This window comes from Lentzea sp. NPDC059081 (genome assembly GCF_042738015.1).
Taxonomy (GTDB): Bacteria; Actinomycetota; Actinomycetes; order Mycobacteriales; family Pseudonocardiaceae; genus Lentzea.
This window is the reverse complement of record NZ_JBHYGW010000007.1, coordinates 343,963-401,633: the sequence shown is the minus strand read 5'-3', so window position 1 is coordinate 401,633 and position 57,671 is coordinate 343,963. Positions and strand designations below refer to the sequence as shown.

General features: G+C 66.4%; 44 protein-coding genes and 2 pseudogenes (1 of these 46 running past the window's edge). 11 read left to right on the top strand and 35 right to left on the bottom strand.

Annotated features, from left to right (window positions below; genetic code table 11):
• The 9 genes and pseudogenes from ACFWV3_RS19510 to ACFWV3_RS19470 all read left to right on the top strand — a co-directional run.
• A protein-coding gene (locus tag ACFWV3_RS19510) for a hypothetical protein (RefSeq protein ID WP_382412779.1) crosses the window boundary here: on the top strand, positions 1-277 show its 3' portion. 17 nt of this gene lie to the left of the window's left edge; the window shows 277 of its 294 coding nt (coding positions 18-294); the start codon falls outside the window, past its left edge; the stop codon is at positions 275-277.
• 36 nt (positions 278-313) lie between these two features.
• Complete coding sequence (locus tag ACFWV3_RS19505) at positions 314-1,084, top strand: integrase core domain-containing protein (protein WP_382412778.1); 771 nt, start codon at positions 314-316, stop codon at positions 1,082-1,084.
• A 647-nt stretch (positions 1,085-1,731) separates the two neighbouring features.
• Positions 1,732-6,729, top strand: a complete 4,998-nt coding sequence (locus tag ACFWV3_RS19500; RefSeq protein WP_382412777.1) for a hypothetical protein — start codon at positions 1,732-1,734, stop codon at positions 6,727-6,729.
• Between the two features lie 30 nt (positions 6,730-6,759).
• The gene (locus ACFWV3_RS19495) at positions 6,760-7,065 is read left to right on the top strand and encodes a hypothetical protein (protein ID WP_382412776.1); all 306 of its coding nucleotides are present in this window, start codon (positions 6,760-6,762) and stop codon (positions 7,063-7,065) included.
• A 58-nt stretch (positions 7,066-7,123) separates the two neighbouring features.
• Positions 7,124-8,016, top strand: a pseudogene (locus tag ACFWV3_RS19490) (IS982 family transposase).
• Between the two features lie 394 nt (positions 8,017-8,410).
• Positions 8,411-9,088, top strand: a complete 678-nt coding sequence (locus ACFWV3_RS19485) for a hypothetical protein (RefSeq protein WP_382412775.1) — start codon at positions 8,411-8,413, stop codon at positions 9,086-9,088.
• Positions 9,089-9,768: 680 nt separating this feature from the next.
• On the top strand, positions 9,769-9,987 hold the full coding sequence (locus ACFWV3_RS19480; RefSeq protein ID WP_382412774.1) for a hypothetical protein: 219 nt from the start codon (positions 9,769-9,771) through the stop codon (positions 9,985-9,987).
• Positions 9,988-10,658: 671 nt separating this feature from the next.
• Positions 10,659-11,456 (top strand): hypothetical protein, encoded by a 798-nt coding sequence (locus tag ACFWV3_RS19475; protein ID WP_382412773.1) that lies wholly within the window; start codon positions 10,659-10,661, stop codon positions 11,454-11,456.
• Positions 11,457-12,011: 555 nt separating this feature from the next.
• Complete coding sequence (locus ACFWV3_RS19470) at positions 12,012-15,998, top strand: hypothetical protein (RefSeq protein WP_382412772.1); 3,987 nt, start codon at positions 12,012-12,014, stop codon at positions 15,996-15,998.
• A gap of 307 nt (positions 15,999-16,305) precedes the next feature.
• Here ACFWV3_RS19470 and ACFWV3_RS19465 read toward each other — a convergent pair whose 3' ends face one another.
• The 5 genes and pseudogenes from ACFWV3_RS19465 to ACFWV3_RS19445 form a co-directional block, all read right to left on the bottom strand.
• Positions 16,306-16,842 (bottom strand): hypothetical protein, encoded by a 537-nt coding sequence (locus ACFWV3_RS19465; protein ID WP_382412771.1) that lies wholly within the window; start codon positions 16,840-16,842, stop codon positions 16,306-16,308.
• Positions 16,843-17,069: 227 nt separating this feature from the next.
• On the bottom strand, positions 17,070-18,257 hold the full coding sequence (locus tag ACFWV3_RS19460) for a hypothetical protein (RefSeq protein ID WP_382412770.1): 1,188 nt from the start codon (positions 18,255-18,257) through the stop codon (positions 17,070-17,072).
• A 576-nt stretch (positions 18,258-18,833) separates the two neighbouring features.
• Positions 18,834-19,082: a hypothetical protein gene (locus tag ACFWV3_RS19455; RefSeq protein ID WP_382412846.1), complete on the bottom strand. Its 249-nt coding sequence runs from the start codon at positions 19,080-19,082 to the stop codon at positions 18,834-18,836.
• A gap of 64 nt (positions 19,083-19,146) precedes the next feature.
• Positions 19,147-19,221 (bottom strand): annotated as a pseudogene (locus tag ACFWV3_RS19450) (hypothetical protein); the annotation flags it as partial.
• Between the two features lie 303 nt (positions 19,222-19,524).
• A complete protein-coding gene (locus ACFWV3_RS19445; protein WP_382412769.1) occupies positions 19,525-20,064 on the bottom strand; it encodes a hypothetical protein in 540 nt (179 codons plus the stop codon).
• Positions 20,065-20,208: 144 nt separating this feature from the next.
• Here ACFWV3_RS19445 and ACFWV3_RS19440 point away from each other — a divergent pair, with 144 nt between their 5' ends.
• Positions 20,209-20,355 carry a transposase gene (locus ACFWV3_RS19440; protein WP_382412768.1) on the top strand — a complete coding sequence of 49 codons (147 nt, stop codon included), beginning with the start codon at positions 20,209-20,211 and terminating at the stop codon, positions 20,353-20,355.
• Between the two features lie 193 nt (positions 20,356-20,548).
• Here the strand turns inward: ACFWV3_RS19440 and ACFWV3_RS19435 are convergent, their stop codons facing one another.
• The 25 genes from ACFWV3_RS19435 to ACFWV3_RS19315 all read right to left on the bottom strand — a co-directional run bounded on the left by ACFWV3_RS19435 (position 20,549) and on the right by ACFWV3_RS19315 (position 47,865).
• A complete protein-coding gene (locus tag ACFWV3_RS19435; protein WP_382412767.1) occupies positions 20,549-21,262 on the bottom strand; it encodes a hypothetical protein in 714 nt (237 codons plus the stop codon).
• Entirely contained in the window at positions 21,255-23,060 is a 1,806-nt protein-coding gene (locus tag ACFWV3_RS19430; protein WP_382412843.1) for a type IV secretory system conjugative DNA transfer family protein, read from the bottom strand. The genes ACFWV3_RS19435 and ACFWV3_RS19430 overlap by 8 nt, the downstream gene beginning before the upstream one ends.
• Before the next feature lie 89 nt (positions 23,061-23,149).
• Complete coding sequence (locus tag ACFWV3_RS19425) at positions 23,150-24,448, bottom strand: ATP/GTP-binding protein (RefSeq protein WP_382412766.1); 1,299 nt, start codon at positions 24,446-24,448, stop codon at positions 23,150-23,152.
• Positions 24,449-24,621: 173 nt separating this feature from the next.
• Positions 24,622-25,014 carry a WhiB family transcriptional regulator gene (locus ACFWV3_RS19420; protein WP_382412765.1) on the bottom strand — a complete coding sequence of 131 codons (393 nt, stop codon included), beginning with the start codon at positions 25,012-25,014 and terminating at the stop codon, positions 24,622-24,624.
• Entirely contained in the window at positions 25,014-26,510 is a 1,497-nt protein-coding gene (locus ACFWV3_RS19415) for an SCO6880 family protein (protein WP_382412764.1), read from the bottom strand. Before ACFWV3_RS19415 ends, ACFWV3_RS19420 begins: the two co-directional genes overlap by 1 nt.
• Entirely contained in the window at positions 26,507-28,699 is a 2,193-nt protein-coding gene (locus ACFWV3_RS19410) for a hypothetical protein (protein WP_382412763.1), read from the bottom strand. The genes ACFWV3_RS19415 and ACFWV3_RS19410 overlap by 4 nt, the downstream gene beginning before the upstream one ends.
• 24 nt (positions 28,700-28,723) lie before the next feature.
• The gene (locus tag ACFWV3_RS19405; RefSeq protein ID WP_382412762.1) at positions 28,724-29,374 is read right to left on the bottom strand and encodes a hypothetical protein; all 651 of its coding nucleotides are present in this window, start codon (positions 29,372-29,374) and stop codon (positions 28,724-28,726) included.
• Positions 29,375-29,450: 76 nt separating this feature from the next.
• The gene (locus ACFWV3_RS19400) at positions 29,451-29,780 is read right to left on the bottom strand and encodes a hypothetical protein (protein ID WP_382412761.1); all 330 of its coding nucleotides are present in this window, start codon (positions 29,778-29,780) and stop codon (positions 29,451-29,453) included.
• A gap of 23 nt (positions 29,781-29,803) precedes the next feature.
• Positions 29,804-30,967 (bottom strand): MinD/ParA family protein, encoded by a 1,164-nt coding sequence (locus tag ACFWV3_RS19395; protein ID WP_382412760.1) that lies wholly within the window; start codon positions 30,965-30,967, stop codon positions 29,804-29,806.
• Between the two features lie 317 nt (positions 30,968-31,284).
• Positions 31,285-32,394 (bottom strand): C40 family peptidase, encoded by a 1,110-nt coding sequence (locus ACFWV3_RS19390; RefSeq protein WP_382412759.1) that lies wholly within the window; start codon positions 32,392-32,394, stop codon positions 31,285-31,287.
• Positions 32,395-32,408: 14 nt separating this feature from the next.
• Entirely contained in the window at positions 32,409-33,047 is a 639-nt protein-coding gene (locus ACFWV3_RS19385) for a hypothetical protein (RefSeq protein WP_382412758.1), read from the bottom strand.
• Between the two features lie 336 nt (positions 33,048-33,383).
• Positions 33,384-34,070: a YitT family protein gene (locus tag ACFWV3_RS19380; RefSeq protein ID WP_382412757.1), complete on the bottom strand. Its 687-nt coding sequence runs from the start codon at positions 34,068-34,070 to the stop codon at positions 33,384-33,386.
• Positions 34,060-34,482, bottom strand: coding sequence for a hypothetical protein (locus ACFWV3_RS19375; protein WP_382412756.1), 423 nt, complete (start codon positions 34,480-34,482; stop codon positions 34,060-34,062). Before ACFWV3_RS19375 ends, ACFWV3_RS19380 begins: the two co-directional genes overlap by 11 nt.
• A 242-nt stretch (positions 34,483-34,724) precedes the next feature.
• On the bottom strand, positions 34,725-34,901 hold the full coding sequence (locus tag ACFWV3_RS19370; RefSeq protein ID WP_382412755.1) for a hypothetical protein: 177 nt from the start codon (positions 34,899-34,901) through the stop codon (positions 34,725-34,727).
• Between the two features lie 8 nt (positions 34,902-34,909).
• Positions 34,910-35,488 carry a hypothetical protein gene (locus ACFWV3_RS19365; RefSeq protein ID WP_382412754.1) on the bottom strand — a complete coding sequence of 193 codons (579 nt, stop codon included), beginning with the start codon at positions 35,486-35,488 and terminating at the stop codon, positions 34,910-34,912.
• 114 nt (positions 35,489-35,602) lie between these two features.
• On the bottom strand, positions 35,603-36,295 hold the full coding sequence (locus ACFWV3_RS19360; protein ID WP_382412753.1) for a hypothetical protein: 693 nt from the start codon (positions 36,293-36,295) through the stop codon (positions 35,603-35,605).
• A gap of 48 nt (positions 36,296-36,343) precedes the next feature.
• Positions 36,344-37,327 carry a L,D-transpeptidase gene (locus ACFWV3_RS19355; RefSeq protein ID WP_382412752.1) on the bottom strand — a complete coding sequence of 328 codons (984 nt, stop codon included), beginning with the start codon at positions 37,325-37,327 and terminating at the stop codon, positions 36,344-36,346.
• Positions 37,328-37,424: 97 nt separating this feature from the next.
• Positions 37,425-38,546, bottom strand: a complete 1,122-nt coding sequence (locus ACFWV3_RS19350) for a hypothetical protein (RefSeq protein WP_382412751.1) — start codon at positions 38,544-38,546, stop codon at positions 37,425-37,427.
• Positions 38,543-39,160 (bottom strand): hypothetical protein, encoded by a 618-nt coding sequence (locus ACFWV3_RS19345; RefSeq protein WP_382412750.1) that lies wholly within the window; start codon positions 39,158-39,160, stop codon positions 38,543-38,545. The genes ACFWV3_RS19350 and ACFWV3_RS19345 overlap by 4 nt, the downstream gene beginning before the upstream one ends.
• 24 nt (positions 39,161-39,184) lie before the next feature.
• On the bottom strand, positions 39,185-39,916 hold the full coding sequence (locus ACFWV3_RS19340; protein ID WP_382412749.1) for a hypothetical protein: 732 nt from the start codon (positions 39,914-39,916) through the stop codon (positions 39,185-39,187).
• Positions 39,913-40,938, bottom strand: coding sequence for a hypothetical protein (locus tag ACFWV3_RS19335; RefSeq protein ID WP_382412748.1), 1,026 nt, complete (start codon positions 40,936-40,938; stop codon positions 39,913-39,915). The genes ACFWV3_RS19340 and ACFWV3_RS19335 overlap by 4 nt, the downstream gene beginning before the upstream one ends.
• Before the next feature lie 45 nt (positions 40,939-40,983).
• Complete coding sequence (locus ACFWV3_RS19330) at positions 40,984-41,340, bottom strand: hypothetical protein (RefSeq protein ID WP_382412747.1); 357 nt, start codon at positions 41,338-41,340, stop codon at positions 40,984-40,986.
• A 136-nt stretch (positions 41,341-41,476) separates the two neighbouring features.
• A complete protein-coding gene (locus ACFWV3_RS19325) occupies positions 41,477-43,384 on the bottom strand; it encodes a protease pro-enzyme activation domain-containing protein (protein WP_382412746.1) in 1,908 nt (635 codons plus the stop codon).
• Between the two features lie 369 nt (positions 43,385-43,753).
• Entirely contained in the window at positions 43,754-44,617 is an 864-nt protein-coding gene (locus ACFWV3_RS19320; RefSeq protein WP_382412745.1) for a hypothetical protein, read from the bottom strand.
• Between the two features lie 908 nt (positions 44,618-45,525).
• A complete protein-coding gene (locus ACFWV3_RS19315; RefSeq protein WP_382412744.1) occupies positions 45,526-47,865 on the bottom strand; it encodes an ATP-binding protein in 2,340 nt (779 codons plus the stop codon).
• A 647-nt stretch (positions 47,866-48,512) separates the two neighbouring features.
• Here ACFWV3_RS19315 and ACFWV3_RS19310 point away from each other — a divergent pair.
• Positions 48,513-49,730: a cytochrome P450 gene (locus tag ACFWV3_RS19310; RefSeq protein WP_382412743.1), complete on the top strand. Its 1,218-nt coding sequence runs from the start codon at positions 48,513-48,515 to the stop codon at positions 49,728-49,730.
• A gap of 32 nt (positions 49,731-49,762) precedes the next feature.
• Here ACFWV3_RS19310 and ACFWV3_RS19305 read toward each other — a convergent pair whose 3' ends face one another.
• The 5 genes from ACFWV3_RS19305 to ACFWV3_RS19285 all read right to left on the bottom strand — a co-directional run bounded on the left by ACFWV3_RS19305 (position 49,763) and on the right by ACFWV3_RS19285 (position 56,805).
• Positions 49,763-52,102 carry an ATP-binding protein gene (locus ACFWV3_RS19305; protein ID WP_382412742.1) on the bottom strand — a complete coding sequence of 780 codons (2,340 nt, stop codon included), beginning with the start codon at positions 52,100-52,102 and terminating at the stop codon, positions 49,763-49,765.
• Between the two features lie 404 nt (positions 52,103-52,506).
• Positions 52,507-53,682, bottom strand: coding sequence for an AbrB family transcriptional regulator (locus ACFWV3_RS19300; RefSeq protein WP_382412741.1), 1,176 nt, complete (start codon positions 53,680-53,682; stop codon positions 52,507-52,509).
• Positions 53,683-53,835: 153 nt separating this feature from the next.
• On the bottom strand, positions 53,836-54,159 hold the full coding sequence (locus ACFWV3_RS19295) for a hypothetical protein (RefSeq protein WP_382412740.1): 324 nt from the start codon (positions 54,157-54,159) through the stop codon (positions 53,836-53,838).
• Between the two features lie 343 nt (positions 54,160-54,502).
• Positions 54,503-55,372 carry a phosphotransferase enzyme family protein gene (locus ACFWV3_RS19290; RefSeq protein ID WP_382412739.1) on the bottom strand — a complete coding sequence of 290 codons (870 nt, stop codon included), beginning with the start codon at positions 55,370-55,372 and terminating at the stop codon, positions 54,503-54,505.
• A 29-nt stretch (positions 55,373-55,401) separates the two neighbouring features.
• Positions 55,402-56,805, bottom strand: coding sequence for a helix-turn-helix domain-containing protein (locus ACFWV3_RS19285; protein ID WP_382412738.1), 1,404 nt, complete (start codon positions 56,803-56,805; stop codon positions 55,402-55,404).
• Positions 56,806-57,671: the final 866 nt, after the last annotated feature.

Here is a 57,671-nt window from a genome sequence, read left to right as displayed (position 1 = left end):
TTACCTTGCTGTCACTCACGCGTTCGCTGCGCTGCGGCTGCTGTCACTGACTGACCGCGAGAAGGACGTTGAGATTCTTGTTCGTCGACACCAACTCGCCGTCGTGCGGCGCCAACTCGGCGACCGTCGTCCTCAACTCCGGCTTGAGGACAGGGCGTTCCTCGCTGCGCTTCTGACTCCGCTGGGCCGTGCCTCTTTGCGCCGGCTTCGACTGTCGGTCAGTCCGGATACGGTGTTGTGGTGGCATCGTGGCCTGGTGAAGCGTCACCACGCCTAGGCGAGTCGGCGTCGAAGGCCTGTGCGTCCGCGGACCGTGGCGTCGGTCCGCCGGCTTGTTCTGCGTCTGGCGGCGGAGAACTCCTCGTGGGGTTATCAGCGCATCCACGGAGAACTCGCTCTCCTTGGTGTCACGGTCGCTGCTTCGACCGTGTGGGAGATCCTCAACGCTGCTGGTGTTGACCCGGCGCCACTCCGGGCGACCGTGGCATGGGCCGAGTTCCTGCGTTCCCAGGCCGAGGTGGTCTTGGCGATGGATTTTGTCGAGACTCGCACGCTGACCGGTGCACGCCAGTACATTCACGCCGCTGTTCACCATGCCGGTAGGCGTGTTCGCGTTCTCGGTGCCACCGCGCATCCGACACACGCGTGGGTGACGCAGGCCGTCCGAAATCTTCTGATGGACCTCGAGGACGCCGGCATCCTCGCACAGGTCAGTTTTCTCGTCCGCGATCGTGACGGCAAGTACCCGGCACTGATCGACGACATGCTCAGCGGCGCCGGGATCACGACGATCCTGACCGGTGTCCGGGTGCCCCGCATGAACGCGATCATGGAACGCTGGGTCAAGACGCTGCGCGGAGAGCTCCTGGACCGCACGCTGGTCTGGAACGAGGCCCACCTCCGGCATGCGCTGCGCGAGTACGAGCGGCACTACTACCGGCATCGCGCCCACCGGACTCTCTCCGCGGCAGCACCTCTGCGAGCCCGGCCTCAGCCACTGGGATCTGACCGGATCGAACGCCTCGCGGTGCTCCGACCGGATCGTCTCGGTGCAGTCCGCCACGAGTATCACCATGCCGCCTGAACTGCGCGTATGTTATTTTCGGCACGCACAGGGTCCAGGGTTTGGTGTCGGTGCCTACCTCGTTTGGGATGCACAGCGTGTTCGTAGGCCGTCATCGTTCATCTCCTGGGCTGCCCACGTGCGCTGGAAGGTCTCAACGCCACGAGCCGATGGTCAGGCCCGTTGCGGACTCGGAGGCGTAGCCACCGGCATGGGCGAACACTGTGATGCCCCGGCCACAGCATGCCGGAAAGTAGAGCCGGCGTCCGCGAACGTGAATTCGAAGGCCTCGATCGGGTGGTCGACGGGCTCTGAGGAGCAACACTGGCCTCGGCAACGGCACGGGGAAATCTTCGTATTGATGTCGGTGCCCCAGACGGCCCCAAAGATCCCTATCTCCCTGCCAGCTTGCAGCACCAAGTCCTCGAAGAGGCTGAAGCCTTACCGCAGAACGATCTGCAGCTGCTCGGCGACCGCGCCGGCCGGTCTGGCGTGCGCCAGAAAGAAGTCTCAAGTCATCGCACACCTCTCGGACAAGAGCCTCCGTTGGGCCGGGCAGATACCGCCGAGATCCCCATTATTCCATCCGTAAAAGAAAGGTTGGCGCAGGCAGTGGACGATTTGAGGTCCGGCCTCCTTTATGGGCCGCCGTTCGGCATGATGTACCCATGTCCGGACCGGAGATACGCAACACCGCTTCCGATGCGCACATGGTCATCCAGGCACGTGATATTCACGGCGACATCAACCTCATCACCGGCGTGCCGGTCCACACCCGCTACCGCGAACAGGTCCGCCGCATCGCGCCCGAACAGCTGCAAGGACGTGAACGCGAGCTCGCGGAGCTGCGCGTTTTCTGTCAATCGCCGCAAACACGTGGCCAGTACTGGTGGTGGCGCGCAGAGGCCTGGTCCGGCAAGTCAGCACTGATGTCGTGGTTCGTACTGCACCCGCCCGAACGCGTCCGGATCGTCTCCTTCTTCGTCACGGCGCGCTGGGCCAGTCAAAACAACCGCCTAGCGTTCATCGCCAACGTCATGGAACAGCTCCTCGCAATGCTCGGTGAGACCGCACCGGCATTGCTCTCGGAGTACACCCAGGAGACGCACCTGCTCAGCCTCTTCCCCAAGGCCGCAGCGGCTTGCGCGGACCGAGGCGAGGAGTTCGTCCTCCTGGTGGACGGCCTGGACGAGGACAGGGGCGTTACCACCGGCCCGGACGCCCACAGCATCGCCCAGCTGCTCCCCGCACGCCCGCCAGCCGGCATGCGTGTGATCATTGCGGGCCGGCCCAACCCGCCGCCCCCGAGCGACGTCCCCGACGGCCACCCCCTCCAAGACCTGTCGACCGCCCGCCCGCTGGAGCCGTGGGCGCATGCAGGCGTGGTACGAGCCGATATGGAACGAGAGCTGAAGGCTCTGCTGAGCGATCCGTCCGTCGGCAGAGACCTTCTGGGGCTTGTGGTTGCGTCCGGCGGGGGCTTGGCCGCCACCGACCTCGCTGGCCTCCTGATCGGCTGGTCCGCCTACGAGGTGGACGACCACCTGCGTTCGGTGGCGGGCCGCAGCTTCACCACCCGAACCAGTCACTACGACTCCGCGCGCCCGGAGCGCTACGTCCTCGGCCACGAAGAACTCCAGCTCAAAGCCCGGGAAATGCTTGGCCCCGACCGCCTCGGCGCCTATCGCGACCGCCTGCACGTCTGGGCCGACGGCCATCGTGCGCGTCAGTGGCCACCTGATACTCCCGAATACCTGCTCAGCGGCTACGGCAACATGCTCGCCGCCGAACACGATCTGTCCCGACTGGCCGCCCTGGCTGCAGACCCGGCTCGGCACGAGTGCCTGCTCAACGCTTCTGGCGGCGATGTGACCGCGCTGGCCGAGATCACCGCCGCCCAGAACCTGGTCTTGGCTCAGGAGGATCCGGACCTCCCCTTGCTGGGCAGGCTGGAGTTCCACCGGGACCGCCTGGTCAACCGCAACACCAACATCCCGGCTGCTGTTCCCGGTCTGTGGCAGATGCTCGGCAGGACCGAACGGGCTCGGGCGCTGGCCAACTCCGCCCCGAACGTCGAGAAGCGAAACGATGCCTTGAGCCGGATGGCAATGGCCTCGATCGCCGCCCACGACTTCGCCAGAGGTGTTGAACTGGCGGCGGCCATCTCGGAAGACGTCTTCCGTCACGACGTGGTTCAAGCGTTGGTGAACCAGGCGACGGCCCCGAGCCACATCGCCTTGGTGATGAGGGCGTTGGCGACCGGCGTCGTCCTCTCGGGGGAGGACCGCAATGAGTGCATTCTGATCGCCGTCAAAGCGACCGCCTCGGGACTGGAGGACGACCTTCAGGATGTGATCTCTGGCTTGGCGCGCGGTCTTCCGGTTCCGCTGTTCCGCCTGGTCGTGCTGAAGGAGCTGCTCGACCGCACGGGTGTTGGTGCCGGTGTGGACATCGTTGTCGAGGCAGCAGAAGCGGTGCGGCGGGATATGGATATGACTCGTGGCGACCTCTGTGACTGGCTCACGTCCATCGCGGTCGTGGCCGCGGCACTCGGCGAAACGGCAATGGCGTTGGATCTGTTCGATGAAGCCCTCGACAGGCTGTTGGGAGATGAGCAAGCCAGGCTGACTGGTCATCTCCGATCGGTGGCCCTGGGGATGGTGGGAGCCGAGCAGTGGTTGTTCCTCTGGCACCCGCCTCTTGGTTGGACCAACCAACCGTTGAAGCTAGTCGCTTCGCGCGGCGGCGTGCGTGATCTTGTCGAGCGAGCTGTGGTCGTCGCCGAGTCGATCGCCGACATCCTCGAGCAGACCGACACGTTGGCGAGGATCGCATCTGCCGTGGCGGAGGCCGGACAGGTGGAGCTGGCGGTTGAGGTCGCCCATCACATAGCGGATCCGTGTGAGGCCGTTCGGACGCTGGCGAAGCTCCCTGGTGTGCCCGCCGGCGCGTTCAACGCACCGACGGAGGCTCTCAACGCGGTGACAGATCTCGGTGACCGCGCTGACGCCTACTTCGTGGCCGCTGCCGCTGTGGTCAAGACCGGTGAACGAGAGCGGGCGGAACAGCTCGTCGACTCGGCGGTCGACGCTTCGCTCGGTCAGCCCATGACGGAGAGGCTGCTGACAAGAGCAGCGGCACTCGCCCACACGCTGCGGGGAGAACAAGGCGGCTTGCGGGTCCTGCACCTCCTGCCGACGACACTGGAGGGAAGATCACCGCACCTCGCGCTCGCCCTGTACTCGGGCCGGGAGGCAATTGCGGCAGATGATGTCCAGGAGGGCATGAGATACGTCCGCCAGGCAGTCGACATCGCTAAAAGCGAGCAGGAAGGTCTGCGAGACGACCTGGTGTGGGAGATCGTGCGCGCGGCGACTTTCAACGCACAGAACGACGACTTGCCCGACCGTCACCGGGAAGACAGCTTCTACGGGTACGTCAACGGGTTTCGCCCAGGCGTGTTGTGGATCATGACCACGCCTCCGGCGGCGCTGGTCGAGACAATCCTACGTGCCATTCGACTGGTCTCGTCCAGGCGGTCCCAAGCGGAGATGCTGATGGCGCTGTGCCGCACATTGCAAGCTTGCGGACACTTCGACCTTGGCAGGGGAATCATCCGAACAACCCTGGGAGTCATTGAAAAGGTCGGAAACCTCCTCCAACAGCGCACCGATCTATTGCGGCAGATGGCCGCCTTCGCGGGCCGGAACGGCGACGGCGCGATGTGCGAGGAGATCGCACGTGCCTTTCCGGTGGCGGAGGTTCGGAACGCTGCGCTCGCGGTGGCTACGTCCGTGTCGATGTCGACAGGTGACGTGGATCGCGTGGTGCGCATCGTCTCTGAGTTCGCCGGTCTCTCGGGTGATCGTCGGGACGAAGACCTGGCGGAACTGGTCAGAACGCTGTGTCATGACGTTCGCATCGGGTGGATGCCCATTTCGGGCCATGTGCCCGGCGGCCGCGTGCCGGAACTGAGCGGTCCACCTTCGTTTCGCGTGCTGGCAGAGAAAGTCGGTGGCGTCCGGACCGGCCAGATGATCGCGAAGTGTGTCGAGGCGGCACTGTCAATTTCAGACGTTCAGGTGCGTGGCGAACTCGTGGTGTTACTCGCCGGCGCGGCGCTGGAGTCCGGTGACACCACGCGCGCGGCACAACTGTTGACCCTGTCCGAAAGCATCGCCCGGGTATCGCAAGACCCTGCAGGCAGCGCACACCAGATCATCGCCGCCGTGAGTGCGGGATCTTCCCGACTGGTGAAGCATGCTTGGGCAGTCGTACGGGGAGTTCGTGCACCTCAAGAACGTGCGGGGATGCTGGCCGAGTTGGCCGGGGCGGTCGACACGGACGACCTACGGGTAGCACTGATCGAGGACGCTGTTGCCGAAGCGCGGATGGCGGATCGCCACGAGCGTGACCGGGTGTTGAAGCGGATCGTCGTGGCAGCGGTCCGATGCGGCGCCGTCCTCCAGGCCGAGTCGGCGACAGGGGTCATCGTCAACCCCGTGGATCGGGCGCCCGCACTGATGTCCTTGGCCATCGCGCACCTGCGAACTGGGAACGACGTTCGAGCGCGGGTGCTGGCAGATCAGGCCAGGCGCATCGTCAGAAACTGCTGTGCGACGGATGAGTCGTCAAAGCTCGTGGCCGAGGTCGCGGAGGCGCTGATGGAGGCGATCGGCGTTTTGCACGACGCTGGCGCACACGATCAGGCGACAGAGATGCTCATCCTGATCGTGAGGCTGGCGTCCTACCCGTCGTCCGCGCTGGGAGCCGACGCGATTCTGAAGAAGGCAGTACTGGCGGCACTACGCACGGGCAACGTGGATCGAGCCGAGACGCTGGCGCACTCGATGAGGACGGAGGAGCAACGTGCCGCGGCTGAGCGGCTCGTCTGTCAGGGAATGGCCTCGGCCGGTGAGTTCGATCGTGCGGAGGAGAAGGCTTTGCAGATCACCTTGGCGAATGAGAGCGATCGGGCGATGCGACTGCTGGTCGAGGTACTGATTGACAACGGCGAGCTGAACCGTGCCGAAAGTGTGGCACGGTCCACTGCGACCCCTGCGCATCGCGGCCCGGCGCTCTGCCTGGTCTCGAAAGCCTTGGGCGGCAGCGCCGACCGTGCAACCGGTCTGCTTGATCTCGCGGACGCGGTCATACCGGAGATTGTCGACGAGTTCGATCGGAGCGACGCCTGGTCTCGTGCGGCCACCGCCGCGTTCGCCTTGGGAGACGTGAGGCGCTGCGTCGCCTACATCGGCAGTGCACGGGATCTTTTCGTCAATGTCGTAGGCGGGCGGAGAAGTCTGGTGTCCACGCAGGTGCTGAAGACGTTGATGGCGGGAATATCCCCTGATGCTCACGCTGATGTGGTCGGTGCGATCCGTGAACTCATCACGTCCTCGACGGGAATGCGGGTGGTGGCTGATGCGTGGGGGCCCGTTCCATGGCTGGAGAAGCTCGTTCTGAACTTGAAAGATTCGGTCGGGAAGTACGAGCTTCTCATCCTGATGGCCCGCAAGGCCAAGCCCCCGCATGCTCGAAGGTTGGTGGCGCGCGCCATGGTGACCGTTCCGTGGAGCGCCTTCCTGGGCGACCTGGCGGACGGATGGCCCAAAGTCACGGAGGTCGTTCTGAGTGAGTTGGAGGCCTCAGTCCTCACGGACTGACCGGATCGGTTGTGCTGCGGGGTTGAAGACGTGGAGCAACGGCTGCGCGAACTCGTCCTGGAGGAGGAGTTGGTGCGGATGCTGGTGTCGCGAGTGAGGGAGAGTCAGGCGGCTGAGGCCTGTGGCTCCTACCTCCTCGCGCTCTTCAGCATCGGCAGCTTCGTCGAAGGGGTGGTCTACTCGGTGCTGATCAGCCGGTTTCCCGAGTTGGCCAGGGACGGGTTCCCCGGCCGCAAGGGCAACCTGATCCCGTCGGATCGCGTTGGACCCGAGCAACTCCTCGACATCGCACACGATCGCTCGAACCGCTGTGCGGCCAAAGTATCTTCTAGATGAGTAAGTCCTAAGTCCTAGTGGTGTCCGGAGACGGACGAAGGGTGTTCAAGATCAGTTTGTGAGGACCGACCTGAACACCCTTCTGACCGCACTCTACGTCAAGATCGATGACCACCTGGGCAAGCCCACCCGGACCGGAAGACCACCCCGGCTGACCGACGCCGAACTGCTCACCCTCGCCGTCGCCCAGGTCCTGCTCGGCATCCGTTCCGAGGCCCGCTGGCTGCGGTTCCTTCCCCGGCACCTGCCCGGCGCTTTCTCCTACCTGCCCCAGCAATCCGGCTACAACAAGCGGCTGCGCACCGCGGTCCCACTGCTCAAGCGCGTCATCCGCATGCTCGCGCTCGACACCGACCTGTGGACCGACGCGACCTGGGTCGTGGACTCCACCCCGATCGAATGCGGCCGCTCCCGCGAAACCATCAAACGCTCCGAACTGGCCGGCTGGGCCGGCTACGGCTACTGCTCATCACACTCACGGTTCTTCTGGGGACTGCGACTGCACCTGATCTGCACTCCGGCCGGACTCCCGATCACCTGGGCCCTGGCCAACCCGAAAATCGACGAACGCAGGTGCTGATGGCTGTCCTGGACCACGACCCGTCCGTGCTGGCCGACCGGCACGGCCTGCTGATCATCGCCGACAAGGGCTACGTCTCCCAGGAACTGGACGCGTTCCTGGCCGAACGCGGGGTCCGGTTACTGCGCCCGAACTACCGCAACCGCACCCCACACCCGGCCGAACACCTGCTCAAACCCGTCCGCCAGCTCATCGAATCAGTCAACGACACACCCAAAGGCCAGCTCGACCTCGAGCTGCACGGAGGCCGCACCATCGACGGCGTCACCGCCCGCATCGCCCAACGCATCCTCGCCCTGACCGCCGCCATCTGGCACAACCGCGCCACCGGCCAGCCCGTCACCCGCTCACTGATCGCCTACGACCACTGAGCGGTTAGGACTTACTCGTCTAGTGCGTGTCGCCGTGTAATGGTCAGTTGCGCGTGCAACATCCTGATGGCACTTGGGATTGAGTGCAGGCTCATTTTGGGGCGAAACGACCAGAGGGTTGCGGTGATTGGTATTCCATTTCGGATGTCCAGGTTGGTCGACGTCCCGTTAACGTATTACACGGGGTGGGGAATCTTCTCGGCTGGTTGCAGCTTACCTGACCATGAGCAGTATCCGTTCGATTGGCCGGCTGGGTTTGGTGTCCGTGAGCAGGTGTGATCCTGGTAGCAGGCGCTAGCTGCGCTTGTTGAGACGGGACTTGCCGATTGCTTGCCCGGTGCTCGCATCCGCTCGAGGGTGGGTATTCTGCTTAGAACTCTGCCTAGGAGGAACGGTGTCGAAATCTGGCGCAGGAAAACCTGCAGGTGAACCATCGCAGGACGGCGACTTAGAAAAGAAGTCTTGGTCGGCGGCGATCCACAGCTTCTCTCTCAACAAGTGGATGCTCGCCATCGCTGTGCTTGGTCTGGTCGTTACTGCCATCCTTGGAGGGGTGCAAGCGTGTAGCTCATCAGGCGGCACCTCAGTCGAGGGCAGTGGGAATAACGTCGCCCAGAACTCGAGTTCACCATGTGGTCAGGTGATCAATGGGTCCTGTGCGGTCGAGATCGAACGGTCGGCAGAGCGTGAATCCACCGATGAGCCTGACGACGCAGCCTATAAGAAGGAGTTGGCCGCGAGGTCGACGGCTTTGCCGCGACCGCCCGGGCCATGGCCGTACGTGGTGATCGACACGCCTCCGCCCGGGCTGCTGGTGCGTACAACGAACGAGGTCGAAGGAGGCAAGCTCGGGCTGGTTCCCAACCGCCGAGTGGTCTGGGTGGACTGCACGACCACCAGCACCTTCACCCCGCCTGTGGTCACTGGTGACAACAACATAGGTCCGCGATGGGCTCAAGTGCGGTGGTCTGAGACCACATCGGCATCCGAGGCGAAGGCCGAGAAACGAGGCTGGATGTATCTAGGCGGGCTTGTGCCATTTGAGCACAATGGTCAGGTTCCTGGGTGCTGATCGCTGATGTGCCGACGGTGTCCGCTCAACATCGCCCACAGTGATTTGCTCGGCCGGGCGATACCAACTGATCGTTCCGACCTGATCCCGTGGATCGCCGGTTGGTCTCTCGTCGAGTCCGGCGTGGCTCCGTTATCGGACTGGCCGCTCCAGCACGGCGAGGCCGACCGGCATGACGACCTGCTACGCCATACCCTGGCCGCGATCGGATACACGTTTTAGGCCAGCGGCTGCGGCACGCGGCGCCTGGCCGAGGAGCGATTGGGCGGGGTGTCACCATGTGTTGTTGTTGAGTTACATCTGCGCCGCGATCGACGGTGTGGTGCGAGCATCCGTGGCTATTCGACCCGTGGTGATCACCGGGCGGTTCTCGATCGGTTTCGTGGCTCCAGATTCTGCCGTAGAACCGTTGTGTGTAACGCGTTGACCGTTCTCCGTAGAGGAAGACAACGCGCCTGGAGGGCTTGACCGGGGATCGACCTCTACCCCGGTGTGTCGGGGTGAGGCCGCGGCTGTGGCCGAACTCCTCGTTGAAGAGCACGGCTTTCATCACTTAGTGTGCAACTGTTGTCGTTTCGCCGCCACGGGACCAAGCCTGGATTGCTCCACCACCCCGACATGGTCACGTAGTACCGGGGAGATCTACTTCACCGGCGACCCCGTCATCGCGCTGGACATCCATGGGCGCCAACGTGGCCCCGCCGTCCGTCCAGGCCGAGACAACCCTGCACGAGCATCCCGAGGACATCGCGGCGCACGGCTTCGACCGCCCCTACAACACCGCGGTCTTCGACTTCATCCTCAAGACCCACAGCAGCCCCGACGTCGCCTTCACCGTCCGCTCGAACCAACGGCATGACGTCCGCAGACCCCGATCCACTGAAGGAACCATGCGCTAGTGCACCACCGACCGTGGAATCGGCCGGCAGGACCCGCGGTTTGCCACGAAGACCTGAACTTCACGTGCCCGCCGCACGTCGCTTGCGGGCTATTGGCGTTCACGCAGCGCGGTGAAACTTCTTGTTCGGAGGCCAGTGGCGGCGGTGTTTCGCGGTATCTGTCGGTGATCTCGGTATGCGCCGCCGCCACTGGCCGAACTTTGGGCAGGGCACAACCCTGCGCGAGATCGTTCTGCACAGGGCCGAACTTCTGGGCAGGAGCACCAAAGGATGGGAACAGGGCTGACCAGCGCTTTTATGGAGGCAGCCTGGTAGTGGAGGCATCGTTCGGCCTATCCGTGCCCTGGTAGGTTCTGGGGACGGGTTGCTCGGGCCTGTCCCCTCGGACGTTCCCTTCTTAGCCGAGCGACTATTGCGTTCCTTCGACCAGCTCGGAAGGCGAGCACGCTGCTAGATCTCTCCGAGGTCTCACGGGAACACCTCAGGCTTTGCTGCCTCCCCGCTGTCCGAGCGACAACAAGCTGTCTCGGGGACAGTGTGCGTTGACGGAGTCGTAGGACGCCTCCGGTTGTCGAGCAGGTCGTTCAGTTCTCGACCGTTGAGTTGTCACGCTGAGCTCTACGGGGATCGGACGGGAGGATGGACAACAGCTGCCCAAGCGAGTGCTGGACATGTTCGGGCTGCCGTTGCTGCGGGGCGGCCAGTGGCCGTTCATGGCCGACTGGTCGGGCATTGACGACTTCCTGCCGCCCGATTTCGAGGAACGGCTGGCCCGTGCGTGGGCGTGGACGGTGTGGCCGCATCTGGTGTCGGGGTCGAAGATGGAGGCGTTCTCGGCCGACGCCCCGATCCGGCTGCTGGCTCACAACCTGGACTTCTGGGTGCCCGCCGTCACAGCCACCATTCAGGAGTGCCTGCGGGACTTTCCCGAGATCGACAAGGGCAAGACGCCCGGCCCGGTCACCTTGGAAGATGGCAGCGTGCTCGCCGGGGCCGTGGCCGGCAACCCGCGGATGGGCGGACAGGTCTGGTTCGGCGAGGACGACGCCCGCGACGCCGTAGTCGAGACCGTGGAGGCCGCCGACCGGACCGGCCGGCCGCGCGGCATCCTGGACGCGGTTCGTTCCCGCCGGATCGAGGACGACTTCTCCAGCCACTGGTCGTACGCTCGCGAAGACTTCGAACGCAAGCTGCACGGGAAGCGGCGCAAGGTGACGGTGAAGTTCGTCGAGCTCACCGACACCATCCCCGTCCAGGGGCTAGAGAGCGAAGTGCTGGGCAACCTGATCACCAACGACTTCCTCACGCTCCTGGATGGCCGGAACCGGCAGATCGTCGTGCTGCTGAACAGCGGCGTCACCAGCAAGACCGAGATCGCCGACGTCCTCGGGTACGCCAACCACAGCGCCGTTTCGAAACGACTCGCACAGATCCGCCGCGCCGCCGAGGCGTACTTCGACGAGGACTGACTCGCCCAGTGCGCCCCAGCCGCGTTCGACGCCATCCCGTGCGAGTGATCATGGTCGGGGCGAAAGCGCTGTTCGGGCGTGGTGTCGCCCCATCAACGCCGCACGGTCGCCTTGGTCGCGCTCTGGTTCGGATCTTCCTGCCGCTTGTCTAATCGCCGACACCAATCGCGGCGGCCCTACCGAAGGTAGGGCAACAGTGCGACGCAGTTGACCGCGATCGCGAGCCTCTCTCCCCAGCTAGTGCCCGTTGACCTGGTCGTCCCGGCGCCGCGCCAGGCAGCGGCCGTGAGCAGCACCTGCACCAGCGTGCCGACCGTGAACGCGCCGCCGCGCCCCGCCGAAAGGTCGCTTCACCGCTTCCTCGCCATGATCCGAGGGTGAGGTCGAGTGTGACCGACCCGCGACCTGACGGTCCGCTGCACGGCGTGGCCGGCGAAGCCTGATCAGGGCCCGCCGAGCCTCCAGAGGGGCGGCTGCGGGGCTCATCGCGTCCGCAGCAGAGTTGATCGTCCTGGCTGCGGTTCCGGTCGTTGGTCGTGCGGGACAATCACCATCGTGACCGGATCCGAGGTGTCGAACACCGCGCACAACGTGGGCGACGGCACCGTTGTGCAGGTCGGCACCCTTAACGGTGACATCAACCTGCTGACCGGCGCCCCAGTCCGCACTCGCTACCGCGAACAGGTCATGCGCATCGCGCCGCCCGCCTTGGAGGACCGCGCGGCGGAACTGGCCGAGCTCACGGAGTTTTGCACCTCCGCGGAGACCGCCGGGGGCTACGCGTGGTGGCGGGCCGAGGCCTGGTCCGGCAAGTCCGCTCTCATGTCGACTTTCGTTCTCACTCCACCGCCGGGCGTGCGCATCGTGTCGTTCTTCGTGACGGCCCGCCTCGCCGGCCAGAACGACCGAGCCGCGTTCATCGACAACCTGATGGAGCAACTGCTGGCGTTGCTGGGCGAGACGCTGCCGCCGTTCCTCACCGACGCCACCCGCGAGGGCCACGCGCTCGGCCTGCTCGGCGACGCGGCACGGGCCTGCCGGGCACGCGGTGAGCAGTTCGTGCTGCTGGTGGACGGCCTGGACGAGGACCGCGGTGTGGACTCCTACAGCATCGCCGCCCTGCTGCCCGCTGAACCGCCGGCGGGCATGCGCGTGGTGGTAGCGGGCCGCCCGAACCCGCCGATCCCCGGCGACGTGCCGGAGCACCACCCGTTGCTGGATCCCGGAATCGTCCGAGAACTGACGGCGTCACCCCGTGCCAAGGCAATCCGCAACGAGATGGAACGCGACCTCGCCCGCCTGCTCGGCGGCAGCCAGTTCGAACAGGACCTGCTGGGTCTCACGACCGCAGCAGGCGGCGGCCTGACCGCGGCCGATCTCGCCGACCTGACCGGCGAGACACCGTGGCAGGTCAACAGGAACATGCAAACCGTCACCGGCCGCAGTTTCACCCGCCGCGACAGCCACTACCTGCCCGGCCAGGCGCCGGACGTCTACCTGCTGGGCCACGAGGAGATCCAGGTGACCGCCCTGGAGATGCTCGGTCCCACCCGCCTCGCCTCCTACCGCGACCGCCTCCACACCTGGGCGTCCCGTCATCGGGCGAACGGCTGGAGAGGTTCCGTCCCCGAGTACCTGCTCCGCGGCTACTTCGGCATGCTCGCGGCGACCGGCGACGTCGAGCGCATGATCGAGTGCGCGACCGACGGCATCCGCCACGACCGCATGCTCGCCCTGTCCGGCTCGGACGCCACCGCTCTGGCCGAGACAGCCGCAACCCTCGACGTCCTGGGCACGCGAGAACAGCCCGACCTGGTGGCGATGCTCCGGGTCGCGGTGCACCGCGACAGGCTGTCCGAACGCGGAGGCGACATCCCGCTCTCGCTGCCGGTGGCGTGGGCGGAACTCGGCCGGACCAACCGCGCCGAGACCGTCGCCGCCTCGATCGACGATCCCGGTCGGCGCGCCCAGGCGTTCATCCAGCTCGTCCAGGTCGTGCACCGCGACGGTGACCCCGGCAGGGCGATGGAGCTGTTCGACCGCGCCCAGGAGGACGCGATCGCCACCGCCGACCCGCATCTCCGAATCATGGTGCTTACCAGGCTCATCGAGTGCGCGATGTGGTGCGGCCGACCGGACCGCGGCGCCACCTTGCTCGACCTCGTGCCGAGTCCCGCGGTCCAGTACCACGCCTCCACCACCACCCAGATCGCGTTGGTGCAAGCCGCTTTCCACTGCTGCGGCGCCGAACGCGCGCTCCAGATCGTCAGCGACATGATCTCGAGAACAGCCCGGGTGAAGGCGCTGACGTCGCTCGCCCTCCTGGCCCGCGAGAGGTACGAAGACCTGCTCGACCGAGCGGAGGCCATCGCCAGCCAGATCGGTCCGCAGAGGGAACGCAAGGCCGCGCTGGTCATCGTCGCCCGCACCGCCGCGACGCTCGGAGACGAGATTCGCGCACAACGGCTGAACGAAATGCTGGACGACCAACGCGTCAAGGCCGAGATCGGCCTGGCGCTCGTCCAGAGCGCGGCGTCGGCAGGTGATCTCGGCGAGGCGGTCCGGCTCGTCGAGGACATCACCGACGCCGGCGTGAGGGTACGGGCGTGGCTGAAGATCGCGAAGTTCACGGGATCCGGCACCACGGCGGACATCCTCGATCAGGTGCGCGGCGCGTCCCGGTTCGAGCCGGAGATGTCCCTGGTCGAGGCGGCAGCGGACACCGGGGAGTTCGACCTCGCGGAGGAACTGGCCGTCCACCTCTCCTCCCGAAACCGAGCCGAGGCGCAGGTCGTGATCGTGCGAGCCGCAGCACAGGCGGGTGACACCGACCGCGCCGTTCGGATCGCTCGGGCGATGACCGACTCCATCCCGGTGTTGCATGCTTGGACCGCAGCGGCCGGTGTTGCGCCGGACCTGCTCGACGAGGCCGCAGCGGCCATCTCGGCAGCACAACCGTCGGCCGAAAACGTGACGGCGTGGGTGGCGCTCGCCAGGACAGCCGCGAAGACTGGGAACGCCACGGCGGCCACGCTCTGCCTCGAACGCGGTGAGGCGGTGCTGAGGCGGCTCGTCCTGACCACACATGACATGGCGGAGCGAGTCGCGTTGGCGACCGCGGCCGCGCTGGCGGGTGACCTCGTGCGCTCGCACGCGATCCTGGCGTCGTTGCCCGGCGGAAGCGAGGCCGTCTGGCCGGTTGCGGAGAAGCTCGCCGGCCAGGACGCTCACGCCGCCGAATCGTTCGCCCGCATGTTCGGCCAGCCAGACCGTGAGGTGTGGCTGACGCGGCTGGCCAAACTGCTGCTGGGCCGTGCCGAGCTCGCCGAAGCCGAACGGATCGCAGAGTTGGTGCACCAAGATCGGCCACAGGACACCCTCCTCATCGCCATTGCGACAGCTGCCGCCCGCGCCGGCGACACAGCTCACGCGCTCGCAATTTGGGGCCGGCATCTGGAGTGGAACGACGTAGAAGCGCTCGACGACCTGATCGGTCAGCTCGCCTCCGCCGGTGTGCTCCACGGCATGACGAAACAGGTGACGGACGAGCACGTGCGCACCTCGATCAGGACAGCCATCTCGAATGAAGAATTCCGCCAGAGGTACCGCCGCACGTACGGACGGTTGCTGAGCAAGAGGGTGCCTGCGCCCTGGCGTGTCGACGACAGCGGAAACAGCAGATGGATGATCAAACAGCAACGGGAGCAGGCGGCCCGGTTCATGGCGCTGCATCGCGCCGATGACATCAGCGCGATGAACGACGTCCTAACGGAACTGCTCAACTGGATTTGGCTTCCCCAGCACCTGTTGGAGCCCGTTGTCCAGGTGCTGCTTGACAGGAACGACTTGGATCGCGCCGAGTCGGCGAGCCTTTGCCCCGACCCCTACGAGCCGAGAGAAAACGTGCTCACGATGGTCGTGACTGCGGCCGCCGCGGCCGGTGATGACGAACGAGTCGACCGCGTTCACCGCGCCATCCAAAACGAGAGGGACCACGCCGCGATCAGCCTGCTGGTCGCCGAGATGAACGCCCATCGCGGCAGATACGACCGGGTCGAGCGGGTGCTGAACGAGCTCCCGTCGCTCGCGTTCTTGGACGAGGGGCGGCGCCGGACGGCTACTGCTGCCGCTCAACGCGGTGACTATGACAGGGCCACGGCGTTCGTATCCGCCATCAGCGACCGGACGCTTCGTCTCGCCGCCGAAAAGTCCGTTCTGGACATCGCGCTGACCGCAGGTGACATCAGGGCCGCAGCGAGGATGGTGCCAAGCCGCACCGATCCCACGGACCGGTTACGTGCCGCGGTCGCGGTGGCGCGGTGCACCGATGAACCGCAAGTGATCACACAGATGGTGGATCTCGCGGGCGACCCCGAGGGCCAAGCGAGCGTGTGGCTCGCGGTGACCGGGGCGCTGCGCCGGAGGGCCATTGCGAACGCCATCCGGCTCGCCCGCTGGCACTTGGTGGTGGAGGCGGTGGTCGAGGCCGAGCAGACAGCGTTCGAACTGGTGATGGCCGAGCTGGAGGCGCTGCGGGGTTAGGTGACTGGCGGCCCGATATGGGCGCTCAAATCTCGGGCATGTCGTCGACGCGAACGTCCGGCCGCGCTTTCACGGCGAGCCGTCACCAGCCGATCGGCGGCACCGGGGCGACGCCCCGTTCTGGCGTGACCGTGTCCTGGGCTACGACCACGCGAGCAGGCTGACGTCGGCGAACGCCGACACGGACACGAACGTTTATGACCCATCCGGCATCGCAAAATATACCTAGAACGACGCTTCACTTCTCTCCCAACGCATCGACGCGGCAAGCACCCCAGCTGCATCCATGCTGCGGTGGGCCGTCTTCTTAGGACGGTTGCTCATCACTCTCGTGCAGACCGCAGACGTGTTCACCGTAGTTCGTTCCCCCACAAGGGTTCCATTCGTTGCTCGCGGCCGATCGCTCAAGAGGACCCGAGCAGGTGACGTCGGCCATTCCGGTACAGCTGTCGTAGTCGACCGTCAGCCAGGTCAGTTCGTGGTTGAGCTGGCTGGCCAACGCGAGGTTCTCGATGCTGGTCACGTAGTCGACCCGCCGGCTGCCGTCGTAGGCGAAGCCCAGCGTCCACAGGTCGAAGTTGAAAAAGCCGAGGTATGCGCCGTTGGTCGCGTAGAGGTTGGTCTCTTCGCGAGTATGGTGGCAGTACTCGAATCGGCTGCAGGTCCAGCCGTTGACCCGAGCTGCCTCACTTGAGCGGTTCCCGCATTCTTGCCGAAGATCGGGCTCGTCCTGAAGCTGAGCCACGGTTGCTGCGGTCGCGTCGGTGTTCGCGGTAGCAGGGTGGACAGCGACGGTGAGCAGACTCGCGGCGATGGCCGCGGTCGCCAACAGTTTTCTCAACACTTGCGTACTCCTCGGAAGCGAGTAGGGCCGATGGAAGGGACCGGATGAGTTGCCGCAGGCGGGGTCACCCGCATCTCCTTCCGGGCGGACGCGCCGAGCCAGAGACGCGGTGCCGGCGCATGCGTGAAGGGCGGGTATGCGCCAGGCGACCGCGGTGTCCTTCGAGGCTCAGCGCGCCTTTGAGCGGCCGGCGCACGTCGTGTCAGCCGGCTGGTGCGTGATGAAGGTCAGCTCATGTGAACGGACAGCAGCGCATGGCTTGCCCGATCGAACTTGAGCTCGGCCCGTTGGTGAGAGCGACGGTCTCCGGTGAACTCCGTGACAGCGCCCGTGACGGTCACTGTCAGATCTGCAGCGCTCTCCTGAACGGAAACGGAGTCCGCGTCACCAGTCAACGCCTTGCGTGCAGCCAAGAAGTCCAGCGCCGCCGTGTGCGCGCCTTCTGCTGTCAACGCCGCGGTGCGCGTGCGAGCTGTGGGCGTGCTTGCAGCAGCCTCATTGCACACCAGGCGCTGCTGCACGCAGTCACGCAGTCCGGGAACGGTGTCCATGCACCGGGAGGCGTCGTGATCGATGCACGCCTGGAGGCGGTTCTGGTCGACCTTCGATGCGCTCGTATCGTTTTGTGGCAACGACTTCGCCGCAACGGCCTTCGCAGCCAGCACGGGTGACTTGGTCACTTCCCATGCTGCGACCGAGCCTGCTCCGTCCTGCGTGACGCTGGTGTCGAAACGCCAGCAGTAAGCAGGATGCGAACCGATCGAGCAGTCGCCGTTGGGTGCCCGGGTCTTGACTTCCGCCGGCGAGAATCGTTCCCACGTCAGGTTGCCATTGAGCCACTGGATTCGGTTCGTCGTGCGCGTGAACGCGATGTCGTTGTAGGAGCTGGAACTGAAGTCCCAGCCCGTCACCACGTGGTGCGAGGCTGCGTTCACGCCGTCCTTGGTCGTACCGGCGAAGTTGAAGTCGTAGAAGATGTCCGTGGACCGGCAGCCGTCGCAGTGCGGCAGCGACATGAAGTTGTGCTGCCGGCCGTCGGGACTGTTCACGAAGTCGCCGATCGGGTGGTAGTTGTAGCCGCCGGTGTAGTCCACCCAGTAGGCGCGGTACGTGGTTGCCCCGGTCGGGCTTCCCCAGCCGACTTCAAGGCCTGCCTCATAGCTGGTGGACATGTTGGCGTCGTCGGTGAACACACGCGTTGCGTTGTAAGCGTTTCCGGCCGACGATGTGCTGTGCGACACGGAAGGGAAGATGAAGGCGGTGAACGACCCGTACATGTTTGCCGCAGTAGTCGCGCACATCTGAGCAACAGGGTTGCGTGGATCACGATCACACATCCCCGGCGCCGCCTGCGCGATCGTGCCCTGCAGCAGCCCCGCTCCCAGCGTGACTGCAAGTCCAACGCTGACAAGCATTCTTCGTCCCACAAAACCCCCAACCAATGTGGACCCACGGTCAGGAGATGCTGGGGCGAACCGCGCCATCGCTATCGCCGCGAGAAGAACAGGCATGCACCAACAAGCTGCACACCGATCAGGATCCCCCCAGAACCCCCAACTGCACCGTCGCAGGTGCTCGCACCGCCAGTCAATCCGGCCTTGCTGCTTCACAGTTGACGCCGGATCAGTCGCGTACCCGGTTCATGGTCGCACCACGGGACGGCGCGACTGCTCGAGTTGGGCTGGCGCATGCCCGAGCAGCACGCTGCCGCTGTCCCCACGGCGCGGACAAGTGCTGCCGCTATGACTGAAGGCGAGGTCGATCACTAGGTGGCGCCGGTACCGCCGCTCCTAGCAGTCACCGCATCCACAGCCGACAAGTACCGGGTAGGCGTTGTTGGGCCTTGAGCCTGAGCTTCGGCGGCGAGAACTGCATTCGGCAATGCCGAGAGATGTCGACGCCGCCGTGAAGGTGGTCGCCGACGCATGCCCTGCGGCGAGTTGGTGCGCGAGATCAGCTGGGCTGCGCCGTGCCTGCTCTGCCATGACCCGCTACTCGGTGACCCGGCTTTGCCGTTCGTGCGCGCCGGCTAGCACCGGCGCCGAACGATCCAGAGCTTGGATCTGGGTTTTCTCGTCCACGTACAACACCACCGTCTTGGCGGGCCGATCGAAATGGAGACCGAAGACGTTGCGGGTCTTGTCCACGAACAACGGGTCTTTGCTGATCTTGCACGTGTCCACTCGATGCGACTTGAGATCGAACGACCGCCAGATCCGTGACACCGTCGACTGCGTCATCCCCGGTCTGCGTGGCTAGAGACCTGGTAGACCAGTGCGTGGCGTTGGCCGGATTGGAATCCCGTGTCGTAACCACGATGTGCTCGACCTGGTTGTCGCTGATCGTGCGCGGCCGGCTCGGCCTTGGCTCGTCGGGCAATCCGTCGAGTTTGTCCCGTCACGAATCGCGATCCTCACGTCCACACCGTGTTCTCGACTGAGCCGCAACCGTTGGACTACCTCGGTATTCGATCCGCCTTCAGCTCACGCGAGCGCACTTCCCGCACCCATCGCCAGCCCCTGTGCCTTATCCGGCGCCGCGCCCTGCCCTCCTGGACCTGGTGTTCCTCGACGGACAGCGCGAGCTTCGATCTCGGCATTGACCAGGTCTGCGACGCAACAATCAACGACTCAGGACACCAGTCCTACCTGCTCAGCCCGCAGTGATTTTCGGCGAAGGCTCCTAACTCGTCTCCGGTTCCGACTGCGTCGGTGAGGCTGTTTCAGATGTTGGCAGGTCAGCTCGCCAGATCGCGCGAAGTTCCTTGAACGCATCGGGGTTGAACACGATGTGCACGAGAACACCGAACAACAGGCTCATCGCCAAGAGCATGGTGAAGTCACGGGTTGCGCCGTTGAACAGGTAGTTGAGCACGGCCAGCGAGCTGGCAGAGGAAAACAAGAGGGTGAGCGGGCCGGTGATGACCTTGGTGCGCCGTGCCAACGGCAGGGTCATGGGTACAGCGAGCCCCACGATGAGACCTATGAGCACGGCCCACACGTTGAAGTCGAATCGATTGTCGTCCTCGTGCTGGCCGGAGGCGAGCTGGACGATCGCCAACGTCGATCCGGCGACCAGGCCAGCGAACACACCAGCGTAGGCCGCCACCTGTGTGCTGGGCTCACGGGTTGCGCGAGCAATCAGCACGGCCAGAACAAGGCCGGTCAGCATAACTAGTGGAATGAACACGAATCGGACGACGCCGAGCAGGAAACCGGTCATCTGTCACCTCCGCGGCTGGAATGGCACCACTAGCTGATCGAGACCAGGGCAACATGCGTTACCAGTATTCCGGGGGACTTGGCCATACTCCGCCTACAGCCTGTCCTGTGAGTCGTTGATCTGGAACCCTGTTATTTCTCTGCCGTGGTTTGTCGCGGTGAGCTGACGGATCGAGCGTGGGCGGCGATCGCGCCGTTGCTGCCGCCGGTGTCGGGTGGTGGGCGGCGCTGGCGTGATCACCGCCAGGTGATCAACGCGATCCTGTGGAAGCTGCGGACCGAAGCGCCGTGACCTGACCTGCCGGAACGGTATGGGCCGTGGAAGACCGCGCATGAACGGCTGCGGTTGAGGACCAAGGACGGCGCATGGGCGCTCATTTTGGACGAGGTGATCGTCAAGGACACCTCGGCCGGTGACGTTGAGTGGGTGATCAGCGTCGACTCTAGTCATCGGAGGATGGCGCGCTTAACAGGGCAACCGCAGCTCAAACCTGCCATGGCAGGTCTCGGCGTTGTTCGGGCGGCGTAGTGGCAAGGTAGTGCTCAACAAAGTCGTCAAAGTCGGGATCAGTGGGATCCTGTCGGGCCGTAGGTTCGACGTGCTGGCGCTGCGCCTTGCATTCTCGCCAGTCGGCGTGACTGTGGAGCGTGTGCAAGCTTGGCCACATCCACCGCGTGCGCCACGCGATCATTTCCTCTGACGGGCGATCGCCTGAGCTGTAGGCCATCCGCCAGGCTGCGTAGAGATCGGTGAGCTCGTCGACGGCGACCGTGTGTCGGTACCAGCACGGTGGAATGCTCACATCCGAGGACAACGGGTATCGCGCGACGAGGTGGTCCACGAACCATCGCAGTTCGCGCCACAGTTGCGCGGCCTGATCGCGGTCGAGAGCCACCCAGGTCCACTGGTTGAGGCGGCTCAGGTCCTCACGGTCAGCGAGGTTGGTGTGCAGTTCCAGCAGGAATGCGCGCACCGACTCGAGTTCGTCGAGTGCCGTTGCGATGGTGCCACCGAGCTCGGAAACGGTGCCTGTCAGGTCTGCGAGCCGGTGGGCTTGTTGCTCGCTTGTTGAAGCGAGCTCGGAGACCACTTGGGGAAGTAGCTCCAGGTCCAGGACAGGTACATCCTCGGCGGGTGTTCGCGCTGGTTGTGTCTCATGATCGCCGGATTCGGGCTGGCCGAACGGGGACTCACTCATCTCGCACCGGCATGGAAGCTTGAACGCCCGGTGGGCTGGCACCGGCGTTCGGGGAGGTGGCGATGAGCGTGCGTGCTTCGTTGCGGCTTTGAGTGACGCGGTCTGCGAGGTCCGTTGTCTCCCACCACCCCGGTAGATCGACTTTGGCGGCGCGCAGGTTGCGGTAGAAGAGCAAGGCTTCGCCGTCACGGAGTTCGCGGATTGCGTCGACGGTCAGTGCCCGCTGTCGCCACGGTGAGATGGTGACCTGGTCGCGGGCGGCGGAACCGGTGGACACACTGGCCTGGTCGATGATGCGTTCAGGCAGCAGATCGGACAACGCCAAGAGGTCTTTGGAGTTGCTCAACCCGCCAAGCACGAGCTTGATCGACGCGCAGTCCCAGATTTCGATTGCCTCTTCGGCACCCCAGCGCTGGCGCAGCTGTGAGAAGTTCTGCACGTAGACGTAGATCTGGATTCCCCGGCCACCCGAGTCGGCCAGTCGAGCGCTCAGGTCGTCGACCGGCGTGATGTTGGCAGCCTCGTCCATCACGATCCGCAACGGCGGATCGAGTCGCAGGTCCCCGTAGGCGGGGACGCTGAGCTGCTCCGCGGTTGGGCGCTGCGAAAGGATGTCCGCGCGGTGCAGCACCTCTACCATCAAGGCGTTGACCATCGGAGCGGCGGAGTTCTTGCGGCCGCGGGAGACCATGTACAGGGTGTCGCGGCCGCTGCGGATGAAGGTGTCGATGTCGAACTGCGTGTCGCCTGCCTGGGGGGTGAGCGACCGCATGATCGTCGGGGATGTGAGCGGACGGAGCAGGAGCTCGAGCGTGGAGTAGATGCCGCCGGCGCCTGATGTGTCGCTGGTGCTTTTGAGGCTGTCGAGCAGGTTGCGGAGGCCGTCGGCGATCGCGGGTGCGGCACGCTCGTCGGTCTCGAGGATTTGAGCTGGCCGGTAGGACTGGCTCGTGGTCCACAGCCACAACGTGCCCAGGCTGGAGCCGCTCAGTGCCGCCGCGTGCAGCATCGCGGCGAGGACGCCTTCGCTCTTACCGCTGAAGTAGCCGCCGTTTTTCGTGTCTTCCAGTGGCCGGGCGCTGCAGATCGCGACGGCCCGGCGCAGAGCCACGTCGAAGTCCTCGCAACCCCGGATCGGGTTCCACCGCAGGTTTTCCGGCCACGGTACCCGGCCTTCCGGATCGAACACCCACACTGACCCGCGTCTGGTGCGCTCCATGATCGTCAGCTCGATCAGGTCGAACCGCGTTGTGGTGGCTACGAGCGCGCCGGGCGCACGTAGCACATCGGACACCGCCTGGCGGCCGGTTTTGCCCATCCGCACTGGTGCTACGACGAGCTTCGAGTCCTCGTGGCTGCCGTAGATCCCCTCGTTTGTGTTCGGCCAGCGAGCGAACAGGGCCCCTGCGTCGTCGGCGCTGATGTCTGGGGAACCGGCCAGTGACGGGCGCATTCGCACGGCGTCTTTGGTGACGGCTTTGGCGCCGAGGCGTTTCTGGACGGCGTGATGCTCAGCCAGACCGGTTCGCTGCTCGGCTCGGCGCTGGTAGATCCGGAGACGCCAGGCGAATACGCGAGTCCAGAGTGCGAGCTCGGCGGCGAGCACCACCAGCGTGAGACTGTAGGTCAGTGCGGCGGGGCCAGGCCGGGGATCGGCAGGCCAGCCTGCGCCAGGATCGGACAGGTGTCTCGCCCAGCCGACGATCGCGGCCGGTAGGAGGCGAGGCGGGGGCCACGCCCATCCGTTTCCGGCGAACCAACCTGACAGTGCGCTACCGATCAGCGCCGCGAGCAACATCGTCACGACGAGTGCACCGAGCAGTGGGTAGAAGACTCCGAAGGCAGGTCTTGGGGGCGAGGGAACGTGATGCTGATGGTCGGGTCCGCTCATATGCGCCAGAGCGTCCCGGTTAGCGTGCCGTCGGTGTCGGTCAGTCCGATTTCGCGGGGCGAGCGTTCGTGACGCAGGAGGATCGGGGCACGCGAGCTGACGTGGAGCAGGCAGGTCCCCTGCTCCAGTGAGATGATCGTGTCTTCGGTGCCGGGTGGCAGGTTGTAGAGCTCGGCGCAGGCGCGTGCGTCGTCGTAGGAGCCCTGGCCGTAGATGAACCGGGTCTCGGCTTCCTGCAGCAGTGCCCGTCCTGGGCTGTCGGCCGCTAGGTCGGCGATGTGGTGAATGCCCACGACGGTCGACAGGCCCAGGCCGCGGGAGAGCTTGACGTTGCGGCGAAGAACCTGGCCGATTGACCCTTCGGCGACGTGCCAGCCCTCCTCGATGATGTTGACGGTCTGCTCGGCGCGCTCGGAGCGTGCGGCGAGCATGTTGGTCTGCCAGGTGTTGATCAGCGCCATGACGATGCGCAGCGCCGGCCCTTCGGTGGGCAGCGCGCTGATGTCGATGTGGGTGAGCCCGCTGGGATGGTCGAGGTTGACCTCGGGGCTGGTCTCGCTGTCCACAAGACCGGCGAGGTCTTCCTGGATCATCCGCTCGAGCGCGAACGAGCAGTCCAGGCCCCACTCCTGGAGCTCGGCGACGGTGCGGTCGAGCGTGTTGGCGTCGTCGGCGGTGGGATGTAGCAGGTGGTGCGCTACATCGCCGATGACCGGCACGCGGTCGCGTTCGCGGGCATCGCGGGTGGCGGCCAGCAGCGCGAGCCGCAGTGCCTTGCCTTCGCGTTCTGTGACCTGGCGGTCGAGAGCTTCGCTGAGCACGGCACGCAGCAGCATCATCTGCCCGGTAGGGCGTTCGGTGTAGTCGAGCGCGTAGCCGGCGGCGTCGATCTCGTCGCCACCCAGCGCGATCACCGGGTCGAGCAGGTTGAGGCGACTGCCGGCGCCGTCGAGGCTGAACCGGATGGACGGCGCGCCGAGATACCGCGCGAGCGCGGTGTACTCGCCGCGGCCGCCTTGGAGCTTCTTGTCCAGCACGACCACACGCCGGTTGCCCAGCAGCAGTTGCCGGGTACAGGCCCAGGTTTTGAGCAGCGAGCTCTTGCCCTTGCCGACGTCACCGATGACCGCGACGTTGACCGAGCTGATGATCTTGTCCTCGTAGGCGACGAAAGGATCGTGGACGACGAGTTGTCCGGACAACAGGTCGGTGCCGACGATCAGGCCACGGCTGCTGGTAGGTGGTGAGCTCAACGCGAGGTTGAGGGCTTCGGCTTGCCGGGTTGTGGTCGACATGGGCTGTTCGCGAGGCTCGTACCAACCCCACCGGTCCAGCAGCCGCCGGCGCGGTGGCGGGGGTAGAAACGCGTGCTGGGGCGGGGGAGCGTCCGGCTGAGGTGGCTGCCATCGCAGCGTCGGCGGCGCGGTGCTGGCATTGCCGGGTCCGCGTTTGCTCGGTGTGCGGGCCATCAGCGTGTCTCTTTCACCGCAGCGCTGCCGGCAGGCGGCGGTGCGGTCGGGTGGACGCGCTCAGTCCAGAGCTGTTGCAGCAGCTGGTAATCCGGCTGGCACACCGCACCCCAGGAGCCATAGAACTCGCCGCGCATCAGCGCGCTCGCCAGACATTGGGCGCGGACCGGGCATCCCCGGCACAGCGTGGCGACACGGACGCGTTCGGTGTGCATCGCCTGCCTGCCAGCGAAGCGCGATCCTTCGTCGGGGAAGTACGCATCCGGGTCGTTGTCGCGGCAACGGAGGCCCTGCGCGGCGCTGATCTCCGCGTCGAGTTCCTGCCAGGTGTGGTTGGCGAACTGTCGGGCCTCGGTGAGACGGACGTAGTGGAAAACGGTGGGTCCGCGCATCACGCCACCGCCATGCCGCGCGCGAGCGGGTAGGTGGTGATGACCGCGGCGTCCTGCGCGCGGTCCTGCCAGTCCAGTTCGGTGAGCGCGGACTGGGCGGCCTCGTTGGAGACCCGCATGCACGCGCGGCGCAGCTCGGCGACATCGGCGGCGGTCACGGAGATCGCCATCGACCAGTCGACGCCTTGGTGCCCGGAGCCGGGAGCGAGGTCGTGCAGGCGCCGTTGTGACGCCGAGAGCATCGTGGCGTCGGTGCCGTCGTCAACACGGCCTTTCTTCGCGTCGCCCAACAGTGAGGCGCCGTCCTGCGCGACGTCCGCACGTGCCCTGGCGCGGGCGAGTTTGTCGGGAACGAACTCCATGCGCACCGACAACGTCCTGATTACCGACGGCGTTACTGCGGTGAGCAGTGGTGCCAGCCAGCGCGGCCCGAGGGGTGCCGGTGCGATGCCGTCGCGAGGCAGGAACGCTGTGCGGGTGTACCACTCGTCGTTGACCAGGATGTGGCCGGGCTCGGCGATGTAGCTCTGCCAGCAGGTGTCCCACCGTACGCCCGCGTGCTGGTCGATCGGCCACCGCGGGTCCTGCAGTGACCGCAGCAGCGCGCAGGTGCGCTGTTCACCCAGGACCCGCGGCCGGGTGAGCTCGGCACGCACCGCCAGGTCCGCCAGGCGCGCTAGCTCGTTGCGCACCAGCCCTGCCCAGCCAGCCGGGCCGTTGTCGTAGGAGCGGGCTTCGGCGTAGAACTCGCTGGTCAGCGGGAAGCGCGCCACGAGGTAGTTGCGGTGTTGTTCGGCGGTGGCGGCGGTCAGGTCGACCAGTTCCTCGTAGGACTCGACCAGTGCTTCGAGGCCGGGCCGTGTCGAGAGCCGCTGGGAGATGAACTCCCGGTGTGGCGCTGGGTCGTGCGGCACGATGCGGTTGATCTGCTGCAGGCCGCGCAAGAACGAGCCGGCCTTACCCAGTTGTGAGAGCAGCACCCCGTAGCGCACCGAGGCGACCTCGTAGGCGCGTTCGGCGCGCAGCCCGGACGCCTGGCCCTGCACCTCCATGAGCACGCTCAGGTAGGAACGTTCACCGGGGTTGTGGTGCCACAGGATGAACATGTGCTCCCACGGCGTGTCCCGCAGATCCAGTGGCTCCACCCGGCCCAGCGGAACGGGCAACGCCCACAATGGACCGAACAGATCACCCGGATCGGACTCGCGTGCGATGTGCGGCGCGATGAACGTGGTCTCACCGCGGATCCGGCGGTGGCGCCACTGCCACGACCGCAAAACCTGCGCGGCGATCGAGCGGCGTCCCCACGGCCGCACGACACCGTAGGTGCCGGCGAGTACGGCGAACCCGCTGATCGCTCCGGCGAGATCGCCGACGGCCAGCCACAGAATGAACGCGATCACTCCTGCCGCGCCCAGCGCGACGGAGGCGGGAGTGTTCAACGAACCGAGCAGACCTCGGCGGCTGATCTCGCCGCCGAGCACGGAAATCCTCACTTGTCGTCCCCCCGGACTGTCTCCTCATCGGCCTGGACGGCACGGTGCGCGCCCTGGCGCATCTTGTTTCCGGCCGCGAGCGCGGCCTGCGCGGCGATACCGATCGGCCCCATCGCAGTTCCGGCCGCCGAACCCGTCTGCGAGGCCTGCGCGGTCGTACCCGCGGGTGCCGTGCCGCCAGGTCCGATCGCCGCTGCCGGGGTGCCTGCTCCTGCACCCGGTGTCGCACCGGCCGAGCCCGCTGTGGAGGCGGGGCCTGTCAGGCTGCCTTTCATCTGCGAGGTGCCCGACGTTCCCGGCTTTGTGCCGGCTGTGCCGCCGGTCCGGCCGCCTGATGCCTGGGTTTTTGGCGGTTGTTGCTGTCGCGCCTGGGGGTTCTGGCCGGCGTTGTAGGTTTGGGCGATGGAGTGGGTGCTGTCCTGCTCTGAGTTGCTGTTTCCGTCCTCACGTGTGGAGCGGCTGTGTTGGTGGCGTTCGAAGGCGGCCATGCCGGCACCGACCACTGCGGCTGTGCCGAATCCGGCGGGAGGCTGTGAGTCGTGGGAGTCCGCCGATGTCGGTAGCAATGGCGCGTATTTCAGCAGTGCGAACGGGGCGAAGCCGACCACGATCAACGCGACGATGACGACGACGATCTGGCCGAGCAGTGGCATCCCGCCGGTCTTCATGGCGGGGATCGTGAGGGTGCCGTCGATGAGTGCGAAGACCGCGCCGAGCAGGAAGTACAGCAGCGGTTTGGACAGCAGCAGCCCGAGGTAGGTGTAGATCGGCCGGGCGGCCTTGGGCCGCCACTTCGGGTGCACGCGCATGCCCCAGGCGATCCCGGCCACCAGCCCCGACAAGGGCAACGCGACGGACTGCAGCGCGAAGCCGACGAACACCGCTCCGGTGCCGAAGATGAGCAGTGCGAAGACGATGCTGCCGACTCCGGCACCACCGGGGATCATCACGGCGGTCACCTGGGACAGCGCGGCGAGTTTGGTGATGGCGCTGCCGATGTAGTCGGATTGCCACGCGGCTATGCCGTTGGTCATCTTGCGCGCCGTTGTGTGTAGCACTGTGGCGATTGCGGGCGCGAACACGGCCAGGAACATGCCCAGCGGCAGCTGTGTGAACAACGCTTCCTGCAGATCCTCCCGGCCGCCGCCCCCCGCGGCGGTGCGGCTGATCATCAGGATCGACATCAGTGCCATGACCATCAGCCCGAGGCCGGTCGAAGCACCGTAAGTGGCCAGAAACCACGGCGAGCCGGGATCGAAGTTCCCGACAGCGGCCAGGCCGTCGAGTAATACCCGGACCGTGAAATCCACGGCGGAGACGTGCAGGCTGTTGGCGAGCTCGTCCAGTGCGCCGGCCGGGTCGGTGATGAACTTCGCGATGTCGTAGGCGACCGACAGGACCGAGGTGAACGCGTCGATCTGCATCCGCCCGGCGGACAGGTTCGCCTCACCGACGATCTTGAAGAACGCACCGATCTTGTCGAGCCAGTGGGTGTTGTCGGCGACGAACTGGGAGAGTCCACGGAAGAAGTTGGCGATCGACTCGTTCCACCGGATGCAGCGTTCCTTTTTGTCCGGCACCATGACCACGCGGCCGCAGTCGACGAAGAACGCCTTCTGACACCAGGACGACCCGGCATCGGAACAGGCGTCGCTGAACTTCGTGACCAAGTCGCTGTCCCCGGCGGCGAACGGTGTCATTCGTTGCAGTGACTCGGCGTCCGGTTTGGCCGCCCACGTCAGGCTCCACGTGTTGTGTGCCGGGTTCGTCCACTCCTGGATCTCGTCTGCGCAGTAGTGGTATGCGACGTTGAAGGAGTGGTCCGGTCCGAAGACCGCCGGGAAGGTCGCCGGGAGTTCCGGCGGTTCCTTGTTGACGTCGGCGGTGTTCTGGTCGGGCCAGAACTTGGCGCGTTCGCCTGGCTTCGTCGCCCAGTACAGCAGCCGCGACTCGACCTTCATGACCTCGTTGAGGTAAAGGCTGAGGTCGCCGCCGTTGTCTTTGCATTCCGTTGTGCTGAACCAAGGTCCTTGGCGGAACTCGCTGGTGCCGCCGACGTACTTCACGAGGTCGGGCGGGAAACCTTGCGGGATGCTGCCGTTCATCGGTGGCTGTGCGAGCGCCGTCGGCGCGAGCGTGAGAAGCAGCGACAAAACCGTTCCAGACAGGACGGTCAGGTGTCGGAACATGCTGGCCCCCATGGGTTTCATCGCTTACTCGACGGTGAGGAAGAAGCTGTAGAAGACGACTTGCTTGCGTTCGGGTGCCGGCGCGGCGTCGTCGGTGCCGAGCTGTGGCCCGTCGACGGTCGTGACCGTCGCGACCTTCCAGGTAGCGGCTTCCCAGACCAGCCGGTAGGTCACGGTCGACCACCGCTGCGCGCGGATGATGCCCCGGCCGCCCAGGCTCGGGCCGATGCCGACCGAGGACACCCACAGCTCGACGACCGCCTGGTCACCGGTGAAGTCCTTCACCGCGAAGTCGGCTGGTGCCTTGGAGGTCCGGTCGTCTGCGCTGCTCGTCCTGGCTTCGGAGAACACCCGGCGGGTGGCCTGGTCGGCGGTGCTGGCGATCCACGTGCTCTGCACGACCTCAGGGTCGGCGTGGCCGTGCGCGACGGCAGGCAGCAGCTGTACGGCGATCATCGCCGCGCTTGCCGCGCCCTCGCGGTCGCGGGTGAACCCGCTCGGTACCCCCTTGGAGATGGTCTTCGGGCCGTGCTCGCGTGCTCTTTCGCCGCTGGGCGCGTCGCTGGGCGGCGTTTGTCCGGACTTCGCCTGCTCGGTGGAAGCGGGCAGTGCGTAGCGGCCGATCAGGGTGCCACCGCCGAGCGCGACGGTGACGGCGAGGCTGAGGACGAGCATGCGAGCGGTACCTGCCCGTGGACCGGCTGGCGCGCTCAGGGGTGTGGTGTGGGACATCTGTTCGCCTCCGGTTCCGCTAGAAGATCGCGATCACGGCGCCGAAGATCATTCCCAGGCCGGCCAGTGCGATCAGCGAGAACACCGACTTCTTCGCGGATTCGGTGTGCTCGTGCACGTCCGCGGAGTAACCGCCCTTCCTGGCGCGTTGCAGCTCGACCGTGGCCCGGATGAAGCCGAACGCCACGATCAGGAACGCGATGCCCCAGACCCCGCCGAGCAGTGTTTTCCAGGTGGAGTTGAACGCGTCACCCCATACCCCGAGATCCGGTTGGACACCGTTGAACGGGTTGGGCGAACCGGTCGGGGCGCCGGATGGGCCGGGCTCCTTCTGGGCAAGGGATGTCACCCCGGGACCGCTGCGGTGATACATCATGTGGCCTTTCGAAGTGGCAGCTCCGTGACGGACACCTGCGCGTGACCGGGCTGCTCGAGTGCGGGGTTCTGCTGCGCGGGCGGAGACGACGTGGCTGTTCTGGGTGCCAGTTGGTCGGGGCGTGGGGCGCTGCGTGCGGCGAGCCGGTCGGCGACCGCGGCCGCCGCGCCCACCCATGCGCGCCGTGAGGCGTCGCTGATCCGGGCGCGCACGATGGGCCGCCCGCCGGCGAGCTGTGGGTCGAAGGGCACCTGGACCACCTGCGCGGTGCGGGCAGCGAAGTAGGCAAGCATCTGCCGGCGCAGCGCCGGGGACGCGGACGCTGTGGCGGGCCCGACAACGGTGACCGCGCCGGAGACGAGGTCCGGGCGCCGGGTGTCGAGATGGTCGAGCATCCATGCCGCGCTCTGGGCGTGGTCGGGTTCGAGCGTGATCGGCACGACCAGCTGGTCGGCGATGGCCGCGGCCCACTGCCAGTTTCCGGTACGGACGTTGTTGCCGGTGTCCATCACGGTGAGCCCGAAGTAGCGCGACAGCAGCAGCCAGATCTGCCCGCACTCGCCGGGGCCGATCTGCTGCGCACGGGCCGGGTCGGTGTCGCTGGCCAACACCTCGGCGCGTGAGGGTTGCGAGCGCAGGTAGTGGGTGAGGTCACCCGCTGTCCCGACAGCCAGGAGGTGCTCGGCCGCGCCGAGCAGGTGCCACACGTGTGTGTCCGGCGTCGCGACCTCGGCGCGCTGAGCGAGGGTGCCGCGCGCCTCGTTGTTGTCCCATGCCACCACCGGCCCGCCGCGTAGCGCGGCGAACGTGTGCGCGAGCATCAACGTCGTCGTGCTGACCTGCGAGCCGCCTTTCGGGTTGGCGACCATCACCAGCCGGCCACCTCCGAGGTACTGGCGCACCGCAACCTCAGCCTGCCGGTGTCGCGCCTCCTCCTTGCCGGGGCCGGGCTTGATCAGCCCACCGGTTGCTTTCCGCAGCCGGGCACGCCACCCCCACAACGCCGGATCGGCCGTCACCGGCGGCTGCACGACTGCCAGCTGCTCCGGGCCCGGACGGTCGGCGGGCACAGCGGTGGGCTGCGCGGCTGCGGCAGAACGAGCCGGGGCAGGGCCGTGCAGGTCGACGGGGTCCTCGGCGTTGTAACTGCTGGCGGTCACCACCGCGGCCCCCCGCGCGAGAGCCCCTGCTTCGGTGGAGCGACGTCGGGGTCGGGAGCGCGTTTCGGGCGTACCGCCGCGAAGAGCTGTTTCGCGGTCTCTCGGAGCGATCCGGCTGTGCGGCGCGTCTCGCGCGCTAGACGGGACCGGGACGTCCGAACGACGGGCGGGAGGGCTAGTTGCGGTCGGCCCTGGGGAACCGGCGACGGGATGACGGCGTCCGCGAAGACCCAGTCGACGCTGTCCTTCGCGCTGAAGTCATGTGACTCCATTTTTCTCCGCATCTTCATGCGGGCCCTCCTTGTGATATCGACTGACTACGGGATTGGGCGGGCGCTGACATTGCGGAAATCTCCGCCGGTTCTGACGTTGGATACCTTCACGACGTCGCCGCTTTGCGGGGCTTCGAGCATCAGCGGCTGTCCGTTGATGGCGCCCAGGTACATGGCGACGTGGTGAGTGCCCCAGAACAGCAGGTCGCCGGGCCTGGCCTGGGTGAACGGGACGGCGAGCTTCGCGCGGGTGAGCTGCGCGTCCGAGGGCCGGATGAGCTGCACTCCGGCCTGCGCGTACGCGTACAGGGTCAATCCCGAACAATCGAATCCGACTTTGTCGTAGTCGCCGTACGAATCGGCGACGCCGCCGTCACGCACGCCTTTTGTGGGGCCGTCGGCATTGCCGCCGCCCCAGGAGTAGGTGATGCCCAGCCACGACAGACCGGCTGCGATCGCCGTGGCGACCTGTGGGGAGGCCGCGTGCACAACGCCAGCGGCTCCGGCCTCCGGCGGCAGGGTGACGTCCGAGCCGGTGACGGTGACCTGGATGCGGCCCTTGAACGAGCGGTCGGCGCAGTCCAGCGGTGGCCCGGATCCGTCGTAGAGCGCGGCCACGACCGCCTCGGCGAACGCCTGGTGGTGCTGGTAGCGCCAGCCCTCGCCGCTGCGCTCGACGTCCTCGGCGAGCTCGTGGTTCGGGCGCGTGTCGGTCTCGTAGCCCGGTGCGCGTTGGAGCAGCACAGTGAAGAAGCCCTTGGACGCGGCGGCGGCGTCGGTGCGGTCGTAGCCGGCGTAAGAGCTCCATGGACCCGGTGCGATCTGCTGGAACACGCCGACGGCGTTTCCGTTGCGCGCCAACGGGTTGAGTGTGGATTCCTGCATTCCGGCCTGCAGCGTGACGACCGCACCGCGGCGGGTGACGTTCATGGACTTGGCGACGCCGAGGATCTGCTGCACCGTCGTGGTCTGCGTCGGCGACAGCGTCACACCGGCGAACGAGCCGCCGCCCTGCGGTGTCGCCGGGGTGCTCGGTTCGGTGCCGGGTACCTGGCAGGTGGCGGGTGGGGTGATCGGGTCGGCGTCTGCGCGGCGGGGTTGCAGTAGCACCAGCACGAGCAGCACCGCGCTGGCGAGCGCGGCGAGCGGGATCAAGAGAAGTTTCGCCATCAGCCGGCCTCGACATGGACGTCGACGAGCCACCGGCCGTCGGGTTGGCGCAGCACCGAGCGAGTCGTGAGCACCTGCTCGGTCTGGAAGGCGACGTCGGCCGTGAGCAGAGTGCGGGTGGCCGTCGCCCGCACGTACACCTGCCACTCGCCGCGCGGCGCCTCGGGGATGAGCTCGGCGGTGATCCGACCGCACCGAGTCGACAGCTTCTGCTCGATCACCGCGCGGTAGGCGGCCTCGCTGTCGCCGGCCTGCAGGTCCGCGGTCTTGCCCGCTGAGGTGGAGAACACCGTCGCCCGCTCGACGTTGTTGTTGCGGGGCTGGCGGTAGTCGGAGGCGCACCACTGCGTCATCCATGACCGCGTCACCGCGACCGGGTCTGTGAAGTCCGTGGTCGCGGCGGTCGGCGCGGTCGGGGGCGGCGGCACCGTCGACGGCATCCCGGCTGGCGCGGACGGCGTGATCGGCGAGACGCTCGGCAGCCGCAGACCCGAACCGGGCGGCGACGGGCTGGTCGCGGGCGTCGACACGCTCAACTGCGGCCCGGTTGGCGTCGGAACCGAACGTTCGGGTGCGAGGGAGGAGCAACCCGCACACACCAGCACGGCGGCCAGGCCGGTCGAGACGAAGGTGCGCATGAGTTTCTCCTTCCAGAGACAGGCGTGCGTTCGGTCAGGGCGGGTGCGGGAGGCGCGGGCCGGGCTGTGTGCGCTGTGCGCGCAGACCGGTCACGGCGGACCGCTCTTGGGCGGGCGGGTGTCGCCGGGGCCGCGGTTGACGGCACGGCGGCCGCGCGGTCTGGAGGCCTGACACTCCCAGAAGGTGCGGTCCACAATGAGCCACCGCAGGTGCGGGAGGTGGTTCTGCGGCATCCCCACCAGCGACGGGCCAGTACGGCGTCGGGGACCGCGGCGGCGTTGGTGTGCTACCGGTTGTGGGTGGTCATGCACTCAGGTCGGAAGTGTTCCGTTGCATCAGGTTTCACGTCGCACACGTGTGTTCCAGTGTGGACGGTGTGTGAACAGTGGGACGAGGGACGCGATCGACGGGCCCAGGGCGATGGCGAGCAGCACGCTCCCGGCTCCGATCGACCCGTTGGCGACCGCGACCGCCGGGTTGATCATCAGCACGCCAGCGAGCAGGCACAGCACGTCAGCGCCGATGCGGATGCGCGCGGGGCTCCAGTCCGTGCGGTGGGCGATCGCGCCCATCAGGCCGTCGCGTGGCAGCGCGCCAAGCCCCGCCGCCAGGTACAGCGCGGTGCCGGCGGCGAACATGGCGCCGCCGAGCAGCATCGCCATCACCCGCAGCCACACCACCTGCGGCGTGGGCAGCACTGCAAGGGTGAGGTCGGCGACGACCGCCGGGATCACGACCGCGGAGACGGTGCCGATGCCGGGCTTGACGGGCAGCGCGAGGTTGAGCACCAGCAGCGTCGACTGCACGGCGATGATCGCGCCGCCGATCGTCCACCCGCATCGGTCACCGACCGCCCGGTGGAACACGTCGAGCGGCAGCAGCCCCATGCCCGCGGCGACCAGCATGCCCACCGCAGCGCCCATGAGCGTGTTGCCCACGACGATCTGACCCAGCCGGACGACGATCGGCCGCGGCTCCGTGACCTCGGCGGCGGGGTCCTCGTGTGCGGATTCAGTGGACATGGCTGCTCACCTGCTCGCGCTCGGGCACCGTCACGCGGCGGTCGAGGCCGGCTGCGTTGGGCTTGTGCAGCACGACCTGCAGGCCGTTGGCGCGTTCGGCGATCAGCCGCAGTTCACTGGGACGTGCCTGACCCACAACGCTTTCCTTGCCGGTGAAGGGGTCCTGGGTGTCGACCCAGATTTCGGCGGCTTCCTGACGGATCACGGCTTCGCAGTCCGGTTCGCAGTCGACGACGTAGTCGGTCGCGCTGCTCGTGGTCGCGTCGATGGTCATTGGTGGTGCCAGGCGCTCATGCACGTTGCGGGCGCCGGTTCCGGTGGCATGTTCGGCGTGGATTTGCAGCTGACAGGTATTGAAATGCACTTGCTCTCCCTGATGGTGGTAGGTCACGGGCGGCGCGGGCTGGATCACGCAATGCGGTTGTGATGGCGCGCCAAGACGGGGCGATGCGGCATCTCGCTGTGGCCCGGTGCAACCGGGCGCGTCAGGGAGGGGGCGAGAGCACGTCGCGTGGGTCAGAACTCATGGCGCGGGCCCGAAATCGTGAGTGCAGGCCCTTCGGCGCGAATCGGTGATTGGGGGCTGGTCGCTGTGGGCGCCGGACGTGGACGTGCCCAACCCCAGCCGGCACGTCCACGCCGGCACGTTCGTGATCATCGGCTCGCTCCCGTCACCTTGAGCGGGCACACTGCGGTGATCAGGTCGTCGCACGGCGCGGCGAGCGCGAGCGCCGGAATCGCCCTGCGCAGCAACGCGAAGCCGGCCGAATTGGTACCCACAGTGGGCGGTGCCGCGAGAGCAGCGGCCGTGGTCGTCGAGGTCGGCGGCATGATTGTGATCACCACACCGGGACAGACGATGTGGAAGGGCGGGCGAGCAGGGTTCCACGGTGGGGTGCGCGGGCAAGCAGGGTGCGCCAGAACACGACCTCGTCGGCGAGCACCGCGGGCATGCCGCCGGGGAACAGGATTCCGCGCGACACGATCGCGGCGTCGCCGGGTTCACGTGGCCCGTCTACCTCGATGGCGTAGTGCGTGCCGCGCGGTGCGTGGGGAATGAGGGAGCCAACTGGGACGGCGCCATCGCGTAGCAGGGTCAGCTGCTCAGGGGTGAGGCCGAGCCGCGATACGTAGATGAGGGATTTGGTCGAGGCCAGCGCGGGCCCATCGCCGTGTAGTGGGATGAAGACACCGTTGCGGCGCAGGATGTTCGTTCCGGCGGGCAGGCCGAGCAGGACGCTCTCGTGTTCGTCGAGGGTGTCCAGTCGGTCGGCTTCGACGGGAACTCGCTTGAGCGGATAGCCCGCCCACCAGCTCAGGATGTCGGAGAACTTTGGCGCCAGGCGGATGCCTCGCGCGAGCCGGGCGGCGCGCTCGGTGAGTTCGTCGGCGGCCGTACCGGATTTCGTCGGGATCACGTTGTCCTCCTTCGCTGTGCTCGGGTTCGGTGGGTGTCCCACCCCCGGGGAAGTGGGGTGGGACGCCGGCGGCGCGGCTTGAGCCGGGCTCGGTCGGCCCGTGACCGGGTGGGGTTAGCCGGTGACCGGGTGGTGGCCTTCCTGCAGTTGCGGCTTGGGTGCGGGCTGCTGTGGTTTGGTTGTGCCGGAGGGCTTCTGGGTCGGGATGGTCGAGTTCATCGGCGGCTGCGTCGGCTGCCCGGTGGGCGGCGTTGACTCGGGCGGAGTGGTCGTTGCCGGTGGAGTGGTCGCGGGCGGGGTCGTGGTGGGTGGCACGGTCCCCTTGGCGCACGACACGACGGCGACCGCGATGGTCTGCGCGGCTTTGCCGTCCGCGCCGAGGATCTGGATGGTCGCGCCCGCGCCGCCGCCGGAGGAGACCTTGAGTTTGGCCTCGCTGACGTTCGGGCCTGTGAAACTCGTGACGCCGTTCGCGCAGGTCGCCGACACCGCGCCGAGTGCCCGGCCCGCGACGACCACGTTGCTGGCGCTTGCCTCGGCCATGCCGGCACCGGCCTTGACGGTGATGCCGGTGACCGACCAGCCCATGCCTGCGACCGAGCCCTGCGCGGTCTTGATCGCGTCGGCGCCGGATACCGAAGGCTGCGCTGCCTTGGCTTCGACTCCTGATGCGGACACGCCGTAGGCGGTCGAGGCGACTGCCTGCGCGTGGGCGGATTGCAGTGCCGCTGCCGCGCCGGCGGCGAGCAGGCCGCCCGCGCCGACCGCCGCCAGGACGCGGCGAGTGGATTCGATACTGAGGAGCACGTGGTTCCCCCTTGTGTCGTTCGGCCTTGTGGCCGGAGAACGGGACGATTACTTGATCAACACCGTGGTCCCGGACGGGACGTCGGTGAGGACTTGCAGTGCGTCGGCCGGTACCCGCACGCACCCGTCTGAGGAGGCCGTGCCGTAGACGTCGGCGCTGGGCCAGGTGTGCAGGCCGACCGTTCCCGGCCCGCCGCCGAAGCTCTGGTGGGTGTCGCTGTGAGTGCCGAGCGGTAGCACGATCTTGCTGAAGGTCGAATGCTCGTCGCGCAGGGCCGCGAGCAGGAACGTGCGCCCGGCTGGGGTGACGGCTTCGGGCTTGCCGATGCCGACCTTCCATCGCCCGGTGATCCGTCCGGTGGTGGTGAGTGTGAGCTCGAACGCGGCTCGGTCGACGGTGATCAGGTGCGGGGTGGTCGCGACGGTGACGTCGGTGGTGTCGGTGAACATCCACGCCACGGAGTTGTTGGGGCGGGACGGGAGCGCGACGAGCGCCCAGCCGGGCTGTTCGTTCACTATGGGCAGCCAGGTGTCGCTGTGCACGAGGTTCGGTTGCACTCCGAGCGGCTGCTGGGCGGCCACGGCCGCGACCGGTTCGCCGCCGGGCTCGGCGAACACCGGCACTGTGGTCGTGGGGTGCAGGACGCGGCCGGCCGGGGCATGGTCGGGCGCAGGGTCGTGTGGCGCGGCCGGTATCGAGGTGTAGGTGGTGGCCAGGGTTAGCGTGGCGAGCTGCTCGGCGGTTACGGGCCGCGGAGACACGATCTGCTGGCCCGCGATCTCGCTGACCGTAGTGCCCTGCGCCGGAGCGGTGCCGGCCGCGGGTGCGGTCGCGGGACGGGTGTGCAGCACCGCCGTGGTTGCGAGAACGGCGACGGCGACCAGCACGCCGATCATTGCCAGTGCGGGCATGTGGCGCGTCTCCGCCGGCGGCTGGGTGGGCCGCTCACCCGTGGGGGTTGTCGGGCCGGTCGTTGCCGGTTGCTCGTCGCGCTGGACGTGCGCGGTGGGCCGGTCGCCGTCGTCGATCATCAGTGCCTCCTTTCTCTCGAAGGGGGATAGGGGTGGGTGTGCGTGTCGCTCGTCCCCGACAACGGCGCCTCACACACCCACGACCGGGGAAACCTCGTCACCGCAGGAGAACCGGTGTTCCGGCGGGAACCTGCGTCAGGGCGGAATGCAGACACGGGGGAGTGGCGACACAGCCGGCGGGGTCCAGCGATCCCAGCGGTGAGGACGCCGGCAGGCCGGGCACCGAGAGCGCGCTGAAGGTGCCGGTGCACACGCGGCCGGTGTCGATGTGGAACGGCCACATCAGCCGCAGCAGCCATGACGTCTCGGCCACCTGGCCGCCGATGGCGACGAAGCTGCGGGTGCCGGGCGAGACCACCGCCCGCGACACCGTGCCCGCCGGACGGGTCGCGCCCAGTGGACCGTTGGTCGTCACCTGCCCGAGCACGGCCAGCACGCTGACCCGGCCCGTGGTGGTGTCGACCTCGATCCGACGGTCCCCCTCGGCGAGCTCGACGGTGGGGTTGAGGTGGATCCAGCCCGCCGCCGCGACGCCACCGGGATGTGGCCTGGTCGGCAGCAGTACCAGCGCCCAGCCTGGTTTGCGCTCCACGACCGGAACCCACGTCGGTGTCAGCACTTGACGCACGGGCAGCGCCGCGAACGCGCACCCGCCCGGCTCCGCATACACCGCGATGTCCTGTTTCGGGTGCAGCATCGTCGTTCCGGGCGTCACCGGCGGGGCCGGGTCGGCCGGCGCGGCCTCCATGACCGCGCCGATCACCGCTCTCGGTAGCGCGGCGAGCTCTTGCGTGGACGGCATCCGGGGAGCGACCGCACCTGGATCTTCGTGTGCCGCGACTGGCGTCAGCCCGGCGGCGGGCTGTGACAGCGCGGGCCCAGGCGTGCCCGTCGATGTCGTCTTTGCAGCAGTACCGGTCTGGTTCCTGTCGTGCGAGGTCGTGTCCTGCGCGCGCAGCATCACCGCTGCCAGAACCACCAGCACTGCGGCGGCGATCAGCTTGTGCCCGGCCTTTGGCCAGCGCCATGCGATCAGCCGGAACCGGATTGCTTGCCGGAGCAGCACCCACGTGGTCATCCGCCGGATAGGTAGCGTCTTCTCCGGATCGGATTCCGGGTCCACGCCCAGGCGGCCCAGCGCGGTGCTGGGCGCTCGGAGCACCGTGACGCCACCTGAGGTCGTGGTTACGGGCGAGCCGTCGCCGAGCCGGGCGCTCACGGCGTCTTCTCCGCGATCGACGTGGCGACCGACGTGGCGATCGAGCAGGTGTCGACCTCCGGGAACCGGCCGTTGGTGATGCCGACGGCCGCGGCGCCGTTGGTCAACGGCATGATCGCGGTACACGCCGCTTCCTTGCTGGCGTTGTTCGTGGTGGGTTTGAGCAAGCCGTTCTTCGGGCCGAATTGCGCGGGTTGAGAACCCGCGTGGTCGGACTGCGACGTGGCCATCTGGCCCGGTTTGGCCCAGGCGACCAGCACGATGAAGTTCTTGCCCTGGTTCGGGGTCGCGCCTTGTCCGGTGCTCACTACTGCCGTGTCGCCGTTGTCATACCTGCATGCGACGGTGAACACGTCGTCCTTGCCTGGCGAACGCAGCTTGGGTTTGGCGTTGGTCGCCGACCGCACCGGCGCCGGCATCGATTCCCAGCCGACCTGGCACGGGTCGAACGGCGCGCCCACGGACTTCGCGTCGACTTTCGGGTCGAGGTCGCCCAGCGTGATCGTCTTCTTGTCGTGAGCCGTCGTGGCCTGCGTCGGCAGTACGGCTGACAGGAACGCGGCGGCGATGGCCGAGACCGTCAGCGCGGTCCGCGCCGCAGTGGCGAAATTCATGATCTCCCCCGAGACGTGAAAGGATTACGGGAAAAGGACTTTGAGGAACTCGGTCGTAACCGGATCGCGCATCGTGTCCAACTTGGACCGGTCGATCGGCGCTTCGGTGGGCTGGCCGCGCGGCGGCCGCATGCTGTGCCGGATGCGCAGCACGCCGGGCTTGGCGACGTCGCCCAGCACCGCGATGCTGAGCTGCTCCGTGTCCCTGCCCGTGCCGTTGGCGTCGTCTCTGTCGCCGACTCGCATGACCGGCTTGCCCGCGAGCGACAGTTCGGTGACCATCGCCGCGGTGTCCTTGCGTGAGCGCAGGATCTGCAGGTCGCGGGCGATGGAGTCGCTGGCGGAGAGGAAGGCCTGGACCTCGAGGACGGGCGCGTACTTGCCGTCGCTGGTCTTGGCGGTGTCGTCGGAGCTGATCGTGCAGGTCTGACCGTCGTTGATCACCCGGTAGTTCCCGGCGCCGAGGTGGCGGTCCCACACCGAGGCCGGGACCGCCGAGCACAGCATCTGTGCCGTGGCCAGCGGGTCCTGCGCCGCCTGCGCGAGCAGTTCCTGTCCGGTTTTGGGCTTGGTGTCCTGCCATTCCACGCACCGGTCCGGGCTTTCACTGCGCGCGCACGAGCCGTCTTTGGTGGGCTTGCCCTGCTCGGTGGGGCTGGACTGCGGGGCCGGTGAGCCGGGTACGACGCTGGTGCAGCCCGCGAGCAATGCGCCCAGCGCCGCCAGGGCGACGTGGATGGCGTGCCGGCGGTTCATCGCTGACCGACCTTCGCCAGGATCTTCTTCACGATCTCTTCGGCGTTGTCACAGGTGGCGGTCTGCACGCGGATTTGCTGGGTGAGCTCGTCGCCGTCGGTGCGGTTGTCCTGGTCGATCGTGACCTGGTCGTCCCAGACGATGTGGCTCGTGCACCCGAAGGAGACTTTGGACAGCACGACCTTGTGGCCCTCGACCGTGACCTCGCGGGCGGTGTCGTCGCCGGCCTTGACCAGCTTCGACGGGTTGGTGTTCATGGTCCACAGCACGGTGACCTCAGGCCGGCCGACGCCCTTGTCCCGTTTCTGTGGTGGGGTGAGCTTCGCCGAGCGGGCCGTGCACGACATCGGCCCGCCGGTCTCGAGGTAGCCGTCTTCGAACATGTCCAGCGTCGCGGCCGCCGCCGCGCACGGGTCCAGCTTGGGCAGCGTGAGCTCGGGTTGGGTGCGCCCGGATCCGTATTTGGGCATGTCCTGCCAGGTCGGCGCCAGCGCGGTGACGTACTCGCGCAACACCTCGCACGGCGGCTTCGCCGGCTTCTCGTTCGACAGGACCGACGCGCTCGCACGCACCTGGACCGCGTAGTTGTCGTCGATCGGCTTGGAGACGGTGCACGTCCGCTCCTGCTCGGAGACGAACACGTCCATCCCGCCCAGCTTCTCCGGTGCGTCGTCGCGGCGGCGGGAGGCGTCGTAGGACACGCCGACTTCCAGGTGCATGGTCCAGGTGGCTTTGAACTCGCCCTGGTGCAGGCGCAGGTCGCACTCGTTGAGACCGGAGCTGGACGGCAGGATCTCGTCGGCCTGGTCGCCGGTGGCTTTCTGCGCGGCGTCCGGGTCGTGCAGTCCGCACGCGTCGATTGCCCGGTTCTTGGTGTCGGCGAGCGCCTTGGCCTTGTAGGGCTCCGACACGCCCGGCTCGATCCGCAGCTCGGTCTGCTGTGGCGCGCCGTGGTCCTGCGGCTGTTGCTCGCCGCCTGAGTCGGTACAGGCGGCGGTCAGCGCGACCGCGCCGATCAGCATGCCGAGAGTGAAACGCTGTCGTAAAGCCATGATCGTTCCCCCCGATCAGAACGAGATGTGCCGGCGAGCGGCACAGAAGAGCCAGAAGTGGATGGTGGGAAGCCGTGCGTGGTCCCTGCCGGGCACCAGATCGGCGATGCGCACCACGGCGGATGCGGCCCTATACGCGGCGGCTGGCCAGCTTGTGGCCTTGGGCGCGCTGGTGCGCTCGGTTGGCTGTTCGCCGGGGCGGGCGAGGCCGTCGTTCTCGGCTGCGTGCGGTGGTGGCGGGGTCTGCGACGCCAGAGCGGCGGAGCCAGGGGACATCTGCGTGAGGCTGGTGCCGGACGATGCCGTAACGGTCATCACTGCCGTCACCGTGGCGGTGGCCAGCAGCCGAGGAAGGTTCGATCGAGCGGTCAATGGGTTCTGCTCCTGCCGTGTGAACCGTGGGTGGGCGCGCCGCCCGCCATGAGTCCCGCACTGGGGGAGCGGGGACGGGCGGCGCGACCTGGGGGAGTCAGTCCCGTGTGGACTGACGTGGAGGGGGCGGCTGAGCTCACGTGCCGAGTGCGGTGAGGAACGCGCCGTTGGGCGCCGGGGTGCCGATGCCGGTCACGTTGTCCCAGCCGGACGCCGACACGAGCGTCTGCGGCTTGTCGTCGAGGTTGACCAGGTACGAGTTCGGCGTGGTCGGGACGTCGACGTTGCGCCACTGGATCATGTACGGCGCCCAGATGCCGGCCTTGACGGGCGTGACGTCGGTGATCGCCGCGTTGCCCTTGAGGTTGTAGATCGCCGGGTTCAGGAAACCGAACCGGGACACGCCCTGCGTCTGCTGTGCGTTGGCGACCAGCGCCGCCATCACCGGCGACGCGAGTGACGTGCCGCCGCCGGGGTAGAGCTCGTAGACACCGTCGGGCCGGGTGTGACCGATGCCCATGCCGGTCAGTGCGTCGGCGATCGCAGAGATGTCCGGCATCGCGCGCCGTCCGTGGCTGATCGAGGTGGGCACCGCGTTGTTCTGGTAGTCCGGTGCCGGGTACCTCATCGACACGCCGCCACCGGCGCCGCCGGCGAACCGTCCGTCGCTGTCCTGCTGGGCGACCCACTGGTTGCCGTTCTGGGTGAACCCGGAGTGTTGCCACCCGGTCGTGAAGTGCAGCTTGTTGTCGCCGCCGAGTGCGACCGATGTGCCGCCGACTGCGGTGACCCACGGGTGGATGGCCGGCCAGCTGGCTTCGGGGCGGCCGTTGAGGCGTGAGTTGTCGCCCTGGTCGCCGCTGCAGAACAGCAGTGCCTGACCCTGGATCGCGGCCTGCAACGCGATCGCGTCGAACTGCTCTCGATCGGAGGCGGGGATGTCGGCCTCGTACTCGAACAGCCACGAGTTCGTCACTACCGACGCGGTGTTGTCGGCGACCGCCTGGTTGAGCCCCGAGTACAGCTCCAGGCAGGACCGCGCGCCGTAGTAGGTGATCTTCGCCGCCGGAGCCAGCGCCCGGATCGCCTGGACGTCGAGCGCCTGCTCGCTGTGCCACGATCCGACCCCGCCGCATTCGCTCTCGTTGTCGAACGTCGGTGCGAGTTTCGCGGTGTACTGGTCCTCTGCGAGGGCGGGCCAGCCGTAGGTTCGTCCGGCGCGGTCGGTGTCGGCCACCAGGCTCGGCAGGTTGTAGGCGCCGGTGATCGCGATGTGCTGCCCGGCACCGGTGTTAGCCGCCGACAGGCCGTAGATCGCCCTCATCTGGCCGGCGTTGTAGCCGCAGATGTCGTTGCTCTGCTGCCCTGCCGGATGCATCTGCGGTATCGCAGTGTTGTTCACCGCGCCCCAGTGCGGGGCGCATTCCTGATCAGCGGCAGCCGCCGCCAGCGGACGCCCAGGCGGTCCGGGGACCCTGCGCCCTGCGACCTGGTTCGGTGTCACTGTCTTCGCGGTGTCGTCGATGCCGACGACCGCGGTCACCGCATTGGCGAGCTCACGCGGCAGCGTGAGCGCCTTCTCCGGTGCGACCAGGATGTGCTCACGGCCGTCTTTGGCCTTGCGCTTGTAGGTCGACAACGATGTGGAGAACGCCGCCTCGAGCTGGCCGTTGGTCGCTTCGACTGAGATGAAGTGGCGGTTCGCGGCGACCTTCTTGACCGCTAAGCCCTTGCCTCGCAACCAGGTGCTGACCTTGTCCACTGTGGCCTGTGTGGGCCCGAACCGCTCGACAAACTGGTCCTGAGCCAGATATTTGCCGTACTGAGGAGAACCTGACATGGACAGCGTCTTGGCCAGCGCCTCCGCGCCACGCTTGTCCTGCAACTGCAAGGCGATCTGAACCTGACGCCGCAGGCCGTCGTCAGCCTGACCGACCTTCGCTTCGGCCTTGGCCCAACCAGGAGTCGCGTCGATGCGCAGGGCCACCTGCGCCGCGGCGGACGGGATCGCCAGGCCCGTCAATAAGGCGGCGGCCCCGATCACACCTACCGCATGGGATGGTCGTAATGCCATTTTAAAGCCCCCGAATTTGTGTCGATGTGCTGGTCGTGTCGATGTTGGCGGCAATCTGAATGGCGACGACTGAGTGCGAGTTCACGCCTGGGATCGTCTCGGCAACTCAATTTGCCCTCTGAGTAGGCCAACCTGCTCTGCGGCCGTATGCCGCTTCAAGCTGGACGTATCGCACAAGCAATCTCGGCCTTTGGCAAAGCAGGCCGGGAAGTCAAGCAATTCGAAAAAATAGGAAAGTTCTGGAAGTGTATTCTTAGGGTGCGTTGGTGATCCTGACTACGCAAAGCGGTCAAGGTATGGTGCTCAAGTCTGTCGATGATTCTCGTGCTACTCCGGCACTCAGAAATTCTCTCCGTCGCTGGCTGACCCGCTCGTATTTGCAGGTCGGCGCAGCCCAACACGATCCCCTGCGGGCCGCAACGGCCGGCAGGCATGCACAACGCCTGCTGCCAAGATCAGCGAGTTCGGTTCGCGCATGCGGGGAAGCAGCCCACCGAGCAGGTCACGCGCTCGTTCCGGCTCGAAGCCGCTGCCCAGCAGCCACACCTCCTGTGAGAGGTAACCGCAGCGTCGTGATGCGTAGATCTCGCCGGTGCGGGCGATGTACGCGAGCCGCCACGGTCCTGCTCGGTCCAGCGGCCTGCTGTATGGGCCGTCGTCATCACCGTCGCGACGCCACTGCTCGCCGTAGACCTCGCCGGCAAGACCAGGGATGCCCCGACCGGTCTCGAGACGCCGCGGATCCGCTGCGGCGAAGTTGTCCTCCGGACCGAACACCACCGCGGTCGCGGGCACGTCCGGAGACAACCGCCAGCCGTCAGCGGACTCACGCAGAAGGCCTGCTGGAGCGTTCAGGCCGATGACGAACTCTCGCAACGTGTCTAGCAAGACGATCGCGTCATGCAGCAGCGCGCTGACCTCCGACTGCCTCTTGATCGCGCGGGCCAGCCCTGACATGGTGCTCCGGCGCCGCCGCCAGGCAGCGAGCCCTCGTCTGGAACCTGCATCGGTTAACTCGCGCCGAGCGCTGGCAACCGCGTGCTCGGCCTCGTTCGTCCGCGCCTTCAGTGCAGCCACCATCGAGCGGAACTTGCCTTCGAGCTTGATCAGATCCTCAGCCGGATCAGCGGTGGTACCTCGTGTCAGCCGTGTGGTGACCGCGTCCGGAACGGAATCCACCTGCAGGCCCAGTGCGACTTCCAAACCGTCGCTGCTGTGGACCCAACGAGGCTGATGCTGTATCGGCAAAGCAGTCCCCTTAGCCGTGAGAAGTTGGCCGCCGCGCCGCGTCGCCGCTCGTCGTCCGGCGAGCGAGCGTGTGCGGCACGGCGGCCAACGCCTCGTCCACCGGCCGGTCGTGATGTACCGGCCGGTGGCCAAGCAACGGTCCCTCCCAAGTCCGCTGCTTGGCCGCCTCACTGATGCCGGTGTTTGGCCGGCGAGGCTCTGGCGCACCGCGGGTGGCGAGTAAGGCTGCGGTGTGACTTTCCGAGGCCGCCTAGAGCGCGAACCCTGCGCTGGACAGAATCGGCTGCTCATCTTGCTCACCCCCAGGTGCGTGTCGGAAGCAGCGCGGGGCCTGATATCGACGATGGCCCGCCATTGCTTTGCGGCGACAGCATGCCATCTCGCAGATCCATCAATCGGCTGCTTAGTCTTGTGTGACTCAACCCGTCGCAACAAACAATATTGAAATCGCCTCGATTGTCAACGCGTAGGAGGGGAACTAGTTTTCGAGTATTTTCCCGTAGATCACGGCATTGCTTGGGGGAAACCCCGTAGACGGGCGCCGACTGCCCCGTAAGTGCAGCCCGTGCTGGGCTCTGAGGTATACCTGGCCCGTGCCGGATGGTTGGCGTCGAGGCAGGGTGTCCTATATCCGCAGTCGGGTATGGCTGTAAGCATGAGCATTGGATGTGTTGCTCGGCGACGCGCATGCTGCGCCGATGTGTACGGGTTCCGTGATCGGTCTACGGGGTGGGACGCGTTGCCCGTGGGGGCGCGAGAGGACACCCGAGAACCTTCATTTGATCTCAATGAAAAACACGGGCGCGTGCCATGGGCTGGCTACCGCGCCTGGAATGCGGCAGCCAGCTCATGGCACGCGCCGGTCAGGCGGACGTGTGAAGTGGTTCGAGAAACCAGGCGATGAGCTGAGTCCTGCTGGGCAGGTCGAGCTTGCGCTTGGCGTTGCGGACGTGGGTCTCGACCGTCCGGTCGGCGATGTCGAGATCGCGACCGATCTCGGCGTACCGCTTGCCTTGGGCAAGGTGCTCGACGATCTCGCGTTCTTTCGGCGTCAGCAGCTCTTCGCCGACCCGCATCCGGGTCATGTTGCCCACCGGCGTCAAGGCGAGGGTGAGCCCGTCGTCGATCGTGAGGGCTTCTCCGTCGCTGATGGCCCTTTCGAACCGATCGACTCCGAGGACGTGTCGGCCCTGTTTGCGGACCTGGCAGTCCACCTGCAGGAACGGCTGCATGTTCTGCACGCGTGTGGTGGAGTCCTGCTGGACGGTGTTCACGACGCCCAGGACCCGGCCAGCGAGTTCGTGGTCACCGAGCTTTCCGGCGCCGACCGCGATCAGCCAGGTGCTCCAGGTCAGCCCCCAGGTGTCGCCGAGTTGGCGCTGAGTCTGCAGAGCCTCCTGGGCCAGCGTGACGGCGCGGTACATGCTGCCGTGGGCGAGTTCGACCAGACCGCGTGCCCACGTCGCCCAGGTGATTGACCATTGTGCGCCGGAGTCGGTGGCCGAGGTCATCAACCGATCGCACAGCAGTAGTGCCTGCTCGCGTGTGCCCATGAACGCGACCGCGATTGCCCTGAACAAGGTCACCATGAACGTGTCGCCGGGGTTGCCGTCTAGCTGGAACGCACGCTCCGCGCGTTCCAGTGCTGGGAGTGTCTCGCGAGACAGCACCGGATCGCGTTCGCAGAGGAAGATCGACGTCGCAGACGCGTAGAGCAGCGCCGTGATGGTGTCCTGAAGGCCCATCGCAGCCGCGTCCCGCTCCGCGCGTTCCAGCAGCGGCCTGGCCACATCATGCTGCCCTTGCAGCAGCGTGATCCATGCGAGCAGCGAGATGGCTGTGATGAGCGTGGGGCTCGGCGGCCCAGCATTGGCCTGCAGGGCGAGCGTGAGCATCCGCCGGGCGTCGTTCATCTGACCGGCGAAGATGTGGCATCGCGTTCGGGTCAGGTTGATCGCCAGTTCGAGTCCTCGTATGCGCTGTTGCGGGTGCGCGAGATAGTGCCGCTGAGCGGCTTGCAAGTTTGGCAGGTTGGTCAGCAGGCGGTGCATCCACTCGACTTCGCCGCCGGTGAGCCACGACTCCGCGCCGCGGTGTGCGAGGTCGCTGAAGAAGTCGGCATGGTCCTGGCGAGCGCTCATCGACGACGCGTCCTCAGCCGCGTCGAGCAGTTCACGCCCGAACTGCCGGATCACGAACAGCATCTGGTAGCGGGTGGTGTCGTGCTGGTGAGCGACTCTCAACAGCGACTTGCGTACCAACTGGGATAGCAACGGCTGAACCTGAACACGGCTGATTCCCTGTCCGGCGGACACCGCTTGCGCGGCTGATAGGTCGAAGCCGCCATCGAACACGGTCATCACCATCCACATGCGCTGCTCGTCACGGCTGAGCAGCTTCTGCGACAGCTTGAGCATCGTGCGTAGCGTGCGGTGACGTGTCTCCTCTGCTGGTCCGTCAACGAGAAGATCGAGTAGGTCTGGGTGCTCGACGATCGAATGCAGGCTCATGACGTCGAGTTGGCTCGCTGCGAGTTCGATCGCGAGCGGAAGGCCATCGAGCATCCGGCACAGCCGGTTGGCTACAGGAAAGTCCGTCTCGGCGATTTCGATGCCGACAGCCCTGGCTCTGACGATCAGCAACCGCAGTGCCTCGTGCACCGTGGTGAGTGCGTTCGGATCAGCGGATTCCTCAGAGCCGGTGCATAGCGGTGGAACCTGGAGCAGGTGTTCGCCTTCGACACCAAGCCGGATTTGACTCGTCGCCAGCACTCTCAGATCGGGCGCCGCACGCAGCAGCCGGCGCAGCAGATGAGGGACGGGCCCGCTGCCAGGACGGTTGCCGACGAGGTGTTCGCAGTTGTCGAGCAGCAGCAGCGTCCGGCGAGACCGCAGGTACTCGGTGACCAGCGTCTCGGCGGGCACGGCCGAGTTCTCCCTAAGCCCGAACGCTTGCGCGATCACCGAGGCGAGCCGGTCCTCGCCGTCTAGGAGTTCAGCCAGGTGTACACGTCCACATTCGAATGGCTCGTCACCGGCCGCCGCCGCGTGCACGAGGCGCTCGGCGATACGCGTCTTACCGACACCACCCGGTCCCACGAATGTGAGCAGGCGGGTCGAAAGGAAGGCTTGACCGGCCTCTTCAAGAAACTTTTCCCGCCCGATGAGGCTTGTGAGCTCGCCCGGCAGCAAAGACTTGTCCATCGGGAGAGCCCGGTGTAGAGCAGGAACGGCGTAGCGCCCGGAGAGGCCCTCCCTGGGTAATGGCCGCTCGGTGGTCATCATGTTCTTCCCCCAGACACATTCTGTGCCGCGCCGCGCCGATGCGAGCGCAGATGGTGCCGGCCGCGGTGCGCGGTCCGGCCCCCTGGCGGGGATCGTGCTGACGCTCGTGTTGGCGGGTGGTCGGTTTCAGAACCGCCGCCCTTGGAACGGTCGCGCAAGTGACATGTTTCGTTCCCGGACAAAAAGGACGACACCTGTGATGCATCATGTATGAGAGTCGGCTGCCTCCCTGCAAACCGGCCTCAGGTGTCGTTCATGGCTCCCTTGACTGAACCTTTTTGCGGAAGTTGACCTCTGCAATCGGATGCCCACTCTGGAGCACTCGGCGCCTTTGGTGCAACCGTAGAACTACTGAATTCGCTACGGGACTTCGAATTAGGTCCGCGCTTGCCTGAGATGAGTCGCCATCGGGTAGTGCGTAGACGCCTCAGTAGGTGTTACCGAACGCCCTACTGAAGACAGCGCAGGCCCGGTACAGGCACGATGGGGTGAGTCCGGTCTGGGTGTGCGTTGTTCCGCCGGGCAACTGGGGAAAGGCTTCGAAGCGAGACGGGAGTAGCGGGGGAATGTCGACATTGGACACTAGCACCCTTGTCACTAATCAACCAGGCTATGGGAATCACGCCGCAGAGAAGGAACTGGCCGCTGCCGGCAAGGTGCATTTGGCGCAAGTGCCCCGCGGCATGCGGATCTGGGTGGTCACCGCCGGGGTGGAGGAAGTGAAAGATCTGCTGACTCACGAGCTTTTGAGTAAGGACTCCGACCTGCTCAAAAGCGTCATCCGCGCTCAGCTCGCCGAGACCGGCCAGGACGCCGAGGAAGTAGAGCTGTCCGGGATGTTCGGCAGGTCGATGATGTACTCGGACAACGAAGACCACAGCCGGCTCCGTGGCCTGGTGCAGAAGAGCTTCACTCCGTCGCAGGTCAACCGACTGAAGCCGCTGGTTGAGAGACTGACCGGCGAGTTGCTCGCCAGCCTGCCGCCCGAGGTGCCACTCGACCTGGTCAGCGAGTTCACCTACAAGCTCCCGATCACCGTGATCTGTGAGGTGCTCGGGCTGCCGGTCGAAGACCGCGAACAGGTCCACGAGTGGACCTCGGCGCTGGTGCTCGACGACCCGGAACGCACGATGCCTGCGTCACGGGCGATGGAGACCTATCTGGAGCAGCAGATCGCCAGGGTTCGACAGACTCCTGATGACGGCCTGATCTGCTCGCTGGTCAACGCCAGCGTCGACGGGGACATGCTCACAGCAGACGAGCTCATGGCACAACTGTTCCTTCTGGTGGTCGGCGGACACGAAACAACTTCAGGCCTGATCGCCAACACGATGTACGCGCTACTGGTGCAGTCCGAAAGGTGGCGCAGCGTCGTTGCCGACCCGGCATTGGCCCGCGCCGCCGTGGACGAGACGCTGCGATACGACGCCCCCACGAGGAACACGACGCACCGAGTCACCCTCGCACCCATGAGCATCGGTGACACTGTCGTGCCGAAGAACGCCATCGTCATGGCGTCTCTCAGTGCGGCCGGACGCGATGCCGGCAGCACTGCCGATCGCCCTGACGAGTTCGACCTGCACCGAGCCGACCGCCGGCACCTCGCGTTCGGCCACGGACCTCACAACTGCCTGGGTCGGAACCTGGCACTGCTACAAGCGGTAGCCGCCGTGACCGGGCTGGCCGCCCGGTTCCCGAATGCACGGCTGCTAGACACCACGCCGCCGCGCATGGATGCCTCGATCGTCGGTGGCGTCGCCAAACTGCCGGTGATGTTGCAGTAGAAGTGCTCGCAGCTACCAAGTGCGACGCGGTCTCAGCGCTGCTTGTGTTCCTTGATCCAGGTGGTCAGGCCAACTCGGGACCCCTCAGGTAGCTCCGCGAGGCGATACGCGGTGAGCACATGACTCTCGACTGTCCGTCGGGCAATGCCGAGCGAGACGGCGATCTGCCGATTCGTCAGGCCCTGCGCTACCAGTTGCGCGACCACCCATGGCCTCTCGGTCCAACCGGGTGGCAGAGCGTCGTGCGACGCGGCTGAGTTCGGCTGCGTCGCACGTTCGGGGAACTTTCGTTCCAGGGCAAGCGCGATCGCCTCATCCATGTTGCGCACCATCTCGCCGTCACAGAGTGCCTGGCCGAATTCCTTTCCGGGCAGGCGCTTCTTCAGCCGTGCGATGGTCTCGTTGCGGAAGCGCGTGTGTGGAACGTGAGTGCTGATGCTGATGCCCGTGAGCCGCTCGAGCTCGTATGAAGCGCCGATAAGGCTCGCGGCGAAGAGTGCGTCGTCGTGGCTCAGGTCGGGATCCTGGCCCAATGCCCAGCCCAGCACGGGAACCCCGAATGCCGGTCCCCAGCTGTCGTCCATCTCTCGCTGCTGACGCAGGCTCTCGATGACCATTTCGGTGCCGGTCGCCAGATCGCCCATGCGGATCTGGGCGATCCCCGTGGCCCATATCGCCCAGCTGGTCGCCCATGGAGCTCCGGTTTGGGTGCATTCCGCCAGGAAGTTCTGCGTGAAGTGCAGTGCTTCTGTCCGACCGGAAGGGGTGCCCTTCCCGTCCAGCAGCAACGCGGCGCTGAGAGCAATCAGCATCACCGCCATGTTCCGGTCACCGACGAACGCCTCACCGAGGTCATCGAACTCGGCCACCGCCTGCTGGAAGACCGGGACCACCTCATCGGTGGTGGCGTCATTGAAATGTAGGTAGCAGCCTCGGATGAACGTCAGAGCCGGTGCGGGCCCGTCAAGCTGCTCGGCGATCGTCGCGGCCGCATCGATCGCCGCGGCGATCTCCCGCGGATCGGCGCCCATGCACCGCGCGACGAATGCGTCCATCACGATCGCGCCCAGGTACAGCGGGGAGATCCGCTGGTCCGCAGGTGTGGCGTCCATCGCGGCCCTCAACCAGATTCGGGCCTCGTCCAGCTTGCCGGTGAAGAAGAAGAAGCGGCACCGGCTGAGGCTGACGGCGATGACGAGCGCGATGCCTGCGGTCCCGGGGGACTGGATCGCGGTGTCCATCGCTGACCGGAGGTTCGCGAGATCGGCGTCGAGGCGACGCATGATGGCGACTTCGTCTTCGTTCACCCAGTTTTCGGCGGCATACACCGCCATCGTCATGAAGTGATCGAGGTAGCGCTCCTGCAGCACACCTTCCTCACCGGACTCCCGCAGCCTCTCAGCGGCGAACTGCTGCATGGGGGTGAGGAACTCGTAGCGGTCGTCCTTGTGGGAACGCACGATTGCCGACTTGTGCACCAGGTCGGCCAGCACGACGCTGATCTCCTCCACTGGCAGCCGCTCGTCGGCGCAGACCGCTTCCGCTGCCTCAAGCGTGAATCCGCCCGTGAAAACCGACAGCCGTTCCCACAGCAGCCGGCTCGGCGGGCTGTACAGGTCGTACCCCCACTTGATCATCAGGTCGTTGGACTGGTGGTAGCGAAGTCCGGAGCGGTTGCGGCTGAGGTGTTTCGTGCTCGTAGGCAGCCGCGCCACGAGATCTCGAACCGACATCAGCTCCAGAGGAGGCACAGCCAGCTCGATCGTCATCGGGATCCCCGCCGTCCACCGAAGGAGAGCCAGCACATCCGGCCAGTTCTCGTCCGTGATCTTGAAGCTCGGGGCTTTGCGCGCCGCCCGGTCGAGCAGCAACTGCATCGCCTCGGACTTCCTGGCGGTCGCCAGGTCGCTGCTTGTAGGCAACTCCAGCGGCGTGATTCGCCGGGTCCTTTCGCCGTGGATGTCCAGCGGCTCACGTGAAGTGGCCAGCACGTGCAAGGACGGAGCACCCTCCAGCAGGTCAGCGATGATTGGCGCGACGTCATCGACCAGGTGCTCACAGTTGTCTACGATCAGCAGCAGCTCGCCGTAGTCGATCAGCACGTCGATCAGCGCGTCGATCGAGTTGGGAATGGACTGATCCCGACCGGTCACCAGCCTGGCCAGTTCTGGGATCAGCAGATCTTTCTTGGTCAGTGGCCTGAGCTCGACGAGTCGCACGTCGGTGTACAGGTCCTGGTTTCGCCTGGCGAGCTCCAACGCCAACGTGGTCTTGCCGGCACCGCCCACGCCGGTCAGAGTCAGCTGGCGTGTCTGCGTGAGCATGATCGCTAGATCTGCCAGAAGAGATTCGCGGCCGATGAATGTCGACACCGGGGCTGGCAGCCGTAGTTGTGCCGCAATTTCCCCTCGCGCACCAGGCATTATCCCAAACTACCGACATCAGGGTCTGGCGTGCTGGACGTTTCGCTGAGTTCTCTGCCCGCCAGACGGCCGATCTACGACGCCTGGGATGACTCAGCCGAAGCTCAAAGCCACCCCACCGGCATGTTCCGCGGCGGCTGCAACGGCCGGTACAGCACCGCCGGCGAGGCGCTGGGGCGTGCACGCTGCACCACCGCCACTCGGCGAACAGCCAGCACGATCAATGTCCTCCCTGACGCGTTCGTCTCCCAAACGGCACCGTGGATCAGCAGCGCTGTGCGGCGCTTAGATAGACCTGCGGCCGCCTTCTTACCTTCGAAGCACGGCTTCAGCGGTCGAACGCGGACGGTGCGTCATGGCGAAGATGAGCCGGATGTCGGTCGGCCGTGTGCGCTCGAGGCGCGAGCAGACCGACGTGAGGTCGAGCGCCAGTGCTTCACGCAGCGCATCGCCAGCGGGATCGCCATCGCGACCACGAACAGCCGCAGGCACTGCGCGGTGGAGATCACGGTCATGTCGGATCCGGCCGAGGCCGTCACGGCGAGTACGGCGGTGATGCCGCCCGGCGTGGTCGCCAGATAGGCGTCGATGATGCCCACACCGGTCGCCGCGCTGAACACCCACGCGATCCCGCCGCACGCTGCGCAGACGGAGATGATCGCCGCCAGCAGGTACGGAAGAACAGCGAACGTGCGGCGAAGGCGTGCGCGGCTGAAATGGAACCCGACCTCCAACCCGGTCATGACCAGCGCGGTGTCTCGGAGCAGACCTGCCGGCGCGAAACCTGCGGACGTCTCGGTGAACACGACCACCATGGTGAGCACCGCTGATCCGAGCAACGCGGGTGCGGGCAACCTCAGCTTGGAGCCGAGCTGCGAGCCCAACACGCACACCGCGGCGAGTACGAGCAGCGGCGCGGCACCGTCCGGCCGCTGTACGAACGGAGCCAGATCCGGCAGCCTGTAGGAAGGCGCCGCCGCAGTTGGTGCCCGTGTGTCAGGAGCGGCTGCGAGCACGAGCAGCGGCGCCGTCAGCGCGACCAGTGCGACTCGCAGGTACTGGGCGACAGCCACCTGCCACCGATCGGCTCCGAGCTCGGCCGCGCTTGCGATGATCGAGGCGGAACCTCCTGGCGCCAGCCCGAGTACGGCGTCGAGCGTGGCGACCGTCGAGACGCGCGCCAGCAACAAGGCGATCAGCGCGCACAGGCCGATCGTGGTGACGGTGGCGATCAGCGAAGCCATCGTGACGCTGGCCGCGTGATCGAACGTCTCGGGATGCAGATAGCTGGCCATGAGCACGCCGATCAACGCGTGGCAGGCTCTAGTTTGCCCTTTCGGCGCCGCGGGCTCGGCCTTGCTCAGTGCGGCCGTGACCGCTCCGACCGCCGTGGCGATCACAAGCTGGGGAGAAGGCAGACCGACGGCCTCGCCCGCGCGGGCGAGAACAAGGCTGACAAACGTGAGTCCGAGCCATACCGCGACGCGTGCGATCCGCCGCGACGCTGTTTGCAGCGTGGAACGATCCATGGATCATTCCCTCGAGTTGATGGGCGGTGTGCCAGCGCGTAGGCACGGCACCGCAGCCCGTCGAGCACCTAACACGATCGACGTCCTCCCCGACGCGTTCGTCCCCCAAGCTCGGCAGGGTAGATCGGTGAGGCCAGTCAGCGCTGAGGGAAATCACGGGCGTCGACGAGCAGGACCGGAGCATGAGGCCTTTGCCATCAGGCCGCGGCCGTCCAGACAGATGACGTGACGGGGGGAGCGGCGGCTCACATGTCGTCGCGAAGCAGCTTGGTGTCGACTTTCCTGCATGGGAACGTCGTGCAGCGTGCCGGTGCCATCTGCGACGACCGCCCAGTCCCGCGTGCGGGCGACGACGGTGTGCACGGCCGCCGCCGTGAGCCCGGCATCCTCGTCGGCCGTAGCGGTCAGGAAGCGCCGTTGCACTTGGCCGTGCTGTTCCATGGCGTCGGGAGCCACGATGGGCAGGTCGAGCCGCACATCGATCGCGTGATTCGCTGTGTCAGGAACTCGCGCGCAGGCCGCAGCCAACGCCGCGGCTGGAACAACGAAAGGGCGCGATGTGACGCATCACCTCGAACACGACCACGTTCCGACGGCTCACCGCCGAACAGGTCCTTCCAGCCTTGAAACCCGCTCTGACAGACCACGGGCACTGCGCCGAGTCGTTGGACAGTGATGGTGGGGTGATTCTTGGCTGCCCGCACCAGCTCCCGGTAGCGATAGCGGCCTTGAGGGCCTTGTAATGGTTCGCCCTCCACAGGGCAGGCGGGGAACACGTTGGGGGACCGGTCACTTCCTCGTCCAGGCCTCACCAACGGTTTTACGAGATCGACTGCCAGGAAATCGTGCGGTCTCCGGTGCGGAGCGACCGAATCCGTTTGTGCAGCTCGTGTCTGGCTGCACTCGATGTTGAAGCAAGACGTACGTAGGCCGACAGCGAGTGGAGCTCGGTGATGTCGCGAAACACAGTCCAGCCCGGCCACGAGGTCAGGTCCTGGCCGTACGCGGCGAGGAACATCGCTCGACGGGCTTCGGGCTCCTGGAAGTGATCCGGAAGCCCAGAAACCAGGTCGAGCTCGCGCGGACCTGTACAGACATGGTCGAAATCGATCAGCAGCCAACGGCCGGCGTCGAGGATTACGTTCTCGGCGTGCACGTCGGCGTGCACGAGCCCGGTGCCGAGCGGGGTGTCCATGCCGGTGAACTGTTCAATCAGCCGGTCCGCCTGGTCCGCAAGCCACTGCGCGTCGTGTGAAGCCAGGATGGGCTCAGTCCGCTCGCCGTCGATGAGCAGCGCTTCGCGGAGGCGGTGAAGCGGGCGGTAGGGCGGGATGGCGAACGGTGGTGTGGGCTGCTGGTGCAACTTCTTCAGCAGCTGGCCGAGGTCTGTCGGTGAAACCGTGATGCCGGTCGGCCGATACGGCCAGAACGTTGCCACTGCGGCGTCTGTGGTGATTGGTTGGTTTCCTGGTGTCGGGGAGAGCGCAGTTGGATTCGGCTGCGTTGCCAGCCAGCGAGTCACCTCGATCACCGTTGCGGCTCTTTGCTGTCGCAGTGAGGTTGCCGGTGCCAGCCGGACCACGATCTGCTCGTGTGGGAGCAGGTAGATGGCGTTGGACCTGGAGTGCAGCAGCCGCGCATCCGCGGCGTTGGCGCCGTACACATCGCATGCCCGTTGGAGCTGGTCCAAGCCGGGCAGACTCGAATCTCGGTGCGACGTCACGTGGTCGCGACTGTCTGGGCGATCTGAGCGCGCAGCTCGGCGACGTCCGGGTGATTGGCGAACATCCCTGCGGTCTTGGAGAGCTTGGTGAGCCGTGTGTAGGCACGTCTCGAGGACAACCCGCTGATAGCGGTGATCGCGGCCAAGCCCGTTCGCACACCCGCCTGCACGTCACCAGCGTAGAAGTAGCAGGTGGCCAGGCCGGGCAGGTTCAGCGCACGGGACCGGGTGTAGGTGGTGCCGTACCCGGAGACTGCGGTGTGCAGGTGCTCGATTGCCTCGGCCGCGTTGGCGCGGTCGGTATGGGAGAGAAGGAACAGAGCATGGCCGCGCTGTGCCGCGATCTCGGCTGGCACCAGGTGGGAAGCCCACGTCGGTGCGGCGGTCAGGTCTGCGTTGAGGTAGCTCTGCTGGGCGCTGTCCATTTCGCGCCGGCACGCGTCGGCCTGCCCTTGGGCGCCGCGGCACCAGGCCATGTTGGTCGACAGGTAGCTGCGTGTGCTGTCGCTGATCGGATAGTCGTGGCTGTCCGCCACCATCCTTGCCAGCTGGACCAGCTTTAGCGCCTCACCGTACTCGTCCAAGTGAAGCGCTTGGTGTGCCATGTCGAGGTACACGTCGACGGCGAGATCCGCAGTGCGCGGATCCTGCACGGTTCGGGCCTGGTTCAGTGCAAAGAGCCACAGACGCCTTGCGTCGTCGTGCTCTTCGACGTCATAGCTCATCCAGGCTGCGGTCATCGCTATCTCGGCGACGGCCAGTTGGAGAGACGCGCGGACCTGGTCAGTGCAGCGGACGTCCTTCAGCCGCAGCACGTGGCGTAGATGTTCCTTCGCGGCCGCGCGGAGTAGCCCTCCGCCGTGCTTGTGATCGGAGTTTCGGAACATCGCTGTGGCGTCGGTGATCGCTTGCACGTCGTTAGCACCGATGCGCTGAGGGATGGCCGGGTTGTCGTGCTCGGGGTGCAGCCATGTCAGCCGGTCCAGCCCTGGAAAGGTATTGGCTCCCAGGGTGATTGCTACGACGGTGTGCACGAAGTTGCGGCGGTCCATCATCCAACCCACCTCCTCGCCGGACTTCGCGTTCGCGTCGGCTACGAACCCCAGCAATTCAGCGGGGATCCGCAACGCCGTGGTGATGCGAATGATGATGTGCAGGTACCGCAACCGTAGCTTGCGGTTCTCGACCTCGGAAATCCTCTTCTGAGGCAGGTCGACCAGCTCCCCGAGCGCTTCCTGCGTCAGGTGGAAGTCAGCTCGGAGACGACGGAACACGATGCCGAAGTCGTGGGAGGCGAGGGCCTTCCGAAGGACAGGCTGGTGGTAGTACCACGAAGGCACCTCAAACCGGCCGGACAATGGGTCACGATCGTCGAAGCGTTCGCCGGGGTGGGCGGTCATAGTCTGTCCGCAAGCCTGTCTGCAGTGGTCAAGTACGTAGCGCCCGACGCATCTTCATTGGTGTGGATCACTGCGTGCGCGCGTGCTGAACCTCTATCTGATCAAACTGTTTGGCACCATCCTAACGAAGGATATCCCAGGTCAGGATGGTGCGGTCAAGTCACTCGGGCCACGATTGGCGCCCATGACGAAGATGGTCGTCTTGCCCCAAACGCCTGGTGGTGTGCCAGCCCGTGAGGCGGTTCTGAGGTCTCACGCCGGGCCTTCCATGCTCGGGGTCAGGACGGCGCGCCGGGCACGACGCGCCGCAATGGTGAAACGTCAACTCGGTGGGAACGGCGTGAGCGTGGCGGACGCAGCAGTGCGGCGTTCGCGGAGTTTCGCGTACGTCGTGGTGGTGGTCTTGGCCGCCGGTTTCGTCTTCTCGCTAGCTGCAACGTCGCCCCTGGTGACCCGGCCATCCGTGGTACCGATGGTTGGCCTGCTTGTGTCGCGTCCAGCGGTGGCACTTGAGAGCGGCGTGTGCAGCTTGCGCTGGGAAGCCGCAGTGGTCGTTCCCAGGCCTCGCTCGCCTGTGTGCGAGAGCACCGGTGGTTGATGGGCATGGATCGCGCCACCAATCGGTGCGTTCCGGAAAGCCGGCGTGCACCGACCAGGGATGCGCCCGTGGTCGACGAAACCACTCGTCGCCTGAGACCTCTCTTGAGTCACCTTCGGCGACGAGTAATGCCGCCGCAGAAGCGCAAGCTGCGGCGGCAGCGGGGGGGGGGGGGGGGAAGGGAAAAAAAAAAAGACAACGACCCCCCCACCCCACCGTCAAAAAAAACCCAAAACCCGAGGGGAGGAGGGCCAACGACGAACAAAAA

Excerpts from the sequence above, each read along its gene's own strand:
- ACFWV3_RS19500 (WP_382412777.1), top strand. The coding sequence starts at position 1,732 with ATGTCCGGACCGGAGATACGCAACACCGCTTCCGATGCGCACATGGTC.
- ACFWV3_RS19480 (WP_382412774.1), top strand. The coding sequence starts at position 9,769 with ATGGGCGCCAACGTGGCCCCGCCGTCCGTCCAGGCCGAGACAACCCTG.
- ACFWV3_RS19475 (WP_382412773.1), top strand. The coding sequence starts at position 10,659 with ATGTTCGGGCTGCCGTTGCTGCGGGGCGGCCAGTGGCCGTTCATGGCC.
- ACFWV3_RS19460 (WP_382412770.1), bottom strand. The coding sequence starts at position 18,257 with ATGCTTGTCAGCGTTGGACTTGCAGTCACGCTGGGAGCGGGGCTGCTG.
- ACFWV3_RS19455 (WP_382412846.1), bottom strand. The coding sequence starts at position 19,082 with ATGACGCAGTCGACGGTGTCACGGATCTGGCGGTCGTTCGATCTCAAG.
- ACFWV3_RS19445 (WP_382412769.1), bottom strand. The coding sequence starts at position 20,064 with ATGACCGGTTTCCTGCTCGGCGTCGTCCGATTCGTGTTCATTCCACTA.
- ACFWV3_RS19435 (WP_382412767.1), bottom strand. The coding sequence starts at position 21,262 with ATGAGTGAGTCCCCGTTCGGCCAGCCCGAATCCGGCGATCATGAGACA.
- ACFWV3_RS19430 (WP_382412843.1), bottom strand. The coding sequence starts at position 23,060 with ATGTTGCTCGCGGCGCTGATCGGTAGCGCACTGTCAGGTTGGTTCGCC.
- ACFWV3_RS19425 (WP_382412766.1), bottom strand. The coding sequence starts at position 24,448 with ATGTCGACCACAACCCGGCAAGCCGAAGCCCTCAACCTCGCGTTGAGC.
- ACFWV3_RS19420 (WP_382412765.1), bottom strand. The coding sequence starts at position 25,014 with ATGCGCGGACCCACCGTTTTCCACTACGTCCGTCTCACCGAGGCCCGA.
- ACFWV3_RS19410 (WP_382412763.1), bottom strand. The coding sequence starts at position 28,699 with ATGTTCCGACACCTGACCGTCCTGTCTGGAACGGTTTTGTCGCTGCTT.
- ACFWV3_RS19405 (WP_382412762.1), bottom strand. The coding sequence starts at position 29,374 with ATGCTCGTCCTCAGCCTCGCCGTCACCGTCGCGCTCGGCGGTGGCACC.
- ACFWV3_RS19385 (WP_382412758.1), bottom strand. The coding sequence starts at position 33,047 with ATGCGCACCTTCGTCTCGACCGGCCTGGCCGCCGTGCTGGTGTGTGCG.
- ACFWV3_RS19380 (WP_382412757.1), bottom strand. The coding sequence starts at position 34,070 with ATGTCCACTGAATCCGCACACGAGGACCCCGCCGCCGAGGTCACGGAG.
- ACFWV3_RS19370 (WP_382412755.1), bottom strand. The coding sequence starts at position 34,901 with ATGCCGCCGACCTCGACGACCACGGCCGCTGCTCTCGCGGCACCGCCC.
- ACFWV3_RS19355 (WP_382412752.1), bottom strand. The coding sequence starts at position 37,327 with ATGATCGACGACGGCGACCGGCCCACCGCGCACGTCCAGCGCGACGAG.
- ACFWV3_RS19345 (WP_382412750.1), bottom strand. The coding sequence starts at position 39,160 with ATGAATTTCGCCACTGCGGCGCGGACCGCGCTGACGGTCTCGGCCATC.
- ACFWV3_RS19340 (WP_382412749.1), bottom strand. The coding sequence starts at position 39,916 with ATGAACCGCCGGCACGCCATCCACGTCGCCCTGGCGGCGCTGGGCGCA.
- ACFWV3_RS19335 (WP_382412748.1), bottom strand. The coding sequence starts at position 40,938 with ATGCTGATCGGCGCGGTCGCGCTGACCGCCGCCTGTACCGACTCAGGC.
- ACFWV3_RS19315 (WP_382412744.1), bottom strand. The coding sequence starts at position 47,865 with ATGGACAAGTCTTTGCTGCCGGGCGAGCTCACAAGCCTCATCGGGCGG.
- ACFWV3_RS19310 (WP_382412743.1), top strand. The coding sequence starts at position 48,513 with ATGTCGACATTGGACACTAGCACCCTTGTCACTAATCAACCAGGCTAT.
- ACFWV3_RS19300 (WP_382412741.1), bottom strand. The coding sequence starts at position 53,682 with ATGGATCGTTCCACGCTGCAAACAGCGTCGCGGCGGATCGCACGCGTC.
- ACFWV3_RS19285 (WP_382412738.1), bottom strand. The coding sequence starts at position 56,805 with ATGACCGCCCACCCCGGCGAACGCTTCGACGATCGTGACCCATTGTCC.